Here is a 55,330-nt window from a genome sequence, read left to right on the forward strand (position 1 = left end):
GGTGGGGAGGAGGGCAAAGGCGGTGGTTAAGCAAGCTAACCCCGAAGGCTTACACCCTACGGCGAAGGAACGCGGCCGATCGAGGCTCGCTGTCTCGAGTGACAAAGCCGGATCAGCACTGGTCACTGATGGCGACCCCTCACACCTTGACCAGCTGCTCCACCCGACCCTTCTCGCCGAAGATGCGCAGATAACGCTTGATCTCCTTCTCATCGCCGGTCGACTTGGCGGGGTTGTCGGAGAGCTTGACCGCCGGCCGGCCATTGGCTTCGCTGACCTTGCAGACCAGCGAGATGGCGTCGAGGCTGTTGGTCTCGGTCGGCGCGCAGCCTTCGAAATCATTGGTGAGGTTGGTGCCCCAGCCGAAGGACATGCGCACCTTGCCGCGGAAATGCTTGTAGGTCTCCTCGATGGTCTCGACCTCGAGCCCGTCGGAGAAGATGAGCAGCTTCTGTTTCAGATCCCTGCCCTTCTCGCGCCACCAGGCGAGGATCTTCTCGCCGCCTTCGATGGGCGGCGCGCTGTCGGGGCGGAAGCCGGTCCAGTCGGCGATCCAGTCCGGCGCGTCGCGCAGGAAAGCGGCCGTGCCGAACGTGTCGGGCAGCACGATCAGCAGATTGCCGCCATAATAGCGCTGCCAGTCCTGCAGCACCTTGTAGGGCGCCTGCCTCAGCTCCTCAACGGAGTTGGCGAGTGCCGCAAACACCATAGGCAGCTCGTGCGCATTGGTGCCGAGCGCCTCGAGGTCGTTGTCCATGGCCAGAAGCACGTTCGACGTGCCGGTGAAAGCCTCGCCGATGCCTTCCTTCAGCGCCTCGACGCACCAGCGCTGCCACAGGAAGGAGTGGCGGCGGCGGGTGCCGAAATCGGAGATGCGGATGCCGGGCAATGCCTTCAGCCGCTCGGTCTTGGCCCACATCTTGGCCTTGGCGCGGGCGTAGAGCACGTCGAGCGCAAACTGGCCGAAGGAGCGCATGGCGGCGCGCGAGCGCAGCTCGTTGATGATGGCGAGCGCCGGTATCTCCCACAGCGTGGTGTACATCCAGGGACCGGGAAAGGACAGTTCGTACTGACCGTCGCGTTTGGTGAGTTCATAGTCGGGAAGGCGGAAATCCTCCAGCCAGGCGAGGAATTCCGGCTCGAAGATCTGCTTACGGCCATAGAAGGTGTTGCCGCCGAGCCAGATCATCTCCTTCTTGGTGAAGCGCAAGGTGCGAGCGTGGTCGAGCTGCTCGCGCAGTTCGCCTTCGTCGATCTCGTCGGCGAGCCGCACCGAGGTCGTGCGGTTGATCAGCGTGAAAGTGGCGTCGACCTTGGGGTACATGCCCCAGATCATCTGCAGCATCAGAAGCTTGTAGAAATCGGTGTCCAGCAGGCTGCGGACGATGGGGTCCAGCTTCCAGGTGTGGTTGTAGACGCGCCGCGCTATATCGGTTCGTGCCATATCTGCTCACCCAAAAAACGCGTCGCGCTTGCGTGATTCCAAGCGCGGCGCCTCAAGTCCCTGTTATGAAGCACTCCGGACGGAAAACCGCCGCGCAGCTCCCGGAATTGTTAACCAGCTGCGGTCTTAGCATTGTATTTTTGAAAGCGCTTCCTGCTTTGCAAGCTGGCCCGACAAAAACCAGCTATGCAAGTCCAGCGATCATGACACTGCGCCAGAGCATTCCAGCGTTGCACGGAAACCGCGAAATGCTCTTGGCTTTCTTGTTGCTGACGCGAATCTCCGGACGGAAGATGGCTCACACTTTTCCTGGGATCGCTCTAGCCCCGATCACCTTGAGCGCCGGGCGCTTCCTGCGGCTCGGCACACGGCCGGCGACCGGCGCATCGGCTCGGCCCTCGTCCTGCTCCTTTTCGGCAAAGAGCCAGTCGATGAAGAGCTGGACGATCGGCGCCGAGCGCATCTCGTTGCGGCAGACGACATAGAAGTCATCGACCGCCGGCACCGACAAAGCGAAGGGCGCGACGAGCATGCCCCTGGCGAGCAGGGCCCGCGCGGTCACGGAATCGCCGAGCGCCACGCCATGCCCGTGGACGGCGGCCTCCACCGCTATGCGCGCGTCGCCGAGGTGATGGCGGCGGCCGCGCTCCAGGTCGAGCGCGTCGGCGGCGGCCAGCCAGGTGTGCCACTCGCGGCCGTCGTCGCCATGCAGGAAAACGTGGTCGGCAAGGTCGCGCACACTGCGGATCGGGCGGTTGTTGATCAGCGTCGGGCTGACGACCGGAAACAGCTCAAGGCCCGACCATCTGCGTATCCAGCAGTCGCTCCAGCTGCCATCGCCATAGTGCACGCAGACGTCGATGTGCGGCGCGCGGATGTCCCTGGCCTCGTTGGAGGGGATCAGCGTCAGCTGGATGTCGGGATATTGCGCGGTGAAGGAGCCGAGCCGCGGCGTCATCCACAACAAGAGCAGCGCCGGCACGCAGGACACCGACAGCACACCGGTGCTTGCGGGGCGTGTCATGCGCTGCGTGGCGGCGGCGATGCCGTCGAAGGCCGCCGAAACCGCCGGCAGGAACTCAGCGCCGTGCGGGGTCAGCTTCACGCGCTGACCCGTGCGCTGGAAAAGCTTTACGCCGAGCGATTGCTCGAGCGCCTTGATCTGATGGCTGACCGCGCCATGCGTGACGTTGAGCTCGCCCGCCGCCTTGGTCAGCGAGGCATGTCGCGCCGTCGCCTCGAAGGCGCGCAGCGGGTTCAACGGCGGCAAGCGCTTGGCCAAGGACAGCTCCCGACTTCGTGAGATTTTCTCACAGCAAAGACCCTAACAATATCAATTGATTTTTCAATACAGTTGCCCGACACTTTTGCCCGGAACAGCTCAACAGACGTAGATTTCGCAGGCGCCGGCGGGCAACGATCAGCCGGATGACTGCTGGATTGGCAGCCGTCGGTGCAGCCGCCGCGCTGCAAGCAGTCACGGAGGAGTACCGGACATGGGTTACGATCGCGGCAAGCTCGAAGCGTTGCGCCGCAAATATGGCGAGAGCCATGGCGGCGAGATGTTCGACCCGAAATTCCGCAAGGTCGCCGACAAGATCTTCAGCAAAAGCGGCACCCGGCTGGCGCCCTATTCCGGCATCCCGACCTTCCTTGCCGCACCTTACCGGCAGGTGGCCGCCGACAATCCGGATTTCGGCGACTTGCAAGTGGCGATGATCGGCGTGCCGATGGACCTTGGCGTCACCAACCGGCCGGGCTCACGCTTCGGGCCGCGGGCGCTGCGCGCCATCGAGCGCATCGGCCCCTACAATCACGTGCTGGAATGCGCGCCGACGCATGAGCTGCGCGTCGCCGACATCGGCGACACGCCGTTCCGCAGCCGTTACCGGCTGGAGATCAGCCATGAGGACATCGAAAAGCGCACCAACCAGATCGTCGACGCCGGCGTGCTGCCGCTTTCGGTCGGCGGCGACCACTCGATCAGCCATCCGATCCTGAAAGCGGTCGGTAAGCAGGCTCCCGTCGGCATGATCCACATCGACGCCCATTGCGACACCAGTGGGCTGTTCGACATGACCAAGTTCCACCACGGCGGACCGTTCCGCAACGCGGTCCTGGACGGCGTGCTCGATCCCACCCGCACGATCCAGATCGGCATTCGCGGCTCGGCCGAGTATCTGTGGGAGTTCACCTACGAATCCGGCATGACGGTGGTCCATGCCGAGGAGGTGACCGGCCTCGGCATCCCCGCCATCGTCGAGAAGGCGCGGAAGATCGTCGGCGACGGCCCGACCTACATCTCCTTCGACGTCGACAGCATCGATCCGGCCTTCGCGCCGGGCACCGGCACGCCTGAGGTCGGCGGACTGACGACGCGGGAGGTGCTCGAGCTGCTGCGCGGCCTGAAGGGCCTCAACATCGTCGGCGGCGACGTCGTCGAGGTGGCGCCGCAATATGACGCGACCACCAATACCGCCCATGTCGGCGCGCAGGTCCTGTTCGAGATCCTGAGCCTCATGGTGTTCAGCCCGGCAATCAAGAAGGGCTGACGCGAGAGCGTTTCACCGCTTCATGGAAACGGGGAACCGCTTTGTTTTTACGCAATTCCGGACGGAAGCTATGGCGAAGTCGCCAAGCGTAGACCGCTTCCCGCTTTTCCTGGAATTGCTAACCAGTACGGCCGTCGCGCTGGAGCCGGCGGCCGGTTTCAACAACAAGCTTCCAGCAGGGGAACTAAAATGACTCTTCGCAACACACTGAAATCCGCACTTGCGGCACTCATCATGCTCGGCGCCGCCGGTCTTGCCTTGCAGGCCAAGGCCGACGCCATCGACGACATCACCAAGGCCGGGGCCATCAATGTCGGCATCTTCTCCGACTTCCCGCCTTTTTCCTCGGCCAGCGCCGACATGAGCATCAAGGGCTATGACATCGACGTCGCGCAGGCGATCGCCGATTCCTTGAAGGTGAAGCTGAACCTCGTCAGCGTCACCGGCCAGAATCGCATCCCGTATCTCACCGACAAGCGCGTCGATATCTTGATGAGCGTCGGCTATTCGAAAGAGCGCGAGCAGGTGATCGATTTCGCCGCCGCCTACGCGCCCTATTACATCGCCGTAATCGGCCCGGCCGAGCTTGCCGTCAAAGGCAAGGACGACCTTGCCGACAAGTCGATCGCCGTCAATCGCGGCACGCTGGAGGATACCTCGCTCACCCAGGCGGCGCCCGCCTCGGCCGACATCCGCCGTTTCGACAACTACAATTCCGTCATCCAGGCCTTCATCTCCGGACAGACGCAGCTGATGGTGGTCGGCAACGATGTCGGCGCGCAGGTGCTGGCCAAGCAGGTTGCATTGAAGCCCGAGCAGAAGTTCCAGCTGCTGACCTCGCCCTCGCATATCGGCCTCAACAAGAACGAGGACAGGCTGAAGAAGGCGGTGAACGATGCGGTCGCCAAGATGCTGGCGGACGGCAAGCTGGACGAGAGCTCGAAGGCCTGGCTGAAGACGCCGCTCAATCCCGACAACCTCAAGGATTGATCCCCGGAGCGGTTCAGCGCGCCTGAAGCGCTGAACCGCTCCCGTACTTGCTTCTTGCGCTACACGCTTTCCAACAGGGCCAATCGCGATGGGCTACAGCCTCGACTTCGGCTGGCTTGCGGGTGCAGCGGGCGCGATCGCGCGCGGCGCGGCGATGACGCTGCTTCTGATCGTCGTCACCACGCTCGCCGGCACTTTTCTCAGCATCCTGGGCGCCGCCGGCCGCCGGAACGGCCCGAGGCCGCTCAAGCTGGCGATCGGCTGGTATGTCGAAGTGATGCGCAACACGCCGTTCCTGGTGCAGCTGTTCTTCATCTTCTTCGGCCTGCCCAGCCTCGGCATCCGACTCGATCCGATCCTGGCCGCCATGCTGGCGATGACGCTCAACATGGCGGCCTACACGATCGAGATCGTCGGCGCGGGTCTGGACGCAGTGCCGCGCGGGCAGACGGAGGCAGCGCTTGCGCTCGGGCTCAGGCCCAGACAGGTGTTCATAAAGATCGTGCTGCCGCAGGCGCTGAAAGTGATCTATCCGGCGCTGACCAGCCAGATCGTCATCATGATGCTGGAATCGGCCGTGGTGTCGCAGATCGCGGTGCGTGAACTGACCTACGAGGCCGACATGCTGCAGGCGCGCACCTTCCGCGCCTTCGAAACCTATCTGGTGGTGACCATGGTCTATCTCGGCCTGGCGATGGGGCTGCGCCGGCTGCTGGTCAGCGGCGGACGCCGCGCGCTCGGAGCCGGCGTGTCATGATCGAATTCACCCTCTGGGACATATTGCGCAACCTTCTGCTCGCCGCGCGCTGGACGGTGCTGTTGTCGCTTGCGGCCTTCGTCGGCGGCGCGCTGGTCGGGCTGGTCGTGCTGTTCTTCCGCATAGCCAAGAACAAATGGATCAAGCGGATCGCTTCCGGCTATATCGCGCTGTTCCAGGGCACGCCGCTCCTCATGCAGCTTTTCCTGATGTTCTTCGGCCTGCCCATGTTGGGGCTGCGCATCGAGCCATGGACCGCCGCGGCGCTCGGCCTCACCTTCTTTGCCAGCGCCTATCTCGCCGAGATCTGGCGCAGCGGTGTCGATGCGCTGCCGCGCGGCCAGTGGGACGCCGGCGCCAGTCTCGGACTGCATTATCTGCAGGAACTCAGGCTGATCATCCTGCCGCAGGCCTTCGCCATCACGCGCGCCCCGACCGTCGGCTTCCTGGTGCAGCTGATCAAATCGACGGCGCTGACCTCGATCATCGGTTTCGAGGAGTTGGTCAGGACCTCCAACGCCATCAACAACGCGACCTTCGAACCCTTCACCGTCTACGGGCTGGTGGCGCTGATCTTCTTCGTGATGTGCTTCCCGCTGACGCAATATGCGCGACGGCTCGAGCGTGTCTCCGCACACTGAATGTTGACGAGGGCCGCCGGCTGACCGGCGGCCGCTCTCCTCAATGGCTGAACGACAAGGCCGGCGCGATGCGATCGCGCCGCAGCCAACGGACGAGCAGGAGCACCGCCACCACCGCCAGGCCTGACGACAGGCCGATCCAGATGCCGACGCCGTGAAAGCCGAAATGGAAGGCGAGCAGCACGCCGAGCGGAAGGCCGACCCCCCAATAGCCGATCGCGGCATAGATCATCGGCACCTTGGTATCGTGCAGGCCGCGCAGCATGCCGGCGGCCACCGCCTGGGCGCCGTCGAAGATCTGGAACAGCGCCGCGAACACCAGGAAGGACACGGCAAGCGTGATCACCCTGGCATTGGCCGGATCGGCGAGATCGATGAAGGCGCTGATCAAAAGCTGCGGCCACAGGATCATCACCAGCCCCATCAGCGCCATGAAGGAGACGCCGATGACAAAGCTGGTCCAGCCGGCGCGCGAGACGCCCTCGGGATTGCCGGCGCCATGTGCCAGGCCGACGCGCACGGTGACCGCCTGGTTGAGGCCGAGCGGCACCATGAAGGAGATCGAGGCGATCTGGATGGCAATCGCGTGGGCTGCCAGCGAATCCGCGTCGATCAGACCCATCAGCAGGGCTGCCGCATTGAAGATCGTCACCTCGAAGGCGAGGATGCCGGCGATCGGCAGGCCGAGCCTCAGCAGGCCACGGAAGCGCGGCCAGTCGGAGCGCCAGAAGCGGCCGAAGAGGTGATAGCGGCGGAATTTTTTCTCCAGCACCACCACGGCCGCCAGTCCAACAAACATCAGCATGCTGGAAAGCGAGGTGGCGAGGCCCGAGCCGGCGATGCCCATCGGGCGGACGCCGAGGTTGCCGAACATGAAGACCCAATTGAAGAAGGCATTGCAAGCGACGGCGACGAAAACGATGATCAGCGCCCAGCCGGGCCGCTCCAGCGCCGAGATGAAGGAGCGCAGCACGATATAACCGTAAAAAGGCAGCACCGCCCATTGCAGCCAGTGCAGGTAGATGCCTGCCTGGTGCGCGAGGTCCGGCTTCTGCCCCATGGCCAAAAGCACTTCTTCGCCATGCCAGAGGAACAACCAGATCGGGATCGAGACGAGGACCGCCAGCCAGAGTCCTTGGCGCACGGTGCGGCGCAGGTCGCGCACCGAATGGCGGCGGCGGCCGAGCTCGGTCGCCATCATCGGCGAGGTGGCGAGCATCAGGCCAAGCCCGAAGATCAGCGGCATGAAATAGAGATTGGAGCCGAGCGCGCCGGCGGCCAGCGTATCGGGTCCCAAACGGCCCATCATCATGACGTCGGTCGCGGTCATGGCGGTCTGGCCGAGGTTGGTGAGTACCATCGGCCAGGCAAGCAACAATGTCGCCCTGATTTCCTGACGCCAAAAATTTTCCGGCGCGCGAGCGCCGGCTTCGATCGCAGACATTTTTCGCTCTTCAGACCACGGCGCGTCGGGACAACGCCCCGGAAGCCGCACGCAAACGGCGCAAAATGGCGCCGTTTGCGCCGTCTTGTGAACGAAATGCGACATATTGGCAAGGAGGAGGAGCGGCGACCTATTGAGCCAGCGGGAAGCGCAGGAGCCGGGCCTTCTATTGGATGGCGTCGAGCGCCTGCCGCTGGCGGTGCATTTCGAGGAAGATGCGATAGTCGCGGTCGAAGCGAGCGCCGGCGGCCGGATTTGGGGGCCGCGTCCTGCCGCCCTGCTGCATGGCCACGCAAGCGGCGTTCAGGTCGGCGTAAAGCCCAGCGGCGGTCGCCGCGACCATGGCGGTGCCGAGCAGCACCGCCTCGTCGGCCAGCGGCTCGATGACGGTGCAGCCGGTGGCATCGGCATAGAGTTCCATCAAGAGCGGGTTCTTGGTGTGGCCGCCGGTGACGTGCAGCGTGTCGATCAAATAGCCGTTCTCGTTCAGCGCCTCGAGCACATGGCGTACGCCGAGCGCGATGCCGACGGCGGTGCGCCAGTAGAGCTTGCACAGACTGTCGAAGGAGGAATCGAGTGTCAGCCCGCTGACGACGCCAACCGCGTGCGGGTCGGCGAGCGGCGAGCGATTGCCGTGGAAATCCGGCAGCACATGCAGCCGCGCGGTCAGCGCATCGCCCTCGGCGGCGCGCAGTTCGGCGACGCGCTTGGCGATCCTGGCATGCATTGCCGCATCCGGCTCGCCGCCGGCGCCGTGCCAGCGGATGATGTGGTCGAGCAGAGCGCCGGTCGCCGACTGACCGCCCTCCGACAGCCAAAGCTTTGGCAGCGCCGCGCCATAATATGGTCCCCAGACGCCGGCGAAGGGCTGCGGATCCTGCGACATCGCCATGACGCAGGACGAGGTGCCGGCAATCAGCGCCAGGTGCCGGCTGATGTCCTTCTCGTCGCCGGCAAAGCCGCCGAGCACGCCGAGCGCGCCGGCATAGGCGTCGATCACCCCGGCGCCGACCCGGCATTTCTCCGTCAGGCCGAGATCTGCCGCCGCATCGGCCGTGAGTTGCCCGATATCGGTGCCGACGGGGCTCGCCTTGTCCGGAAGATTGCCATGCTCGAAGAGATCGCCGATGCCGACGAGCTTGAAGAAATCGCGCCGCCAGCCCCTCTCCTCATGCGCGAGATAGGTCCATTTGGCCGTCAGCGTGCATTGCGAGCGGGCGAGCGATCCGGTCGCTTTCCAGGTCAGGAAATCGGCGAGATCGAACAGATAGCCGGCCTCATTCCAGGTGGCGGGCAGGTTGCGCTTCAGCCACATCAGCTTCGGCGTTTCCATTTCCGGCGACATCACCCCGCCGATATAGTCGAGCACCGCATGGCCGCTTCTGGTGCATTCGTCGGCTTCGGCGATGGCGCGATGGTCGAGCCAGACAATGGTATCCCAGCGCTTCTCGCCGGTGACCGAGACGCTCAGCTGATCGCCCCGCCTGCCGCGCACCACCAGCGAGCAGGTGGCGTCAAAGGAGATGCCGACAATATCCGATGCGGCGACGTTCGTCTTCTCGCGCGCGGCCCGCACGGCGGCGCAGACTGCCGACCAGATATTTTCCGAATCGTGCTCCGCGTGATCGGGCTTAGGCTGGTGCATGGCGATCGGCCGCTCGGCGCGGCCGAGCAGATTGCCTTCAGAGTCGAGAATGCCCGCGCGAGCGCTCCCGGTGCCGACATCGACCGCGCAAACAAAACTCGTCAAGATGCTTTTACTCTCGCTCCCAGGTCTGCAATCAGGTCGGGCAATTGCAGCATGTCAGCGAATATAAAGTCCGGTTCGGTCGACGCAAGCCGCACCTTGAGCGCAGGGTTGTTTGCATGCGATCCGCCGGTGAAGGCAAAGACGCGCATCCCCGCCGCCCGCGCCGCGGCGATGCCGGCCGGGCTGTCCTCGATGACAAGGCATTTGCCAGGATCAGCGCACATCGCGGCGGCGGCATGGAGGAACAGGTCCGGCGCCGGCTTGCCGCGCTTAACCATGGCGGCGCTGAAGAGGTGCGGCTCCAGCAGGCCGAGCAGGCCGGTGACCTCGAGCGCGTAGCGGATGCGCTCCAGCGTGCCGGAAGAGGCGACGCAATAGGGCAGGCCAAGCTTCGGCAGGATCTCCTTGATGCCGGGGATCGGCTTCAGCTCCTCGCGGAACTTGCGCATCAGCTCGACGCGCATGGCGGTGAGATGCTGGTCGCTGATCTCAAGGCCGAAATCGCTGCCGAGGATCTCGCGCACGCTCTTCATGCTCTTGCCGAGGAAATGCTCGTAGGCGGCGTCCTCCGAGACAGTGCCGCCGGCGAGCTCGATCATGCCCAGCAACGCGGAAACCGAAAGCGCCTCGCTGTCGACCAGCACGCCGTCACAGTCGAAGATGACGAGCTCGGGCGTCATTGCGGCTGCGTCCAAAGAGCTTCAGAGCTTGCCGGCGAGATAGCGCGTCAAGGTTTCGCGCGCGCCGTTCGCCCACAATTCGTTCAGCGCATGGGCGAAGGCTTCGGCAAAGACGGCGGAGCGGCCGACATCGCCATAGATGTCGTCCATCGCCAGCCAGGCCTCGGGCGAATTCTTCGCGGCTTTGGCGGTCGCCTGCATCCGGTCCCAGTTCGGATCGTTCGGCTCGATGACGGCGCCGCTGTCGGTGGTGCCGAAGCAGTAGCGGCACCAGAGCGCGGACTCCAGAGCCAGGCCGGCAACACCTTTCCCCGCCTTCAGCCGGTCCGCGGCGGTCGGAATTATGAATTTCGGCTGGCGGTTGGAACCGTCGAGGCAAAGCCTTCGGATGGTGTCGCCGATCTTGGGATTGGAGAAGCGGCGCTCGATGAGCTGGTAGTATTCCTCAAGCACCGTGTCCGGCACCGGCGGCACGGTTGGGATGATCTCGTCCCGCTCCAGCTTGGCGAGGAAGCCGCGCACCAGTGGCTCCTGCATCGCCTCATGCACGAAATGGATGTCCATCAGACCCGCCGGATAGGCGATGGCTGCGTGGCCGCCGTTCAAGATGCGGATCTTCATCAGCTCGTAAGGCGAGACATCCTTGACGAACTGGACGCCGGCCTGTTCCAGCGGCGGCCGGCCGGCGGTGAAACGATCTTCCAGCACCCATTGTTTGAACGGTTCGCAGAAGACCGGCCAGTTGTCCTCCAGCCCGAAATCATTGGCCAGAATGCTGCGCTCGCGATTGGTGGTGGCCGGCGTGATGCGGTCGACCATGCCGTTCGGGAAAGCGACGTTGTCCCTCACCCAGTTGGCCAGAGCCTCGTCGATCAGCCGGGCAAGGCCGATGACGCCGTCGGAGGTGACGTGGCCATTGTGGGGGATGTTGTCGCAGGACATGACCGTGAACGGCACGATGCCGTCGGCGCGCCGGCGCACCAGTCCGGCAAGAATGATGCCGAAGACCGTCTTCGGTGCCGCACCCGGCTCAGCATCGGCGACAATGTCGGGATGGGCCGGATTGAACTTTCCGGAGGCCGGATCGATGAAATAGCCGCCTTCGGTGATGGTCAGCGACACAATCTTGATCGCGGGGTCGGCGAGCTGCTCGACGATCGCCTCAGCATCGCCCGGCATCAGGAAATCGACCATGGCGCCGGTGACGCGGGCGCTCATATGGCCCTGGTCCTGCTCGACCACGGTGGTCAGCCAGTCCTGCTCCTGCAGCCTGGCGCGGCCGGCCTTCTCGCCCTCGAACACGCCGGCGCCGATCAGCGCCCAGTCATGGCCGAGGCCGGAATTGAACAGGTCGTCGAGATAGACAGCCTGGTGCGAGCGGTGGAAGTTGCCGACGCCGAAATGCACGATGCCGGCCTTCAGCGCGGCGCGATCGTATTTCGGACCGGAAACCTTCGACGGAAGCTTTGCGAGGTTCGAGAAAGAGAGTTTCACGGTCATCTTACTTACCCTTTGGCCGATATGCAGCCCGACAATCCAACCCCCAATTCACCCGCTTGGGGCGAGCGGCGAGGGGCAGCATCCGTTTGCCGGTATGCGCCCCTCACCTGCCCCGCGACGCGTCCTCCCCGGAGGAAGGGAGGCGCGCTTCCCCCTCAACTCATCCATTGACCGCCATCGACGTTGTAGGTCTGGGCGACAATGTATTCGGCTTCTTCACTGGCGAGGAAAACCGCCATGCCAGTCAGATCTTCGGCTCGACCCATGCGGCCATAGGGCACGCTTTCGCCGACGAGCCTCTTCTTCTCGCCCTTCGGCCGGTTCTCATATTTGGCGAACAGCGAATCGACGTGATCCCAATGCTCGCCGTCGACGACGCCCGGTGCGATGGCGTTGACGTTGATGCGGTGCTTGATCAGGTCGAGTCCGGCCGACTGGGTAAGCGAGATGACGGCGGCCTTGGTGGCGCAATAGACCGCGACCAGCGGCTCGCCGCGGCGTCCGGCTTGGCTCGCCATGTTGATGATCCTGCCGCCCCGGCCGGCAGCGATCATCGAGCGGGCCGCGGCCTGCAGCATGAACAGCGTGCCGGCGACATTGACGGAGCAGAGCTTGTCGTAGCTCGCGCGGCTGATCTCGACGATGGGCGCAAGGTCGAACAAGGCGGCATTGTTGATCAGGATGTCGAGGCCGCCCGCCTTCGCTTCGACGGCTTTCACGCTGGCCTCGATCGAGGACTGGTCGGTGACGTCGAGCCGGATCGCGTAAGCGGCAGAGCCGATATCCTTCGCCGTCGCTTCCGCCGCTTCGAGATTGATGTCGGCAATCGCCACCGTGGCGCCTTCGCGAACATAGGCTTCGGCGAAGGCCCTGCCGATGCCCCGCGCCGATCCGGTGATCAGCGCCGATTTGCCTTTGAGCCTCACTGCGCCAGCGCCTTGCCGTCGGCGCCGAAGCGATGGAGCTTGGCCTTGTCGGGCGTCAGGTAGACGGTGTCGCCGTGCTTGACGGCAACCTCGCCGTCGGCGCGCACATTGATCGTGCCGATGCCGTCGGTCTGGACATGCAGGAAGGTGTCGGAGCCGAGATGCTCGGCAACGCCGACCGTCGCCTTCCAGTCGCCCGCCGTGGTCGAGATGTTGATGTGCTCCGGCCGGATGCCGATGGTCTTGGCGCCATATTTGTCGGCCGGCGCGCCTTCGATCAAGTTCATCTTCGGCGAGCCGATGAAGCCGGCGACGAACAGGTTCTTCGGCGTCTTGTAGAGTTCCATCGGCGAGCCGACCTGCTCGATGTTGCCGGCATTTAGCACGACGATCTTGTCGGCCATGGTCATGGCCTCGACCTGGTCGTGGGTGACATAGATCATCGTCGTCTTCAGCTGATGATGCAGTTCGCTGATCTCCAGCCGCATGGTGCCGCGCAGCGCGGCGTCGAGGTTGGACAGCGGCTCGTCGAACAGGAAGGCCGATGGCTGGCGCACGATGGCGCGGCCGATGGCGACGCGCTGGCGCTGGCCGCCGGAGAGCTGGCCCGGGCGCCGCTCGAGATAGTTGGTGAGGTTCAAGACGCGCGCCGCGTCCTTGACCTTCTTGTCGATGGTCGCCTGGTCCTCCCCGGCCATCTTCAGCGGGAAGGCGATGTTCTTGGCGACCGTCATATGCGGATAGAGCGCGTAGGACTGGAAGACCATGGCAAGCTTGCGCTTGGCCGGCGCCTCGCGGGTGACGTCGCGGCCATCGATGCTGATGGTGCCGCCGCTGGTGTCCTCCAGCCCGGCGATCAGCCTGAGCAGCGTGGACTTGCCGCAACCCGAGGGGCCGACGAACACGACGAACTCGCCGTCCTCGATGGCGAGATCGATGTTCGGAATGATCGTCGTCGACCCGAAGGACTTGGAGACGTTCTTGAGCGTGATGTTTCCCATGGTTTCCTCCCGGATTTCGTCCGCCGCTTACGGCTTACTTCACGGCGCCAAAGGTCAGGCCGCGCACCAGCTGCTTCTGGCTGAACCAGCCCATGATCAGGATCGGCGCGATCGCCAATGTCGAGGCGGCCGAGAGCTTGGCCCAGAACAGGCCCTGCGGACTGGAGAAGGAGCTGATGAAGGCGGTGAGCGGTGCGGCCTCGGTGGTGGTCAGGCGGATCGTCCAGAACGCCTCGTTCCAAGCCAGGATGATGTTCAACAGCATGGTCGAGGCAATGCCGGGAACGGCCATGGGCGTCAGCACATAGATGATCTCGTTCCACAGCGAGGCGCCGTCCATGCGCGCCGCTTCGAGGATCTCACCCGGGATCTCGCGGAAATAGGTGTAGAGCATCCAGACCACGATCGGCAGGTTGATCAGCATCAGCATGACGGTGAGGCCGATGCGGCTGTCGAGCAGGCCGGTGTCGCGGAAGATCAGATAGATCGGGAACAGCACGGCGACGGCCGGCATCATCTTGGTGGAGAGCATCCACATCAGGATGTCCTTGGTCCGCTTGGTCGGCGAAAAGGCCATCGACCAGGCCGCCGGCACGGCGACGATGAGCGCAAGGACGGTCGAGCCGACCGACAGGATCACCGAATTGAGGAAGAACTTGAAATACCCGCTCTGCGCCTGCACTTCCGAATAGCTTTCGGTGGTGCCCGACGGGATCAGGGCGAAGCCCTGGATCGCCTCCTGCTCCGACTTGAAGGATGTGATGATCGTATAAAGGATCGGGAAGAAGATCAGCAGGGCGACGACCCAGGCCGCGACTGTTGCGATCGTCTTGTGCTGGGTGGTGACTGCGCGTGCCATTCTATCCTCCCTTACTTGTCCAGGTTCCTGCCGACCGCGCGCATGACGAAGAAGGCGACGATGTTGGCGAGAATGACCGCGATGACGCCGCCTGCCGACGCCTGGCCGATTTTGAATTCCAAGAGCGCCTTCTGGTAGACGAGGAACGGCAGGTTGGTGGAGGCGTAGCCGGGACCGCCATTGGTGGTGACCAGGATCTCGGCATAGACCGAGAGCAGGAAGATGGTCTGGATCAGGATGACGACGGTGATGGCGCGCGACATGTGCGGCAGCGTCAGATACCAGAAGCGGCTGAGGAAGCCGGCGCCATCCATCTCGGCGGCCTCCTTCTGCTCACCGTCAAGCGATTGGAGCGAGGTGAGCAGGATCAGCGTCGCGAAGGGCAGCCATTGCCAGGCGACGATCAGGATGACGGCGGTCAGCGGGTGCTGACCGAACCAGTCGATCGGGTTGGCGCCGAAGAAGCGGGCTATATCGGCAAAGACGCCGTATTGCGGGTGCATGATCATGTTCTTCCAGACAAGTGCCGCCACCGGCGGCATGACGAAGAACGGCGAGATGACCAGGATGCGCACGAAGCCCTGACCCCAGATCGGCTGGTCGAGCAGCAGCGCCAAAAGGATGCCGCCAATCACGGTGATGGCCAGGACACTGACGACGATGGTCAATGTGTTGAGGATCGACTGCAGGAAGGCGGGGTTGGAGTAGAAGAGCTTGTAATTGGCGAACCAGACGAACCCATCGCGGATCGGATTGAGCGGGTTGTACTGGAGGAACGAGAACCACAGCGTAAAGACCAGTGGCACAATCATCCAGACGAACAGCAGGATCACCGACGGCGCCATCATGAAACGGGCAAGCGAACGGGTTTGCTGAGTAGCCATGACGGTCACCCTCCCAAGGTCAGCCGGATTTAGACTTGTGCCAGAATTCCTGATTGCAAAGGTGGCCGCCCGAACTGGGTTTCGGGCGGCCTATGCCGGTCATGATCCGCTACCGGCGTTCGGCACCGGGAGGAGCCTTACTTGAGGTAGCCGCCTTCGGTCATCGCGGCGGTCGCCGCGTCCTGGGCCTGCTTCAGCGCATCATCGACGCTCGACTGGCCGGCAAGAGCGGCGGAGAAGAGCTGACCGACGGTGGTGCCGAGGCCCTGGAATTCCGGGATGGCCACGAACTGCACGCCGACATAGGGCACCGGCTTGACGGTCGGATGCGTCGGGTCGGCGGCATTGATGGAGTCCAGCGTCATCTTCGCGAAGGGCGCTGCCTTCTGGTACTCCGGATTGTTGTAGAGCGAAGTCCGCGTTCCGGGCGGAACGTTGGCCCAGCCTTCCTTCGAAGCCACCAGTTCGAGGTAGTGCTTCGAGGTCGCCCAGGAGACGAACTTCTCGGCGGCGTCGGCCTTCTTGGTGCCGGCGGGGATTGCGAGAGACCATGCCCACAGCCAGTTGCCGCGCTTGCCGAGACCCTTGTCGGGCGCCAGCGCATAGCCGACCTTGTCGGCGACCTGCGAGGCCTTCGGGTCGGAGACGAAGGACGCGGCGACGGTGGCATCGATCCACATGCCGCACTTGCCCTGCTGGAAGAGCGCAAGATTCTCGTTGAAGCCGTTGGAGGACGCGCCCTCAGGACCGTCTGCCTTCATCAGGTCGACATAGAACTGCAGCGTGTTCTTCCATTCCGGCTGGTCGAATTGCGGCTTCCAGTTCTCATCGAACCAGCGGGCGCCGAAGGAGTTCGACATGGCGGTCAGGAAGGCCATGTTCTCGCCCCACCCGGCCTTGCCGCGCAGGCAGATGCCGTTCACGCCATTGGCGCGATCTGTCATCTTGTCGGCTGCCTCCTTGATGAAGTCCCAGGTCGGCGCGTCGGGCATTTTGAGGCCCGCCTTCTCCATCAGGTCCTTGCGGTACATGACGAAGGAGCTCTCGCCGTAGAAGGGCGCGGCATAGAGCTTGCCGTCGACCGAAAGGCCGCCGGCAATGGCCGGGATGATGTCCTTGACGTCGTAGTCGTCGCCGAGCTTCTCGAGCGGCAAGAGCCAGCTCTGCTTGGCCCAGATCGGAACCTCGTAAGTGCCGATGGTCAAGACGTCGTACTGGCCACCCTTGGTGGCGATGTCGGTGGTGACGCGCTCGCGCAGCACGTTCTCTTCGAGCGTGACCCAGTTGAGCTGGATGTCGGGATTGGCCTTCGTGAAGTCGTCCGTCAGCTTCTGCATGCGGACCATGTCGCCATTGTTGACGGTGGCGATGGTGATGGATTCGGCATGCGCGGCGAATGCAAGGGCGCTGGCCGACAACAGGCCCAGGGTGAGCGTGCGAAGTTTCATCAATTCCTCCCTAAAACCAAGATGAGCATTTGCCTTGGCTGTGGGCAATTACTCACTAAGTGTGAATTATGTCAAGCCGGAATCGATGCTGCAGCGCAGCACAAATCGATGTCGCGCCCGTCTGGGCGATGCGTAGCGGAGACGGCAGGCTGTGATGTCCGGCTACTGGCAGGCGATCTCGGCGAGAATCCAATCGCGGAAGGCGCGGATCTTCGGCACGTTGCGCCGGGCCGTGGGATAGACCAGCCAGTAGGCGTGGCCGTCGTCGCCGACGAGATCGAAGGGCTGGATCAGCCGGCCGTCGGCAAGCTCGTTCTTGAACAGGGCGCTGGTGACGATCGCAACACCTTGCCCGGCCATCGCGGCATTCGCCTCATAGGCCTGCGCGCCCATGCTGGTGCCGGGACGGCTGGCGAGTTCCTCCGCGGGCAGGCCGGCGAGCGCGAACCATTCCTGCCACCAGATGTCGCCGGGATCGAGGATGGGGAGCTTGAGCAGGTCGGCCGGCTCCTTGACGCCGCCGATGCTCGCCGCAAGCCTGGGGCTGAGCACCGGGGTGAAGTCGGCCCTGAACAGCATATGCGTTTCCACGCCCGGCCACTTGCCGCCGCCGGAGCGGATGGCGATGTCGACGTCCTCGCGCGCGAAATCGACGACTCGGTTCGAGGTGTCGACGCGCACGGCAAGCGAGGGGTGCGCAACCTGAAAGGATCCCAGATGCTGCGCCAGCCAGTTCGAGGCGAAGGTGAGCAGGGTGGAAACGCAAAGCACGCCGTCGGCGCCGGCTCGGGCGGCCGCATAGGCGCCGCTCAGCAGCGCGAATGCCTCGCTGACAGCCGGCGCAAGACGCTGGCCGGGTTCGGTCAGCTCGATCTGCCGTGGACGGCGCAGGAACAGCGGCGCGCCGATGCGCTCTTCCAGAAGCTTGATCTGATAGCTCGCGGCGGCCTGGGTCATGCCGAGCTCCTCGGCGGCCTTGGTGAAGGAGAGGTGTCTGGCCACGGCCTCGAACACCCGAATCGCCTGCAGGGGCGGGAGCTGGACATTCTGCCGGGAGCTCAGATTGGGCATAAGGCCTCTTTATGGGTCATGATCGACGTTTGATTGGAAGCACGTGCCGATCAGCCCGATATTTGGGGTCGACGATCACTCCAGTTCAAGCATAGCGAAGGCTGACGATCATGACCCCGATGCAGGAAAAACTCGATTCGACCCCGATACATGGATGGATTTCGCTGCTGGCGCGGGAATTCTCGTGGTTCGCCAGCCGCAGGCGCGGCTATGTCGATGTCCGAGAACTGTCGGAGCACCTGCAGCGGGACATGGGCTTCCTCGATGGCAACGATCCGCATGGACGCTACAAATAGCCGGGTTTCTTTTTATAATAGCCGGGTTTCTTTTTATCGCCAACGGCTGGTCGCGTCAGACTCGGCCCGAGCCCAGCATCACGATCACGCGCCGCCGAGCAGGGCGGTGGCTGTCCGTTCATCGGTGATGAGGCCATTGACCAAACGCCGGTTCACGGCGGCGAGAATGCCCGGCAGCTTGCGCTCGCCCATGGCAAGCGCGATGACCAAGGACTTCTCGCGTGACGGCAAGGCGGCGGACGAAACGCGGTCGTTGGTGATGCCTTCGATCATGCGGCCTTCGCGGTCGAAAACCCAGCCGACGATCTCGGCGACGCCGCCGGCTTTCTGCAGCGCCTTCAGTTCCCCCTCCGAGATGAAGCCGTCCTCATAGAGCGGCGCCTTCGGGCCGAGATCGCCGATGCCGACGAAGGTGACGTCTGCTTCCGCGGCCAGCGCCAGCGTCGGCTGGATCATCGGCTGGCTGAGCAGCATGTCGCGCTCTTCCGGCGAGGAGGCGATGACCGGCAGCGGCATCGGGAAGGAGCGCGCCTTGACCCGGTCGGCCATGGTGAAGATGACGTTGTAGAAGGCGGCCGAGCCGTCGGGCGAGATGTTGCCGGTCAAGGACACCACCTTGTGCTGCGGGCACTCCATCGGCGGCAACAGCTCGATCGCTGCCTTCAGGGTGCGCCCGGTGCCGATCGCCATGACGATGGGGGCGGCGGAGCGCAGCCGCCGCTCGATCTCGGCAGCCGCCGCCTCGGCAACACCGATCGTCGTCGAGGACGAGGTCGGATCGCTCGGCACCACCTCGACGAGATCGAGCGCGAAACGCGACTTCAGCCGCGCGGCAAGGTCGAGGCAATTGGCGATCGGATGATCGACGCGGACCTTGATCAGCCCTTCCGACATCGCCAGCGAGACGAGCCGCTGCGCCGTCTGCCTGGAAATACCGAGCTTGGCGGCGATCTGATCCTGGGTATTGCCGGCAACATAGTAGAGCCAGCCGGCCCGCGCGGCGTCGTCCAACCTGGTGCTGCCGGTTTCCTGTCGCGCGTTCACATTCTGCCTCCCCAAGCCCGACAATAGCGGGCCCTCTAGATTACAGCGAAAGCGGCTCTGCGCAATTGTCAATTGAAAGAGCAATTGCTTGCGCCGCTGCCGACCAAGGTTGGCCCTGTTCGCACTCGCTTCAACCATTTGCCGGGAGAGCGGTTTATCTCTGACCGGAAACCCATTAAGGGATCGGCAAAAGGAGCCTTGCATGACGCCGAAAGCGGTTTTCTGGGACATGGACGGCACGCTGGTCGACAGCGAGCCGCTGCACGAGGCAGCACTTGTGGCGGCTTTGCGCAGCGTCGGCATCACGCCGCCGACCGACCTGCACGAACGGGTGCTGGGCGTCGCGGCATGGCCGGTCTACGAAATGCTGCGCGACCAGTTCGGCCTCGACCTGCACTTCGATGACTGGATCGTGCGCAAATACGACCACTATCTGCCGATGGCCGAGACGCTCAAGCCGCGGCCCGGCGCGATCGAGGTGTTCAACCAATTGCGCGCGCTAGGCGTCGAGCAGGCGGTGGTGTCCAATTCCGACCGGCTGATCGTTGACGCCAATCTCGGCGCGGTCGGTCTCGTCTATCCCGGCATGCACACGGTGAGCCGAAACGACGTACGCCAAGGCAAGCCGCATGCGGAACCCTTCCTGCGCGCGGCCTATCTCGCCGGTGTGGATCCGGCCGACGCGGTCGCGGTCGACGACAGCCGCACCGGCGCGATGGCCGGCCTGGCTGCCGGCATGAAGACGATTTTCTGGCCGGAAGCGCCGATGGAAGGACCGCCCGGCGCAATCGTCATTAACAGCGCCGAGGAACTGCGGGCGCAGTTGGGTCTCTGAATAGACTTTCAGGCGTCGACGCTGCCCCTCGTCCGCCTCCCGGCACCTTCTCCCCGTGACTACTGGGAGAAGGGACACGCTCCGACGCTGGCGATCCCCCTTTCATCGTCCTTCACGGGGAGAGGTAAGGGTGAGCGGCAGCGCCCGGCTTCGAAAATAGGCGAAAGCCAAGCCTCCAGCGTCAACCCACAACCGCGGGGCTCAGTTCCTGTAGACCGGCTCTTCCTCGTCGAGGATTGCCTTCAGCTCGGCAAGGTGGCGCTCGGCTTGGCCGGGATAGTCGTCCATCTCGCTCGCCGTCTTTTCCGCGATCTCGTCGGAGAGCGTGCGCAGCGGCCGGCCGGTCCACAGCGCCTTGATGTAGGTCTCGGCGGCACGCTCGAAATAGAACATGCGATTGAAGGTGTCGGCGACAGAATCCCCGATGACCATCACGCCGTGATTGCCCATGACCATCACCTTGACCCTGGGATCGACGAGCAGTTTCGAGCAGCGCTCGCCCTCCTCTTCGAAGGCCAACCCGCCATAATGAGGGTCCACGACATGGCGGTTGAAGAACATGGCCGAGTTCTGGTCGATCGGCGGCAAGGTGGAGTCGGCCAGCGAGGCAAGCACCGTGGCGTGGATCGAATGCACATGCATGGCGCAGCGCGCATGCGGCACGTTGCGGTGGATGGCGCCGTGCAGGCCCCAAGCCGTCGGGTCGGGCGCGTTGGGGCCGGAGAGCGTTTCGGGATCGTTGGCGTCGATCAAAAGCAGATCGCTCGCCTTGATACGCGAGAAATGCACCTGGTTCGGGTTCATCAGGAACTTCGTGCCGTCCTCGTTGACCGACAGCGAGAAATGATTGGCGACCGCCTCATGCATGTTGAGCCGCGCCGTCCAGCGGAAGGCGGCGGCGAGATCGACCCGCTCCTGGTAATAAGGCAGGTTGGTCAGCATTTCCTTCTGCAGACGGGCAAGGCTCATCGAAAATCCTCCGGTTTGGCCGAGCATGCCGTGCATGGCGGCTGCCAGCAACCGCAAACTGATGGGTCAGGCGGCAGGCCGTGCCGATTGCAGCCCGCCCAGCTCGACGATGAACTCGATCACCTCCTGTAGACCCTTGCCGCGCGACAGATCGGTGAAGCCGAATGGCCGCTTGCCGCGCATGCGGGCGGCGTCCGCCTGCATGACGTCGAGGTTGACGTTCACATAGGGCGCCAGATCGCTCTTGTTGATGACGAGGAAGTCTGAGCGGGTGATGGCCGGGCCGCCCTTGCGCGGTATCTCCTCGCCCTGGCAAACGGAAATGACATAGAGGGTCAGATCGGCAAGGTCCGGCGAGAAGGTGGCGGCGAGATTGTCGCCGCCGGATTCGATGAAGACGATGTCGAGGTCGGGGAATTTGCGGTGCAGCTCGGCGATCGCCCGCAGGTTGATCGAGGCGTCCTCGCGGATGGCCGTATGCGGACAGCCGCCGGTCTCCACGCCGACGATGCGCTCCTCCGGCAGCGCCTGCAGGCGCGCCAGCATCATGGCGTCTTCCTTGGTGTAGATGTCGTTGGTGACGACGGCGATCGAGAACCTGTCGCGCAGCGCCTTGCAGAGCTTTTCGGTGAGCGTCGTCTTGCCGGAACCGACGGGACCGCCGATGCCGATGCGCAGGGGACCATTGGCTTGGCTCATGCCGGAAACTCCGTGATGGCGAGGATTGCGAAGCCCAGCCCGATCAACAGGCAGAGCGGCGAGTAGAGGCGCTGGTCGAGCCGTGCGAAAGGCTGCTCCGGCGTCAGCCCGCGCCACCAGGGCGTGAAGCCGGCGATGCCTCGCCCGAAGAAGACGATGCCGAAGAGCAGCGCGGTAGCGGCAAGGCCCTGCCTGGGAAAGGGCGAGGCGAAGACGCCTTCAAGGGCCAGCGGCCATAGTGTCGCAAGCGCCAGGCACGCGGCGACGGCAAAGCTCGCGACGGGCGAGGGCATGTCGTCGACGCCGCGAAAGCCTACGACGGCGCGGGCGCAGGATTTCGCGTCCTCTCCCGGCCAGATGCCGCCTATGCCCCAATAGACATGCAGCGTGGTGATCAGGAGCAGGATGAGGGAGAGGACAAAGGCAAGAATGATCATGAGCGGAACAGACGCGAATATTGGGTTTCGTGCTTCATCGCGGCAATGTCGGATATCAAGGCCGAGCCGCCGAGATCATCGAGGGTGGAGTTCGCGGCGCGAGCAGCTGTCGCGAGCGCCAACGGTTCGAAGCCGGCCAACAAAGCGGTGGCATCGACCTGTCCTACAACGCCGAGCCGGATAGCGGCCTGCACGAGATTGGAGAAGAAGGCCTGCAGGAAGGCCGACAGCCCGTCCGCCGAGCCGATGCCATGGCTGCCAGCGATCGCGCCGACGGCGACGCAATAGGGGCAATCCGCAGGCAGGCGCTGCAGCGCATGACAGGGCCAGGCAGAGGCGGCTTTCTGGAAGGCGGCGCCCTGGAGCATGGTCTCCACGTGACGCTGCTGCGACCCGGCAAGCGCCTCGGCAAGTGCGGCGACTTCCGCGATATCGCCGCCGTCACGCGCGCGCCGCCAGCTTTCGGCAAAGAGCACCGCATCGTTCCAGCCCGAGCCCATCTCGACCAGCGTCTCCAGCCACTCGGCGAGATCCCCGCGATCGGCGACAAGTCCGTCATGCACGGCCCTTTCGAGGCCATGACTGTAGGAGAAGCCGCCGACCGGAAAGGACGGCGACAGCCAGGCCATCAGCCGCAGCAGTGCGGCACCGGACGGTTGGTCAGTCATGGTGATGGTGGTGATCGTGGTCGTGGTCATGATGGCCATGCGCGTGATGATGATCGTGATGGTCGTGGCCGTGATGATCATGCGCATGGCCATGGTCGTGGCCATGTCCGGAATAGGCGCCGCGCACGGGACTGAACGGTTCCAGCACCTCGCTGACCACGGCGCCGAGCCCTTCCAGCATCGCCTTGATGACATGGTCGCGCAGGATGAGGATACGGTCCGCCTCGATTGCCGCCGCGAGGTGGCGGTTGCCGATATGCCAGGCAAGCTCGGTGAGATGCACGGTGTCGCGGGCCCGGATGTCGTAGACCTCTTCGGGCGCGGCGACGATCTTGAGCTGGCGGCCGTCCTCCAGCACCAGCCGGTCGCCATTGCCGAGCGCCACCGGCTCGGGCAGATCGACCAACACTCTGTCGCCGCCGGCGGTTTCGATGGCGCGGCGGCGCAAATGCCGTTCGTCATGCGTCAAGATAGCCTTGTCGAAAGGTGTCGCCGCTCCGCCCTCGCCGGCCGGGAGCACCGAGACGGCGCGCGGAAATTTGGTGAAATCGGTGTTGATGTTGAGCTTCATTTGATGGCTCCGCCATTGGCTTGCGCCCGCGCGCGGGCGGGTCGCGACAGCACGCGATCGAAATAGGCGTTGACGCGATCTGAGTCGACCGAGAACCGGCCGGCGCGCGCCCAACCACCCATATCGCCGAGCAGAACGTCGACGGCGGAAAAGCGGTCGCCGAGCGCGAAGGGCTTGTCGCCGAGCCGGCGGTGCAGCGCCTTGACTTCCGAAGCGAAATCATGGGCGGCGGCAGGGCCGACATCGACGCGCAGCTCCTTGGGCAGGATGAAGCGGTGGCGCAGTTTGTTCCACAGCGGCGCTTCGAACTCGCTCTGCGCGAAATGCATCCAGGAATCCAACTCGGCGCGGCCGGCGAGCCCGGGATCGGCGCCCATTCCCTTATCGGCATGCTTGTGCGCCAGATAGACGCAGATCGCCGCCGAATCAGTGATCGTCAGCTCGCCGTCGATCAGGATCGGCACCTTGCCGGAAGGGTTCAGCGCATAGGTCTCGGGCGAGCGCAGCTTCACCTCTACGAACTCATAGGATTGCCCGAGCTCCTCGAGCATCCAGAGCACGCGGCTGACCCGGGAACCTCGTGATCCGACGGCCTTGTACATGGTTGGAATCCTGCCTCTTCCCGGAGCCTAGACCATCCAAGCCATCAACCCAATGGCGATCAGGCGATGAGGTCGAAGAGCCGCAGGACGAATGAAATGCGGTAGCGCTAAAACAGAAAATACCGTTGCGCCATCGGCAGCACGGTCGCCGGCTCGCAGGTCAAGAGCTCGCCGTCGGCGCGCACCTCATAGGTTTCCGGGTCGACCTCGACGTGCGGCGTGGCGTCGTTGAGCACCATCGAATGCTTGCCGATGCCGCCGCGCGTGTTCTCGACCGCGACCATCGCCTTCTCTACGCCAAGCCTGCCCTGCAAGCCGGCATCAAAAGCCGCCTTGGAGACGAAGGTGACCGCGGAGTTGGTCAGCGCCTTGCCGTAGGCGCCGAACATCGGCCGGTAGTGCATCGGCTGCGGCGTCGGGATCGATGCGTTGGGATCGCCGATCGGGGCGGCGGCGATTGTGCCGCCTACCAGCACCATCTCCGGCTTGACGCCGAAGAAGGCCGGGTTCCACAGCACGAGATCAGCGCGTTTCCCGGCCGTCACGGAGCCGATCTCCTTCGACAGGCCATGCGCGATGGCCGGATTGATGGTGTATTTGGCGATATAGCGGCGGACCCGGAAATTGTCGTTGTCGCCCGTCTCCTCAGCCAGCGCGCCGCGCTGGCGCTTCATCTTGTCGGCGGTCTGCCAGCAGCGGATTGCGACTTCGCCGACGCGGCCCATGGCCTGGCTGTCGGAGGAGATGATCGAGAAGGCGCCGATGTCGTGCAGGATGTCCTCGGCCGCGATCGTCTCCTTGCGGATGCGGCTTTCGGCAAAGGCGATGTCCTCCGGGATCGACGGCGACAAATGGTGGCAAACCATCAGCATGTCGAGATGCTCGGCCAGGGTGTTGACCGTGTAAGGCCGCGTCGGGTTGGTCGATGACGGGATGACGTTGGGCAGGCCGCAGACCTTGATGATATCGGGCGCATGGCCGCCGCCGGCGCCCTCGGTATGGAAGGCGTGAATGGTGCGGCCCTTGATCGCGGCAACCGTGTTCTCGACAAACCCGGACTCATTCAGCGTGTCGGTGTGGATCATCACCTGCACGTCGTAGTCGTCGGCGACCGAAAGGCAGCAGTCGATGGCGGCCGGCGTCGTGCCCCAATCCTCATGCAGCTTCAGCGAGCAGGCGCCGGCGAGCACCATTTCCTCCAGCGCCGCCGGCCGTGACGCATTGCCCTTGCCGGACAGTCCGATATTCATCGGGAAAGCGTCGAAAGACTGTATCATGCGCGCCATGTGCCAGGGGCCGGGCGTGCAGGTGGTGGCCAAGGTGCCATGCGCCGGACCGGTGCCGCCGCCGAGCATCGTGGTGATGCCGCTCATCAGCGCTTCCTCGATCTGCTGCGGGCAGATGAAGTGGATATGCGCGTCGAAGCCGCCGGCCGTCAGGATTTTGCCCTCGCCGGCGATGATCTCGGTGCCCGGACCGATGATGATGGTGACGCCATCCTGGGTGTCCGGATTGCCTGCCTTGCCGATCGCGGCGATGCGACCGTCCTTCAGGCCGATATCGGCCTTGACGATCCCGGCGAGCGCGTCGACGACCAGGGCGTTGGTGATGACGGTGTCGACGGCACCGCCCGCCCTGGAAACCTGGCTCTGGCCCATGCCGTCGCGGATGACCTTGCCGCCGCCGAATTTCACTTCCTCGCCATGGACGGTGAAATCCTTCTCGACCTCGATGAAGAGCTGAGTGTCGGCAAGCCGCACCTTGTCGCCGACCGTGGGGCCGTACATCTGCGCATAGGCGGCACGGGAAATTCTTGCCATCAGCGATTGCTCCCAAAAGCGAGTTTGTGTGGGCGCGGAGCGCACATTGTCGCCATCCAATGGTCATGCAATGACCCGCTCGACGACACCTTCCGATCCCATTTGGCGGTTGAGGTGACCGAGTCAGCCCAAAACGACCGTTTTCCAAACCGAGGGAAGGAATATCCATGCGAAAGACGATACTTTTCGCGGCCGCCGCCAGCTTGATGATGGCGGGTGCGGCCGGCGCGCAGCAGCAGCCCGCGCCGCAGCCGAGCCCGGGGCCTGCGGCACCTGCTGCCGCCGCGCCCAAGGCGCCGACGATCGAGAGCGTCAGCATCGTCGATATTACGGAACTGCCAAAGGACACGCAGACGCAGGTCAATCAGATCGTCGCCCAACGCGGCGACGCCGGCCTGCAGACCCTGCGCAAATCGATCGACGCGACACCCAAGGTGAAGTCCGCGCTCGAAGCCAAGGGAATGAGCTCGGCGCAGGTGATCGCCGCCAGCCTGCAACCCAATGGCGCGCTGACGCTGATCACCAAGAAGGCGAGCTGACGACCAATGCTGGCGGGCCGGTTGCAGGCCCGTCAGCATCATCGCAAACGGAACCTCCCGCCGACAGGACTCGTTTCGCCTTTTTCGCCCCGCCACAAGTTCAACCAGGAGCGAGCGATGGCGAGCGCCCCGTGCCCCGGAACAGGATTTCCAGCCCTTGTCTTTCCAGCCCTTGTGGTGGCCATGCTTCTCGTGGTCGCCGCCCCAGCGTTTCCCGCGCAGCCTGCGGACGGCAAGCCGCCACTGGACAGCACCAAGCCGGGTGCGACGATCGTCGATTCCGACGTGCGGCAGGAGGAGGCGCTGTCGAAGACAGAGGCCGGCAAGGTCATCACCGCCATCGACCGCACGCGCGACAATATTGGCACCGTGCGCAAGACGACCAAGCTGGATACCGTCGATATCGTTTTCCTGACGGATGCCGCGCGCAGCGAAGGCGGGCCGCCGCCTGCGATCGAGAACAAGGTGAAGCAGCATCAGGAAGACGTCGCGGAGCTGCGGCAGGAGATCGAAGCGAACGCCCTGCTCTTCAACGCCATCGATTCGCGGCGCGTGCAGGCCGAGGACGTGCTTGCCGTCGAGTTCGACAATCCCGGGAAGGTCGTCATCTACGCGGCCGCCAAGCCGCCGAAGTGATTTGAGCGCGCCGCCACGCCTCACAGCTTGCCCATCACCTTCTGTTGAAATCCATAGACCTCGCGCTTGCCGCCGAGCGGCACCAGCGTGACGTCACGTTCCTGGCCCGGCTCGAAGCGCATGGCCGTGCCGGCGGCGATGTCGAGCCGCATGCCGCGGGCGCGTTCGCGGTCGAATTTCAGGCCCTCATTGGTCTCGAAGAAATGATAGTGGCTGCCGACCTGGATCGGACGGTCGCCGCTGTTGGCGACCTTGAGCGTCACCGTCGGCAGGCCCTTGTTCAACTCGATGTCGCCCTTTGCCGTGATGATTTCGCCGGGGATCATCGCGGCCTCACAGCACGCCGAAGGCAAGGCCAGCGCCGACCGTCGCGCAGGCGGCGCCGGCAAGACGCGCCAGGGCGCGGAAGCGGAGCCCAAGTCCGAGCGCGGCCGCGATGCCGATGCCATGAAGAAGCGCCGTCGCCATGGCGAAACCCGCCATACATTCGAGGCCGCCGGCATTTTCCGGCACTTCAGTGCCATGCGCATGGCCGTGGAAGAGTGCGAACAGGCCGATGATGGCCACACCCGCCGAGACCGGCAGGTCGACCGCCAGCGCCACAAGCAACCCGAGGGCAACGACCGAAGCGAGGATACCAGGCTCGACGAAAGGCACCGGCACCTGCAGTATGCCGAGTGCTGCGCCCGCCACCATCACGCCGACAAAGGCGAGCGGCCATGCCCACACCGCCTTGCTGCCTTTCATCGCCGCCCACAGGCCGACCGCGATCATGACCGTCATATGGTCGAGGCCCGACAGCGGATGCATGAAGCCCGCCGTGAAGGACGAGGTCGTGCCGACGCCGACATGGGCGTAAGCCGGCATCGCCGCCGCCAGGAAGAGGATCGCGGCAAGCGCGGTGCGTTTCGTCGAAGCGGAGATCATGGGCGGGTCCTTTTCGAATTGCCGACTCAGGCGGCCTTGCGGGGGCCGCAGCCCCCGGCCTTGAGCACGCGTTTGGTCGAGGCCGGGTATTTCTTCAACTTTGCCGCCGGCCGGATCGGCCGCGGCGCGAAATTGCCGCCGCAGTTCGGGCAGACGCCGCCGAGAACATCTTGCGCACAATCGGCGCAGAAGGTGCATTCGAAGGTGCAGATCAGCGCATCCGCCGCCTCCGGCGGCAGATCCTTGTCGCAGCATTCGCAATTGGGTCTGAGTTCCAGCATCGGATCCTCCTCACCGGATCGGTTCGTGCACGGTCACCAGCTTGGTGCCGTCGGGAAATGTCGCCTCGACCTGGACGTCGTGGATCATCTCGGCAATGCCGTCCATGACCTGGGCCCGCGTGACGACATGGGCGCCGGCCTCCATCAGCTCGGCCACCGAGCGGCCGTCGCGGGCGCCCTCGACGACGAAATCGGTGATCAGCGCGATCGCCTCGGGGTGGTTGAGCTTGACGCCGCGTTCCATTCGCTTGCGCGCCACGATCGCCGCCATGGCGATCAGCAGCTTGTCCTTTTCACGCGGCGTCAGGTTCATGCGTCTTCTCGGTACTCAAGATCAAAGTAGTCGAAGGTCAAAGTGACCATAATTTGGGCAGGCCAGCCCGTCCGTTGAGCAGCTCGACGAGCGGAACCAGCCGCTTGCGGAGCTGGTAGCCGTCGCCGGCGGTGAGCCTCGCAAGAAGCTTGCCAGATTGCCCGACGCTCCAGAAACTGGCGCCACCCTGATCACCGATGATCGCGCGGGCAGGCTCCAGCATGGATTCCGCACGCGGGGAGACGAGAAGCATCGTTGCAATTGCAAGCGCGCCACTGGCCACGGCCTGGCGCTGGAGCCCGGCCGCGATATCCGGGCCGATGCGAAAGTCCTCGGCATGGATGAGCCTGCCACCCTGGCGAACCCGCCAGCGGTCATGGAAATTGCCCAGGACCGTCCGTTCGCCCATCGCAAGCCGGCCGAATAGCATCGCCTCCAGGAGCAGCGCCTCGGCCCCGACCGCCAGCTCGACATGCAGCGCGCGGGCAAAGGCCGCGCGGTTGAAAACGATGGTTTCCTGCGGCAGCCAGGCAATGCGGCCGCCGGCGCCAACCGTGAGGCTGACCTTCGTCTCGGCCCGGTCGAATGCGGCGCGATAGATCTTCTCGCAGGCCTGGGTGGTGATCGATGCCGAGGCGCCCTCGCCGACCTCGATCTCCCAGCCAAGCCGGTCGCCGCCGGTCAGCCCACCGGCCGTGTTGATCAGCACGGCCTCGAGCGGGTCGCCTTGCACCGCCGGCATGCGAATCTTCGCCGATCCGTCCTGATAGAGACGTTGAAGGCGGGTCCTGCCGCCGCTCTTGCCGCAGAAAAGCCTGCCTCGCCCGGCAACACGTTGCGCGGCAGGCAGAGAAATCAGGATATCGTCGATCGTGTCCACGGCGCCAACGTTAAGCACTCCACCGGCTTTGTCGATATATAGCTTGTTGCTTGACATCGTTTCGGTTTCTATAGAGGGAGCCACCTTGGAGCGGTCACACGGATTCCTGGCGAGGTAAGGGGCGACGACGTTTATGAATCCGGGGACACAGGGGCGCTGATCAGTTGGCGTCGGAAAACGACAGGGGAAGGAACCGAATGGCTGACCAGCTGACGACCGAAATCATCGAAAAGATCAAAGCGCATGCCGAACCTGGCGGCGAAGAAATCACGCCGAGCACGGATCTCAACACGCTGGGGATCCATTCGCTGGAATTGACCGAGATCATCTTCGATCTCGAGGAGAAGTACGGCATCGAGATCGAGATGAACACGGTCGACGCCTGGAGCAACCTCAAGAACGTCGGCGACATGGTCGAGGCGGTTCGCGAACTGATCGCGAAAAAAGCCTGACTGCATGCTCAAGCGCGTCGTCATCACCGGCATTGGCGGAATATGCGGGCTCGGCACCGATGTGCCGGCGATCTGGGACGCCATGCGCGCCGGCCGATCGGCAATCGGCCCGATCGACAATCCTTCGCTGCATGACCTGAAGGTCAAGGTCGGCTCCGAAATCAAGGCGTTGCCCGATCACGGCATCGACCGCAAGCAGGTGGTGTCGATGGACCGCTTCAGCCTGCTGGCGGTGATCGCGGCGCGCGAAGCGATGCGGCAGTCCGGACTGGTCGCGCATACCGACAACACCTATCGGATGGGTGCCGTTGTCGGCGTCGGCGTCGCCGGCTTCGAAACGATCGAGGAGAATTACCGCGCGATCCTGATCGAGGGGCGCAACCGCGCCGCTATCTTCACCGTGCCGAAGGTTATGCCAGGCGCGGCCGCCGGTCAGGTCAGCATGAGTCTCGGCCTGCGCGGACCCGTGTTCGGCGTCACTTCGGCCTGCGCGTCGGCCAATCATGCCATCGCCTCGGCCGTCGACCAGATTCGGCTCGGCCGCGCCGACGTCATGGTCGCCGGCGGCACCGAGGCGCCGCTGGTCTGGGGCGTGCTCAAGGGCTGGGAGGCGCTGCGCGTGCTCTCGCCCGACACCTGCCGGCCGTTTTCTGCCGACCGCCAGGGCCTGTCGCTCGGCGAAGGCGCCGGCATGGCGGTGCTGGAAAGCTACGACCACGCAATGGCGCGCGGCGCCACCATCCTTGCCGAGATCGCCGGCGCGGGCCTCTCGGCCGACGCTTCCGACATCGTCGCGCCGACCGTCGAGGGACCGGAAGCGGCGATGCGCTTCTGCCTGGTGGATGCAGGGCTCAATCCCGAGGACGTCGACTATCTCAACGCGCATGGCACCGGCACCAAGGCCAACGATCAGATCGAGACCGCGGCGATCAAGCGCGTCTTCGGCGAGCATGTGAGCGCACTCTCGGTCTCCTCGACCAAGTCGATGCATGCGCATTGCCTTGGCGCCTCGGGCGGGCTGGAGATGATCGCCTGCGTCATGGCGATCCGCGACGGCATCGTGCCGCCGACTGCCAATTTCCGCGAGCCGGACCCCGAATGCGATCTCGACGTGACGCCGAATGTGGCGCGCGAGCGCAAGGTGCGCGCGGCGCTGAGCAACAGTTTTGCCTTCGGCGGCACCAATGCCGTGCTGGCCTTCAAGGCGATCTGAGACGGGCGATCTGAGACGGGCGACCCGGCACGGGCTTTCGCCGGCGCCGGACGCGTTCTCATCCTTGCGGGTGCTTTGGTTGACTGACCGTGCACGGCAGGTCGATTGGCGGCCATATTGATCCCAGAGGGCCGGGGTCCTAAGTCTTGCCCACCCGCCACGCGCGCCGCCACGCTCCCATCCGCATCCGGAGCCCCGATGACCGACCTGTCCGCCTTTCCGATCGCCAAGCGCTGGCCGGCCAAGCATCCCGATCGCCTGCAGCTCTATTCATGGCCGACGCCCAACGGCGTGAAGATTTCGATCGCGCTGGAGGAGATCGGCTTGCCTTATGAGCCGCATCCGGTCGACATCGGCAAGAACGAGAGCTGGACGCCGGAATTCCTGTCGCTCAATCCGAACGGCAAGATACCGGCGATCATCGATCCGAACGGGCCCGGCGGTAAGCCGATCGGGCTTTTCGAATCCGGCGCCATCCTGCTCTATCTCAGCGACAAGACCGGCAAGCTGATCCCGGCCGATCACATCCGGCGCTACGAGACGATCCAGTGGGTGTTCTTCCAGATGGCCGCGATCGGCCCGATCTTCGGACAGGTCGGCTTCTTCAACAAATTCGCCGGGCGCGAAATCGCCGACAAGCGGCCGCTGGAGCGGTATCGCGACGAGTCGCGGCGCCTCATCGGCGTCCTGGAGACGCGGCTCAAGGGCAGGCAATGGATCATGGAAGACGAGTTCACCATCGCCGATGTGGCGACGCTCGGCTGGGTGCGCAACCTGATCGGCTTCTACGAGGCGCGCGATCTGGTCGGCTTCGACGATTTCCCTGGTGTCGCGGCATGGCTGGAGCGCGGCCTCGCGCGGCCCGCCGTGCAGAGGGGCCTGACCATCCCGGCCAGGGGCTGAGTCGCTCTATTTGGGCTTGGCTTTGGCGCCGCCCCGGCCGAGCACCGATGCGGCAAGCCGCGCGGTGGCCACCACCGCGCCGGTCGCCACGCTTGCCACAGTGCGGATCGGCCCCGACCTTGCCGCTGGCTTATGAGGTTTGGCGGCCTTCGCGGGGGCCTTGTGAGCCGTGCCGGGCACGACCTTCTTGGGCGCCGCCTTGCCGAAGCTTGGCTTGGCGTCCTTGGAGCGCTCGGCGGTCGCCGGAGCGGCACCAGCTCTGGATTGATTGGCTCTGCTTCTTGCAGGCGCGGGTTTTCTGGTCTTGGTTGCCATAGGACGGTTCCCTGTTATCGCGCAATTCCGGAAGCCGTGACACACTTTCTTTCCTGGAATCGCGTCAGTGCCGGACAATTCGGGTCATGGAGATAACGACCTGTAAATCTTAAGGTTCCCGCCCAAAACTCGTGAAAATTTAGCAGGTTAACCAATCACCAGGTCGGCCTCCCGGCGGCGCGCCAGCACGCGCTCGATATTGGGCATGTCGTTGGAGGCGATCCAGGCGCGGGCGTCCTCGTCGGACTTGCCATGGCCGCGCCAGCGCTCCATCAGCCGGCGCTCGAGCTCGTTGCGCGGGACATCGACGAAAATGGTGAAATCGAACAGCTCTGCCAGCCGCGACCACGGCTCCTCGTCGAGCAGCAGATAGTTGCCCTCGACCAGGATGAACTTGGTGTCGGCGGAAATGATCTCGGCGGCGGCGCGCGAGAGTTCGATGCTGCGGTCGAAGACCGGAATGGCAATGTCCGGCTCGCCGGAGCGGATCCGCTTCAAAAGCGTCTCGAAGCCGGCAAAATCGAAGGTTTCCGGCGCCCCTTTTCGCGCGCGCAGGCCGCGCCGGTTGAGCACGATGTCGTCATAGTGGAAGCCGTCCATCGGCACGACTTCGGACGTGCCCTCCGGCAGCAATTCATGCAGCCTGCCCGATATGGTCGACTTGCCGGCTCCCGGCGGGCCGGCAATGGCAACGACGAAACGCTTGGCCTTGCCGGCGCGCTTGAAGATGGCGGCAGTGATATGGGCTAAGTCGGACATCAGCGCCTCTTCGCTAGCGACTCCGGCCGCATCTTGGCGGCACTGGGGAGAAATTTCAAACGGTTATAAAGCCGCTGCCGCACGCCCTTGAGATCGGTCGTCATCCTATGGCGGAGCAAGGGCCTCAGGCTGGCACGGAACGGCCGATGCGCAGGAATTCGCCGTCGAACGGTATCTCCTTCGCTGAACCATTCTGGGCAAGGATGCGCAGTCGATCGGTCGCTTGTTCCAGGCCGCTTGGCGGTTCGACGTCGGCTGCCGGAACCGCGCCGATGACATGGCGGAAGGAGACGCTGCGCCCTTCGGCAAGCGCGAAGGCCGTCGCCACGCCCTCATGCTTCAGCCAGTTGTCGCCGAGCGAGGCGGCGTGGCCGACCGCGGCGCGGCCGTCCTCGATGCCGAGCACGCCGACATGGCGGCCGCTCCAGGGCGCATAGTCGCGCCCGCCATTGCTGAACCACAGCATGGTGACCGGCAGCTCGGCCGGGTTCTTCAGCACCAGCACCAGATCCTGCTCGGCGCGGCGGGCGAGCGCCGTCCAGCCCGGCCCGCCATGATCGGCCTCGACCAGGGTGATGAAATCCTCGCGCCGGTCTTCCATGCGGTAGTCGGCGAGATCGGCGGTGCCGCCGGCCGCGAGCGGGAAACGGGCTAGGTCGGTGGCGCGGGCGGGATAGGCCAGGCGAAACCGGCCGCGCGCCGGATCGGGCTCCAGCGGGGTCGCCGGCGTGAGCGCCAGGCGTTTCGGCGAGAAGGCGAGCCGGCCGCCGTCCTGCATCGCCGTCATCGGATGGTGGGCGACGGAAATGGCGCCGGAACCGCCGGAGAAGATGTGTTCCTGGTAGAGGAAGGGATGGTTGTCGCGGAGCGTGAAGAGCTTGTCGATGGAAGCTCCCATCACCTTGCGGCGCAAGCGGAAGACGGCGCGCCAGCCGCCGGCGATGGCACTGCTTTCGACGACATCCCACTCGCTGTTGGCCGTCCAACCGTGGAGGGGAGCCGCTTCGACATCGCTGGTGGAGAACGGCGCGCAGAGGAAGTCGCCGGACAGGCGCACCGTGCCTTCGGGGAGGTTTTCCGGCAAGGTCGCGCGCGGCGAGCCGACCCAGGGCGCGCGGTGCAGCGGTTTTAGGCGGCGGCCATCGGCCTCGATTTCCAGGGCGGCGATGTGGCCGACGGCGAGATCGAGCGAAACCGAGATGCCTTTTGCGTTGATGCTGAGGGTGTCCATTGCCAAACCTCGAATCTTTGGTGACAACAAAGCCTGACCGGCGGCAGCGGCGCAAGCAGGGCGATAGGCATTTTGCATCAGGCGAATGCCACCAATTGTCGAAACTCGGCGCTGCCGACCTTGAAGGCAATGCAACCTCCTGCAAACCGCCAAAAGCTGGGCAAATGCCTCATTCCCGCCGTTAACCAGTTGGACGGGGCGGATGCGGTACGCTAGCTTCGCCGCATCTCCGCAACCGTTTTTGAAACAATCTTGTCCACTCCGCTTTCGCTCCTCCAGAAATTGATGACCGCGCTGGTCCTGCTGCTCCTGCTTGCCGGCTGCACCACCGCCGCGCCGCCGGAAACCGTGCTGGCCGTGCCGGCGCAGCCGCAGAAATATGCCGCGATCGTGGTCGACGCCTCGACCGGCAAGACGCTGTTCGAGGTCAATTCGACGGCGCAGCGCTATCCCGCGTCGCTGACCAAGATGATGACGCTCTACATGCTGTTCGAGGCGCTGGAGAGCGGCCGGGTGAGCAAGGAGACGCAGATCCCGGTATCCAATCACGCCGCCGCGCAGCCGCCGACGAAGCTGCGTTTCAGGCGCGGCGAGACGATCGACATCGATTCCGCCATCCGCGCCATGGTGGTGAAGTCGGCTAACGACGTGGCGGTGGCGGTGGGCGAATATCTCGGCGGCGGCAGCGAGGAGCAGTTCGCCGCCATGATGACCGCCAAGGCGCGCCAGCTCGGCATGACCAGCACCAATTTCCGCAACGCCTGCGGCCTGCCCGACGACGGCCAGGTGACGACGGCGCGCGACATGGCGGTGCTGGGCATCGCGCTCCAGCGCCGCTTCCCGCAGCATTTCCATTATTTCTCCGAAAGCGATTTCATGTTCCGCGGCCGGCTGGTGCGCGGCCATAACGACATGCTGGGACGGGTGCGCGGCGTCGACGGCATCAAGACCGGCTATATCCGCGCCTCCGGCTACAACATCGTCACCTCCTACAATGCCGACGGCAGGCATCTGATCGTGGTGGTGATGGGCGCCCAAAGCGCGCGCCAGCGCAACGACCATGTCGAGGCGCTGATCCAGCGCAGCTTGGCGCCGATGAGCGCCGATGCGCAGACGCGGCTGATGTATGCCGGGCAGCAGCCGGCCGGTTCTGCGCTTCCGGGTTTGCCGGCGCAAGGGTCGTCGCTGCCCGGTCTGCCGGCGCAGTAGCGAAGTGCGGGTGGCGGCGGCAGCCTGCTCAAGCGACCGGCTTGACCTTTTGATGTAATTTACTGGCCAGGACCCCCACAGGGCCAGGACAGGCCAGGCGGTGGCGACCATGGCGCCAGCGAGGCAGGACCAATGCTTTCGACCGGTGGCGCTGCCCCTCACCTGCCTGCCGGCATCCTCTCCCCGTAAGTGACGGGGAGAGGGGCGCTCTCATCGCCGGTTTCGCCAATAGCCAGCGGTGCAGAGGAAGGCGCCAAGCCTGCGGCCAGCCTCCTTCTCCCCGTCTATACAGGGAGAAGGTGCCGGCAGGCGGATGAGGGGCGGCGCTGCCCCAGAGATTTGTTGTTGCTCAGCAAGCCCTTTCAACCAAATCTCCCAGAATCGGATCTATGTCTTGGCGCGCCGAAAGCAGATCCATCCATCACAACAACTTGTTCGGTCACACCAGCTTCACAGTCGCGATGGATATGCCGCGCCGGCTCGGCGTATCGTATCGAAGCCCGAGAAGAGGAGCACTGAGCATGGCCGGCGACCCAAAGGCATCCGCGCAGACAATAGCCGACAACGAAAACGACTCGGGCGGCGAATATCTCGAGGCGGCCACTGTGCCGGAAGATCAGCATGAGGCGGCGGACGAAATCCTCGAAGCGCCGGAGGTGCCGGATTCGGAACCGCACCTGCCCGGCGCGGCGCGCGCAAAGCCCAAGAAAAAACCGTCGGCGATCAGCGGCCGGAAGTTCCGCAAGCGCGACCTGGTGCGCGTCGACGACCTGAGGCCAAGTCTCGCCGACCGCATCCGCTCCGACCATCCCGACCTGCCGCGCGGCGCCCGCATCAGCCGCGAGGAGCTCGCCCGCTACCGCATGCGCTACATGGAGGAATTGCTGCAGCAGGAGCATGGCGAATTCTCCGAGCTCGACCGCCAGGTGGTGGAATCGATCGCCAGACAGGACACGATCTCGGAAAACTCGGAAGAAGAGTTCGAGGAGCGCCGCTCCTTCGCCGACCGCGTCTCCGACGACATGGCGGCCTTCGGCGGCAGCTGGTGGTTCCTGATCTCGTTCGCGGCGGTGCTTCTGATCTGGATCGGCCTCAACCTCTTCGAGGGCGCGGCCGCCGCCTTTGATCCCTACCCATTCATACTGCTCAACCTGCTCCTATCCTGCATCGCCGCCATCCAGGCGCCGATCATCATGATGAGCCAGAAGCGGCAGGAGGCGAAGGACCGGCTGCGCTCCTTCAACGACTACCGGGTGAACCTCAAGGCCGAGCTCGAAGTGCGGCACCTGCACGAAAAGCTCGACTACCTGATCTCACGCCAATGGCAGCGCCTGGCCGAGATGCAGCAGATGCAGCTCGACGCCATGCACGAACTGACCGCCAAGAAGCAGAAGCGGGCGACGCGCGGGGTGCAGCGGAGGGTGGCGAAGAGCGAGGTGGAGGGGTGAGGGCTGGCGAGAGCTTGCGCCTGAACAACGCTCGGAAGTCGCGATGCATTGCCGAAGTGGGGCCGCCGGCCTCCGAGCCTACATTAGTTGGAACCGCTCGCTCTCGACTCCGGCACCTCCACCGGACGAATGCGAGCCTGCCCGCTAAGGCGAATATTCCGCCAAGCCAATTGCCCGTTGAAGCCGGCACGCGCTTCCGCTAAGAAGCCGTGGCTGGCCGGCTCACCGCCGGTTCGTTTTCCGGTTTACCGGGAAGCACCCGTAGCTCAGCTGGATAGAGCGCTGCCCTCCGAAGGCAGAGGTCACAAGTTCGAATCTTGTCGGGTGCGCCATCTATTGGCACCGCAGGCTGCCGGCACTGGCCGGCTAGGCGACCGCAGTTCCCGCGACGCCGTCCGCGCGCAGCTCAGATGGCGCCAAGGGTCAGGGCACGATGCCGCGGCAGGCCCAGGCGACGTTGGCGAAAGACCTCGGCCCGTCGGCACGACCGGCCTCATAGGCATCGCGGACTGCAGCCTCCGTGCGGGTCCGCTCGGCTGCGTCGAGCGTGGTCATATATTTGCCGAGCGGGCCTTCGCCGGCGGCAATCGGCGCCCAGTAGTCGTCGAAGTTCTGGTAATCCATGCGGATCATCAGTTCGGTTTCGGTGACGTCGGCCAGGCCCTGTTCGACAAAGGTCCGCTTCATTTCGCCGGGCTGCATCATCGGCTGGAAGCAGTAGCGATTGCGCATCTGGCGGCCGCTTTCGCTGAGCGCGGCCACGGTGTCGATCATCATGCGCATGGCCGGCATGCCGCCGAGGTGATCCCACACCACGGCGGCGACCACGCCGCCCGGCCGCGTTACGCGGCGCATCTCAGCCACCGCCTTGCCGGTTTCCGGGACGAAGTGAAGCACCAGCAGCGCCAGCGCACGGTCGAACACATTGTCCTCGAAAGGCAGCGCCGTGGCGTCCGCCTGCTCAATAGTGATGCGCGGATCGGTGTTCCTCTCCTTCGCCGCCGCGACGAAGACGGCTGAGAAGTCGATGGCCTGGATTTCGGCGAGATCGCGCGACCTCGCCAGTTCGAAGGTCAGGCTGCCAGTGCCGCAGCCGACGTCGAGGATCTTCTCGCCGCCGGCCAGGCCGACGAAGTCGATGAACTTGGGCGCGAGCCTGCGGCTCCAGCGGCCCATGAGCTGCTCATAGCCTGATGCCGCGTGAACGGTGAAGCTTGATGTCATCCCGTCCTCCCTTGCTGATCTCAGCCTAGACCCACGCGGGAACCATGCCAAGCAACGAAACCAGCCGATCGTCCCGAGATCGCACAGGTGGGCGTTGGCAGGAGCATACGATGCCGAGGCCGAGCGCCAGTGTTCTATCGCAACCAGATCGCCGCCGACCGAGCCCGGATCGCCGAGATGAACGCGTTGGCGGAGGGCCTTCCTGTTCCGCCGCCGTATCCGGTCATTGGCCCGGCTTTTCGCCGCCGCAAGCGAGGATGCCAACGTGTTCCGCAGCGGGATCGCCTTGTGCGTTTCGCTGCCGCAGATCACCAGACCGCATATGGCGGCAAACTGGCGGGGCTGGGCGGTCGCACCTTACCGCCGAATGCCGGCATCATCGATCGCGACCGGATGGCATCCCTGCCTGCCGGCCGATCTTGTCGCAGTCCGGATTGCAACTTGTCAGTGACGTCAACGAGCGGAGACTTCGTTCAAGCAGGCGTCGTTTTGCCGGTCGAAAGCGCTTCGAACACCTCGCCGGTTTCGGCCACGAGCGTCTGCATCAATTCGCCGGCAGGAAGCTCCCGGTTCAAGGCTGCCGCCTGCCCATAAAGATGAAAGGCGAAATCTCCTTTTGCACCGGCCTCGCCGAGCGGAGCGCTGAGCGCAACCATTTGCGGGAAGTCGGGGAGGTGCGCCCGGTTCACCTCCATCTCCAAGGCGAAGCGGGTGCGTCTCGCCCGCGCCGCGCGGCCGGTGAAGGCATCGGTGACCATCGTGTCCATGTCCGTGGCGGCGCGGATCAGGGCTCGGCGCGGTCCGTCCGTGCCGGCCTCGTCGCAAGACAGGAAGCCGGTGCCGATCTGCACGCCGCTGGCACCAAGCGCGAAGGCGGCCGCTATGCCGCGGCCGTCGGCTATGCCTCCGGCGGCAATGACCGGCAGCCTGACGGCATCCACGACCTGGGGAACCAGCGCCATTGTGCCAACGCCGTCACCGGAACGGTTGGGAGCGTGCGATCCCCGGTGACCGCCTGCCTCCCAGCCCTGAGCTATGACCGCGTCGGCTCCGCTGTCGGCGAGTTGGCGCGCTTCGGCGACATTCGTCGCGGTGCTGATAACCACGATCCCGGACTCCTTCAACTTGGCGACCGCGGCCGCGTCCGGAATGCCGAAATGGAAGCTGACGACCGGTGGCCGGATCTCGAGCAGCAGTTCAAGCTTTTCATCGTCGAAACCCGGGCCGATCGGCGGAAGCCTCCGCGAGGGTTCGTCGAGCGCCAGCTCCTCGTAGTAGGGCCGCAACCTGTCGATGATCTGGGTCAGTACGGCGTCGCTGGTGTCCGGTCTGGGAAAAACAAAGAAATTGAGGTTGAAGGGACGCTCGGTCGAGGCGCGCAGCTGGCGCGCGGCGGTGCGCAAGCCGTCCGGCAGCATCGATGCGCAGCCGAGCGATCCCAGCCCGCCGGCATTGCTCACCGCGGCGGCGAGTTGCGGAGTCGCCGAGCCGGCCATCGGAGCCTGGATGATCGGATGTTCGATCTTCAAGAGATCGCATAAACGACGGTTCGGCCACACGAGCGTTTTTCCTGTGTCGGGAAAGGAACACGCGCAGTCCATCATAGGCCCGGATCAGGGCGGGGTCACCGGAATTGTGCGAGGCACGCTCCCACGCTTTCCCGCTCCACCAGCGGGCATTCAAGCTTGGTGATGGGATAGCGGCCGCGGCCTAGCGTTGGCGGCGTCTCCAATTGCTCGATCGCCCATTGGCCCATTGCCAGATGCGGAAGAATCGATGTGGTCAGCGGCGGGAAGAGGTGACGGGCGATCTCCTCGTCGTCATAGCCGATCACGGAAATGTCCCCGGGGATATGCAGGCCCGCCTCCTTCAGCGCCTCGTAACAGCCGATCGCCGTGCGGTCGTTCTGGCAGAAGATGGCGGTCGGGCGGTCCTTCAGCGCAAGCAGCTTCACCGTCGCGGCATAACCGGCGCTGGCCGACCAGTCGCCCTCCACCACCAGGTCCGGATCGAAGGGGATGTCGGCGGTGGCCAAAGCGCGGCGATAGCCCTTCAGCCGATCCTGCGCCGCCTGCATCCAGGGCTCGCCGGTGATGGTTGCGATGCGGCGGTGGCCGCGGCTGATCAGATGCCGGGTGGAGCTCTGGCCGCCGGCGATCTCGGAAGGCACCACGGCCGGGAAGGCATAATCGGCGGTGTAGCAGTTGAGCAGGATGACCGGAATGTCGAGGCTGTAGAGGAACTCGGGCGCGGTGATCTCGCGGGTGAAGATGGTCATGTAGATCAGCGCCGAGAGGCCGCGCCGGGTGAGCGCCTGGATGGCACGCGGCTCCATGACGGCGTCACCCATGGTCTGCGCCACCAAGAGCACGTTGCCGGCATTCCAGGAAGCCTGCCGCGCGCCCTCGATGGCCACAACCGCCTCGGGGCTGGTGGCGAGCTGATCGACGGCAAAGCCGATGACGCCATCCAGTCCTTCGAAGGGCGTGACGGGCGGACGCAAAGCTGAAAAGACCGGCGGCGAATAGCCCAGCGCTCTAGCTGCCTCGATCACACGGTCGCGCGTCTGCTGCGACAGCCTGATGCCCGGCGAATTGTTGAGCACGAAAGAGACCGTCGCCTGCGAACAGCCGGCGGCCCTCGCTATATCGGTCATGGTGACCCGGCCCTTGGGCTTGGCCGAGGCCTTGCGGCGTCTGGACGTTTCCCGTGGATCGCGCAGTTGCGTCGGTTCGCTCATGGTCTTTTCCCAAACCTGCCGGGCTGTTCCGCAAAGCCCGCCACCGAGCGGGTATGCTTATAACTATTATCACCAAAAAGGGCGTTGGCACCAGCCACGGCACGCGGCGACAAAATGGGCCAAAAAGGTCAGCAAAGCTGTCATTTTTCCCGAGTTTTGCCGACCCGACCAGCGCAAATCCTGCTTCCGCCGGCGCCCACCGCGGCACCCGGTTCGCCGTGTTGGTGTGCCGGTCCGATCCCGCTACTAATACTATTTACTAATATCGGTAAGCGATCTACTGTCAACGCGTCGCCGGGCAAGTTGCGGCGACGGCATCTGGGAGGAGCGCATGTTTGCTGCCCGGCAATTTGCCGGAAGAAGAGCTTGCCTCATCCTCACGAAAATGTCAGACAAATCGGACTATTTACGAACGTCAAATCTGTGTCTAGTGTTTCGGTCGCGGCTGGATCGGCCCCGGACTTAGGTGCCAGACCCTTGAGGAGGAGGGCGTCCAGGCCGCAGCCGAGACAGCAGCGATGAGTTTCAAAAGGGAGGTTGAAGCATGAAATCCATGATACGCAACGCGTCCGTCGCCGCGGCGGCCTTGGCTATTGGCCTGACGGCCAGCGCAGCCGTGCGCGCCGACGACAAGCCGACGCTGGCCTTTGTCGTCAACGGCGCGTCAGACTTCTGGAAGGCGGCGGAAGCCGGCGTGAAGAAGGCGCAGGGCGAACTGCCCGACTACAATCTCGAGCTGAAATATCCCGAGCAGTCGTCGGTCGCCATCCAGCAGCGCCTGATGGACGACCTGGTGACGGCCGGCGTGAAGGGCATCATGGTGTCGGCGGTCGACCCCAAGACCTCGACCGACGGGCTGAACAAGATCGCGTCGCAGACGGCTCTGTTCACCACCGACAGCGACGCCCCGCAGACCAAGCGCGTCGCCTATATCGGCTCGTCCAACGTCGATGCCGGCAAGCAGGCGGCCGAGATCGCCAAGAAGGCGATGCCGAACGGCGGCAAGTGCCTGGGCTTCGTCGGCCTGCTCGGCGCCGACAATGCCAAGGAGCGCATCGAGGGCATGAAGGAGGGGCTTGCCGGCAGCAAGATCGAGCTGGTGGACGTGCGCGGCGACGACATCGACCAGGCGCGGGCCAAGAAGAATGTCGAGGATGCGCTGGTCGCCAGCCCCGACATCACCTGCATGGTCGGCTTCTACTCCTACAATACGCCGCGCATCTATGAGGCGCTGCGCGACGCCGGCAAGCTCGGCCAGATCACCGTCGTCGGCTTCGACGACGATCCGATCACGCTGGGCGGCGTCAAGGAAGGCACGGTTGCCGCGACCGTGGTGCAGCAGCCCTTCGAATGGGCCTATCAGGGCATGAAGCTGATGGCCGCCTACCTCAAGGGCGACAAGTCGGGCATTCCGGCCAACGGCTTGATCATCGTGCCGACCAAGATCATCGGCAAGGACGATGTCGACGCCTATGCCGCAAACCTGAAGGCGATGGCCGGCAAGTAATCGATGCACAGTTGCGCCGGCTCAAGCTTCGCCTTGAGCCGGCGTCCGTATTGACGGGCCGCATGCGGCCCGTCAGTCTGCAGTCTACCGGCTGCCGATAAGCGCGATGAACAATGGCGTGATGAATTATTCCGACCCATCCATCGTCCAATCCGCTCCGTTCCTGAGCCTCGAGGCCGTGCGCAAGACCTATCCCGGCGTGGTGGCGCTGGACGGGTTCTCGATGGAGGTCAGGCCGGGCGAGGTGATCGGCCTGGTCGGCGAGAACGGCGCCGGCAAATCGACATTGATGAAGATCCTCGGCGGCGTGACGCGGCCGGACAGCGGCACCGTCACCGTCGACGGCGTCGCGCATGACGGCTTGACCGTGGAAGCCAGCATCGGCTCCGGCATCGCCTTCGTGCATCAGGAGCTCAACCTGTTCGAAAATCTCGACGTCGCCGCCAACATCTTCTTCGGCCGCGAGCCACTGAAGGCCGGGCCGCTGAAGCTGGTCGACCGCGCCAAACTGCGCGAGATGGTGGCGCCGCTCCTGAAACGCGTCGGCGCCAATTTCTCGGCCGACGCGCCGGTCGCCTCGCTGTCGCTGGCGCAGCAGCAGATGGTCGAGATCGCCAAGGCGCTGTCGATCAAGGCGCGGCTGGTGATCCTCGACGAGCCGACCTCCAGCCTGCCGATCGCCGAGACCGAAAAGCTGCTCGACGTGATCAAGGGACTGCGGGCGGAAGGCATCAGCGTCATCTTCATCTCGCACCGCCTGCACGAGGTCGAGCGCGTCGCCGACCGCGTCGTGGTGCTGCGCGACGGCATGCTGGCCGGCACGCTGCCGAAGAGCGACATCAATCACGACCAGATGGTCAAGCTGATGATCGGGCGCATGCTGAAGGAGCGCGAGAAAGCCGCGGAGGCGGGTCGCGCGCCGGGCGGTGTCGCGCTCTCGGCAACAGCGGTGCGCACCAGCGCCTATCCCGACCACCCGGTCGACCTGGAGCTTCGGCGCGGCGAAATCCTTGGGCTTGCCGGGCTGGTCGGCTCCGGCCGCACGGAGCTCGCGCGCGTCCTGTTCGGCATCGACGAGCGGCTCGGCGGCAGTGTCGCGCTGGACGGCAAGGCGCTCAATGTCGGATCGGCCGCCGATGCGGTGGCGAGCGGCATCTTCCTGGTACCCGAAGACCGCAAGCTGACCGGCATCCTGCTCGACCTCTCGATCGCACAAAACATTTCGCTGCCCAATATGCCGGCGCATGCGAAGCGCTCGCTGGTGTCGACCAGCGCGGAGCTCGCCACCGCCGAGAAGCAGAAGAAGGATCTCGGCATCAAGGCGCCATCGGTCCTGACCCGCACCGGCACGCTGTCCGGCGGCAACCAGCAGAAGGTGGTTCTGGCTAAATGGCTGGCGATGAACCCCAAGGTGATGATCCTCGACGAGCCGACGCGCGGCATCGATATCGGCGCCAAGGCCGAGATCTACGCGCTGATGCGGGCGCTGGCCGATGCCGGCGTCGCGGTGCTGATGATCTCCAGCGACATGGAGGAGGTGATCGGCGTCTCGGACCGCATCGCGGTCATGCATGAGGGGCAGATCTCCGGCATCCTCGACCGGGACGATTTCAGCCAGGAGAACGTGCTGTTGCTGGCGGTGGGCAAGAAGCCGAAGCTGGCGCAAGCCGCGGGAGGAGCGCAATGAGCAAGAAAGACCTCGGCCTGCTGGTCCTGATCCTGGTGGTCGGCGCGGTGGTCACGGCTATAAATCCGCGCTTCCTGTCGACGATCAATCTCGCCAACACCTCCAACCTGGTCGCGCTGTTCGGCATCCTTTCGATCGGCCAGGCCTTCGTCATCATCACCGGCGGCATCGAGCTTTCGGTCGGTTCGCTGATCGCGCTGCTCGGCACGCTGTTCATCGACTTCATCGCCGTGCGCGAGATGGACTGGCCGTTGGCCTTCGTTCTGATCATCGTGCTCGGTGCCATCATCGGCTTCGTGCATGGCTGGCTGATCACGCGGCTCAAGATGCAGCCCTTCGTGGTGACGCTTTGCGGCCTGCTGATCTACCGCGGCGTCGCCCGTTTCTACACCGCCGACGGCACGGCGGGCTTCGCTTTCGGCCAGAATTTCCCGGATCTGGAATTTCTGACCGCCGGCCGCTCCGGCGGGTTGCCGAATTCCTTCATCGCGCTGATCGTGATCGCCATCGTCATGTGGGTGGTGCTGCACCGCTCGGTGTTCGGACGCTATCTCTATGCCATCGGCAAGAATGAGGAAGCGGCGAAGTATTCGGGTATTCGCACCGGACGCGTGGTGATCGCGGCATACGTGATCTGCGGCGTGCTGACGGCGCTGTCGGCGATCTACTTCGCCATGTACACGCGCTCGATCTCGCCGGCGAGCCACGGCCAGTTCTATGAGCTCTACGCCATCGCCGCGGCGGTGCTCGGCGGCTTCTCGCTGCGCGGTGGCGAGGGCTCGCTCGTAGGCGTCATCCTCGGCACCGTGCTGCTGCAGGAACTGCAAAACCTCGTCAATCTGCTCGGCATCCCGTCCTCACTGAACTTCGCGGTGATGGGCGGCGTCATCCTGATCGGCGTGCTGGTCGACCAGCAGTGGGGTGTGTTCCGCGCCCGGCGCCGGATGATGGAGGCGTCGCGCCGGAACGTCGCCGGCGCGCCGGCGGAGTAGCTTCCCTCGTCCGATCTCGGGAGGCAGCGGCGCAAATTCCAACTTCGCGTGCTGCACACATTTTTTGGACGTTGGCGCCGCCCCTCACCTGCTTGCCGGCATCGTCTCCCCGTATATTGACGGGGAGCGCTCTCGCCGATGATTTCGCCAATTTGGAACGTCGCAAGAAAGGCGCCGAGACTGCGGCCAGCCCTTTCTCCCGTCACTACGGGGAGAAATGCCCGGCAGGGCAATGAGGGGCGGCGCCGACATCAACAAGTCTCGGCCCAACCTCCCACTCGCAAGCCGGCATCACCTGAATCAATACACCTCAGATCATGTCCGAAAGGTCCGAGAACGCCATCGCCTTGCGCAGCACCTCGGCGAAACGCTCGCCGGCGATCTCTCTGGCGCCGCTGTTGTCGATGGAGGTGACATCCGGCCCGGAAAGCGTCACGCTGGTGCTGCGCGCCAGACGCGCCAGCACCTCGCCGCGCGATTCACGGCCGCGCGCCGCCAGCCGCTCGGCGAGGATCTCCGGCGCAGCGGTGATCTCGACCACCGCCAGGTTGGCATAGCGCTCACGCAGCGCCGGGATGACGGCACGGGAAACGTTGGCAACGGCGACATGACCATTGGCGATCGCCCAATCGACATCGGCCGGCAGGCCATAGCGCAGGCCGTGCGCGTCCCAGCAGATGGCGAAGGCGCCGTCCGCTTCCGCCTCGGCGAAGGCGGCGTCGGCCAGCGTATCGTGGTCCTCGCTGGCGGAGTCGCTCGGACGGGTGATGACGCGGCGGACGAACTCCAGCCGCGTCTCGCCGGCAAAATGCGCCCTGGCGTAGCCGATCACCGTGTCCTTGCCGGCGCCGCTCGGCCCGACCACCGCGACGAAGACGCCGTTGCGGATCGGAAGGGTCTCGGTGAGCTCTCGTTCGATCAGCGCAGAAACCATCATGCGACGCGCCTGCCCTGACGCCAGACGTTGCGCACGACCGGCACATGCTGGTCGACGCGCACGCGCACGAGGTCGGCGCGCCGGCCGGGCTCGATGACACCGCGATCGCTAAGGCCGACCGCTTCCGCCGGGTTCTTCGAGACCATGGCGACCGCCTGCGGCAGCGAAATGCCTTCCACGACATCGCCGAGGAAGAAGGCGGACTGAATCAGGCTGAAGGGGATATAGTCGGACGACAGGATGTCGAGCAAACCGTCGCCGGCAAGCGAGCGCGCCGACACATTGCCCGAATGCGAGGAGCCGCGCATGACGTTGGGCGCGCCCATCAGCACGCCGAGGCCTGCCGCCTTCGAGGCCCTCGCCGCCTCCTCGGTGGTCGGGAATTCGGCAACGCGCACGCCCTGCTCCACCGCCTCGTCGACATGGCCGGCCGTCGCATCGTCGTGGCTGGCAAGCACGATGCCGCGCTCGCGGCAGGCGGCGGAAATGAAGACGCGGTTCGGCCCGGAATTCTTGGCCGATTCCGCCATACGCTTCTCGCAGAATTTCTGGAAGTCGCGGTCGGTGAGCTTCAGCTTGCGCTGGTAATAATAGGCGTAGGTCTCGAGATCGACGAACTGGCGCTGGCCCGGCGCATGGTCCATCAGCGAGGCGAGCTTCACCCTGTCGTCGGTCTCGAAATTGGCGAAGGCCTCGAGGCAATCCGGCGCCGAGACCTCGCACCGCAGATGGATGAAGTGGTCGGCCCTGAGCCGATCCTGGCGCACGCTGTCCTCGATCGCATCGGCGAGCTTGCGCACGTCGTCGGACTTCAGGTCGGCATCCTCGTCCATGCCGACACGCAAGGCGTCGAGCACCGTGGTGATGCCGGCGGTCGCCACCTGCGCATCGTGGGCGAGCACGGCGGCGATCGGGTTCCAGCGCACTTTCGGACGCGGCGCGTAATGGCCTTCGAGGTGATCGGTGTGCAGCTCGACGAGACCCGGGATGATGTAGTCGCCGCCCATGTCCTCGCCGGTGCGGGCCGCACCCGGCTCGATCGCGGCGATCAGCCCATCGCGCAGCAGCAGCGAGCCCGCGACGATCTCGTCGGGCAGCACGATGCGGGCATTGTTCAAAACGATCTCGGCGGTCATTTCAGCAGTCCTATCTCAGGCGGGGCGGACATCAGGCGGTTTTTCTGGCCGGGCCGCGTCCAAGCACGTGGTGCGAGAGCACCATGAAGGGCGCGCCCGGTTCGGTTTCGACGAACAGCGTCAGCGCATCCACCGGCACCGGACGCTGCAGAACATCCGCGAACAGGCTGTCGATTGCAGCGCGAAGGCGCGGGCTTTCCTGTGGCCCGACCCGTCCGGAGAGCGTCATGTGGAAGCGGAATGTCTCGAAGACGTAGGGATAACCCCACTGGCAGAGGTTGCGAAACTCATCCGGCTTCAGCGAGTCTGGACTGCGGCGCTCGATCTCGGCCTCGGTCAGCGGCGCGCGGAAACGGTCGAAGGCGCGCACGACCTCGCCGGCGAAATTGTTGAGCGGCTCGAAAGGACTTTCCGGCACCAGCGCGAAAAAGCCGTCGATCTGGCCGACGACCAGACGCGGGATGACGACTGGTGGCGTGGCCTCGGCGAAATCGTCGAGCGCCGCCCGCAGCGAGGCTTCCGTTTCGCTCGGCGCCAGCCGGAACGGCGCCTTCAGCGTCGCGTGGAAGCCATAGCGCCGTGCCGAGGCGGTGTGGAAGGCAACTTCCGCCGCCGACAGGTCACCCACACCCTCGACCGGCCGCGTCGGCGCGCCGAACGGGTCGCGCCCCAGCCAGTTGGCGGCGATCCGCGCCAGCGGCTCATCCTGCCTCGGGGTAAAGTAAATGGCATAGCGCATCGAAAATCCTCGTCAGACCGCTGCCATAGGTGATTTCCATGACGGATTGACGAAGCTTTCATGGGTTTTCGAAGGCAACCCAGGCTCCGGCGGTCCTTAGCCGACGATTTTCCCGAACTGGACCAACAGGTTGAGGGCGATGAAAAATCTCACGCCTTCATCAGCCACTCATGCTCAGCGGCGTTGTGGAATTTCCACGTCCGCTTCGGGCCGGCCATGACGTTGAGATAATAGAGATCATAGCCGTGGCAGGCCGCACACGGGTGGTAGCCCTTGGGCACCAGCACGACATCGCCGTCCTCGATCGCCATCGCCTCGTCCAGGTCGCGCACGCCATTTCTGTCGGCGTCGGTGTAGACGCGCTGGAAGGCGAAACCCTGCGGCGGGTTGAGGCGGTGATAATAGGTCTCCTCGAGATAGGACTCGGCCGGCAGATTGTCCTGGTCGTGTTTGTGCGGCGGATAGCTGGAGGTATGGCCGCCGGGCGTGATGACCTCGACCACCAGCAGCGAGTCGGCCGGCTTGCCCTCGGGCAGGATGTTGGTGACGTAGCGGGTGTTGGTGCCCTTGCCGCGCACTTCCTGACCGAGATCGTCGGGCGCAATGACGCGGGCGGGCAGGCCGCCGCCAAGACCGGGCGCCGAGCAGACGGCAAGCTCCAGTTCGGTGTCGGCGGTCACCGACCAGTCGGAGCCTTGCGGCACATAGACCGACCAGGGTTTGCCCTTGAAGGGCGACATGCGCTTGCCGAGCAGGCCGAGATCCTTGCCGCCGGCCGCAGCCTTGCCCTTGCCGGTGACCAACACCAGGCAGACCTCGCGCTCGCCCGTCTCGCCGGCGGCCGTCTCGCCCGGCCGCAACCGGTGGAGATCGAAACCCACGTAAGTCCAGCCCGCGCTTTGCGGGGTGACGTGGGCGACGTGGCCGTGGCCCTTGTCGGCCTTGACGAGCAGTTTCGACATTTTTGTCTCCTGGGTCATTCCTTCGGCTCGGCCGGAGGCTTGGGCTCCTCGGCCGGCTTGTAGAGGTAGAAGAACTGCCACACCGCGTAACCGGCGAAGCCGAGCGCGATTACACCCCAGAACGGCGTGCCGGAGGCGAATTCGATCACCGACCAGATTAGGCAGACGGCAACGACGGCAATGCGCCGCCACAGCGGTCGGAAGAAGGGGTGCTCATAGTCTTTCATCGCGCCAATCCGGGACTTGTCCAAACGCATCAGATAGACCGAGCGGCCGGACGAATCCACCGTTTACGCCGGGAAGCCCTGCGTCTCCACCGTATAACCGGCGGCCGTCATCACCCGCATCAGCTCCTTGTGGCCGACCTCAGCCATCCTCAGCGGCGGGTTCTTTTTCGGATCCTGCTCGGCCTCGACCACGAACCAGCCTTCATAGCCGTAGTCGGCGAAGCGCTGGACGATCGCGCCGAAATCGAGCGAGCCGTCGCCGGGCACGGTGAAGGCGCCGAGCGCGACGGCATCGAGGAAGGACTGCTTCGTGCGGTCGAGCCCGTCGATCACGTTCATGCGCACGTCCTTCACATGGACGTGGTTGATGCGCTTGTGGTGGTTGTCGATGGCGCGCAACACATCGCCGCCGGCGAAGGCGAGATGGCCGGCATCGAGCAGCAGCGGGATGCCCTCGCCGGAATGATGCATGAAGGAATCGAGTTCCGGCTCGGTCTCGACCACGGCCGCCATGTGATGATGGTAGGAAAGCGGCATACCCTGGTCGGCGCACCATTCGCCGAATTCGGTGACGCGTCGGCCATAGGCCTTCATCTCGTCGCCGGAAAGCCGTGGCTTGGTGGCAAGAGGCTTGGAGCGGTCGCCCTGGATGGAGCGGCCGACCTCGCCATAGACGATGCAAGGCGCGTTGACCGCCTTGAACAAGTCGATCATCGGCTGGATGCGATCCTTGTTCTTCGACATGTCCTCATCGACCAGCGTGCCGGAGAACCAGCCGCCGCAGAGCGTGACGTCGGCCTCTTTCAGGATCGGCAGCATCACCTTCGGATCGTTGGGGAAGCGGCGGCCCATCTCCATGCCGGTGAAGCCGGCCGAGCGCGACTGGCGCAAACACTCCTCCAGCGACACATCATCGCTCAATTCCACGAGATCGTCGTTCCACCACGCGATGGGAGACATGCCCAGTTTGGCTTTCAAGTCGTCACTCCAGCTTTGGATCGTTCAACTTTCGCTCGTCGGCGCTGCTCCTCATCCGCCTGCCGGCACCTTCTCCCCGTGAATGACGGGGAGAAGGGACAGGCTTCAGCGCTGGCGGCCCCTCTCCCCGTTCTTCACGGGGAGAGGGCAAGGGTGAGGGGCAGTGCCAGCTTCAATCACCTAAGCTCCGCATGAGCTTTTTCTCGTCATACGCCTTGCGCGCGGCGTTCACCTGCGGCCGCGACGAGACTTCCGGCACGGCAACATCCCACCAGTGGCCGCCGGCCTCGGTCGACACCAGCGGATCGGTGTCGATGACCAGCACGGTGGTCTTGTCGTTGCCCTTCGCCTTGGCGAGCGCCGTCTCGAGTTCAGCAATCGAGGCCACCTTCTCGGCGACGGCGCCGAGGCTGGCCGCATGGGCGGCGAAGTCGACGTCGGGCATCACCTCGTGGCGAGCGTCCTTCAGGAGATTGTTGAAGTTGGCGCCGCCGGTCGCCATCTGCAGCCGGTTGATGCAGCCATAGCCGCGATTGTCGAGCAACACGATGGTGAGTTTCAGGCCGAGCATCACCGACGTCGCGATCTCGGAATTGAGCATCAGATAGGAGCCGTCGCCGACCATGACGACGACTTCCTGGTCGGGTTTCGCCATCTTGACGCCGAGCCCGCCGGCGATCTCGTAGCCCATGGTCGAGAAGCCGTATTCGGCGTGATAGGAACCGGGCGCGCCCGCTTGCCAGAGCTTGTGCAATTCGCCGGGCAGCCCGCCGGCGGCATGCAAAAGCGTGACACCCGAGCCCATCGCGCGCTGCACGGCGCCGATCACCTGCGCGTCGGAGGGATAGGCGGCGTTGGTCGAGGCCGTCACCTTGGCGGCGGCAGCCTGCCATTCCGTCTTGCCCTTCAGCGCACTGTCGGTCCAGGCGGTCGGCGCCTTCCAGCCCTTCAGCGCGGCGGAAAGCTCGGCGAGCCCTTCGGTGGCGTCGGCAACCAGCGGCAGCGCCCAGTGCTTGCCGGCATCGAAGACCTGGGTATTGAGCCCGATGATGGTGCGGCCGGCATTCTTGAACAGCGCCCAGGAGCCGGTGGTGAAGTCCTGCAGCCTGGTGCCGACGGCAAGAACCACATCGGCCTCTTCCGCCAGCCGGTTGGCCGCTGATGTGCCGGTGACGCCGACGGCCGCCATGTTGAGCGGATGATCGTCGGGCAGCGAGGATTTGCCGCCTTGGGTCTCGCAAACCGGAATGCCGGCGCCCTGCACCAGCTTGGCCAGCTCTCCGGAAGCCTGCGAATAGAGGACGCCGCCGCCGGCGATCACCAGCGGCTTCTTGGCGTTCTTCAGGGCCGCCACGGCGACGGCCAGTTCGTTGCGATCCGGGCGCAGCCGGCGCGGCGTCCAGACGCGCTCGGCAAACAGGCTTTCCGGATAATCATAGGCCTCCGCCTGCACGTCCTGGCAGAGCGAAAGCGTGACCGGGCCGCATTCGGCCGGATCGGTCAGCACCTGCATGGCGCGGTTCAGCGCCGGGATGATCTGCTCCGGCCGCGTGATGCGGTCGAAATAGCGCGAGACGGGGCGGAAGCAATCGTTGACGCTCGCCGTGCCGTCGGAGAAATCTTCGGCCTGCTGCAGCACCGGGTCGGGCAAGCGGTTGGCGAAGACATCGCCGGGAAGCAGCAGCACCGGTAAGCGATTGACGTGGGCGAGCGCCGCAGCCGTCACCATGTTGAGCGCGCCGGGGCCGATCGAGGTGGTCGCGGCCATGAAGCGGCGGCGGAAATTCGCCTTGCCGTAAGCAATCGCCGCATGCGCCATCGCCTGCTCGTTATGGGCGCGGAAGGTCGGCAGCTCGTCGCGGACCTGGTAGAGCGCCTCGCCGATGCCGGCGACATTGCCGTGGCCGAAGATCGCCCAGACGCCGCCGAAGATCGGCGCCTTCATGCCGTCGATCTCGGTCATCTGGCGGCTGAGAAAGCGGGTCAGCGCCTGCGCCATCGTCAGGCGAACGGTCTTGGTCATTGTCGTTTCCTCCGGCTTTCCCTGTGCCGCCTAATATGCTGCCCGTTCTTCTTATGCTGCTTTGCGGCCGCGCGCTGCAAGCCATGCCTCGGTCAATTGCTCGAAGCGCGAGGCCATGTCGGCGACAGCCTCGTCATCCGAGATCTTGCCGGCCAGCCATTGTTCGGCGGCATTGACAAAGATGGTGCGACCGACCGCAAATCCCTTGACGACCGGCGCATTGGCGGTGGCGGCAAAGGCTGCGACCAGCTCGTCCTGCGGCGCCTCCAGACCGAGCAGCACGACGCCGCGGCACCACGGATCGTGCTTGACGATCACCTGCTCTATCCTGGCCCAGGCGCCTGCCGAGGCCTGCGGCTCGAGCTTCCACCAGTCGGGCTTGATGCCCAGCGCATAGAGTTCTTCAAGGGCGCGCGGAATGGTGGCGTCGTCCAGCGTGCCGTGCTTGCCGGCGATGATCTCGACGAGCAGTTCCCTGCCCACTTTCCGCGCCGCCTCGAACAGGGCTCGCAGTTTTTGCTGCTGCTCTGTCTTCAGCGCTTCCGGATCATCCGGATGATAGAAGCAGAGGCACTTGATGCAATGGTCGACCGGCCATTCGGTGAGCTGCGAGCCGACGTCCTGCGAGAATTCGAAGCGCAGCGGCCGCGATCCGGGCAGCTCGACCGGCCGACCTAACCAGGCAAAGGGATGGCGGGCGAACTCGAACATGGCATCGCGGCCGTATTTCTCATCGATCAGCATGCCGTAGCCGTCGCGACCGGCGGCGACCTTGGCCGCCGCCTTGACGGTGAGCACCTTGAAGTCGGGGATGCGCGAGACATCTGCACCGACCCTGGCCGCGACATCTTCCAGCTGGACGCGGTGGTCGCAAGCGAGCGCCATCAGCGAAGGGATGTCGCGCCGGCGCGTCGTCGCCCAGTGGATGTGGTTGATCGCCTCGTCCTTGCGCAGCGCCAAGTGCTTGCTGCCCTGCTTCAGAAAGAACTGCAGCTCCTCGAAGGTGGGATATTCCGGCGCGCATAGCAGGCGCGACACGGCGAAGGCGCCGCAGGCATTGGCCCAGGTCGCCGCCGTGGCAAAGCTTTCGCCGCCGAGCCAGCCGCGCAGGAAGCCCGACATGAAGGCGTCGCCGGCGCCGAGCACGTTGTAAATCTCGATCGGGAAGCCCTCGCCGACGACGCCGTCCTCGAGGTCGTCGCTGATCGGCCCGTCATAGACGATGCAGCCTTTGGCACCGCGCTTGAGCACGATGGTAGCGGCCGACAGCGTGCGGATCGTCTTAAGCGCGCTCAGACAATCGTCGGCGCCGGAGGCGATCATGATTTCCTCCTCGGTGCCGACGATGAGGTCGCAATCGGGCAGCACCGTCTTCAGCTGCGCCGAGACCCGGTCCGACTTGACGTAGCGCTCGAAGCCCTCGGCATGGCCGGCGAGCCCCCAGAGGTTCGGGCGGTAGTCGATGTCGAACACGACCTTGCCGCCCTTGGCCTTCATCAAACGGATCGCCTTGCGCTGTGCAGCATCCGAGTTGGGACGCGAGAAATGGGTGCCGGTGACGACCACGGCGCGCGCCGAGGCGATGAAAGCCTCGTCGATGTCCTCTTCGGCGAGCGCCATATCGGCGCAATCCGAACGATAAAAAATCATCGGCGAGACGCCTTCGTCCTCGACGGAAAGCAGCACCAGCGCCGTCAGCCGTTCCTTGTCGGTCTTCAGGCCGTCGACCGAGACGCCCTCACGCCTGAGCTGCTCGCGGATGAAGCGGCCGATCTGCTCGTCGCCGACGCGAGTGAGCAGCGCCGAGCGCAGGCCGAGCCTTGCCGTGCCGACGGAGATATTGGCCGGGCAGCCGCCGACCGACTTGGCGAAGGAGGTTATGTCCTCCAGACGCGAGCCGATCTGCTGGCCGTAGAGATCGACAGAGGCGCGGCCGATCGTGATGACGTCGAGCGGCGGATATTTCGCTTCCACGGCTTCGCCCATTCGAACCTCCCATCGGCTTTGTTGTGCAGAGCAGCGTCGTTTTGGGCAGCACGCGCGAACGGCGGCGTGACACCGTCAATATGAAATAATAATTCCAATCCATAGTCAATATGGAATGAGTGTTCCCTGATGGAAAAACGCCCGTTCGGGGCCGCTCAGGCCTTGCGCCTGCGGCCGGCGTCGCGCCGCTTCTCGCCGACGGCAACGGTCAGCGCCATGGCGAGCGCCATCGTCGCCGACAAAGAGCGGAAGCCGCCGAAATCGGCTTCGGCCACCTCGAACCAGACCTTGGCGAATTGGGCGAGCGGCGAGAACGAGCTGTCGGTGATGGCGACGATAGGCACGCCCTGCTCGGCGATCGAGCGCGTCTCCTCGATGGTCGCGGGCGCGTAAGGCGAGAAGCTGATGGCGATGACGGCGTCGCGCGGCGTGGCGAAGCCAATCATCTCGGCGTTCAAGCCCGCGGCCGACTCGATCAGTTGGTTGCGGATCTTGAGCTTGCCAAGCGCGTAGGCGATGTAGGAGGCGACCGGATAGGAGCGGCGCTTGGCTAGCACATAGATTGTCTCCGCCTTTGCCAGCAGCGTGATCGCCTGTTCGAAATGCGCATCGTTCAGCGCGCGCGAAATGTCGCTGAGCGAGGTGCTGGCGGCAGCCACGAAGCCGTCGAAGATCGCCCGGTGTCCAGCGCCTTCCTCGGCCTTGGCGCGCAGTGCCGCCAACCGCTCGTCATAGGAGGAATTGCGTTCGCGCAGCCGCTCGCGAAACACCTGCTGCAGGCTAGTGAAACCATCGAAGCCGAGCTGCTGGGCGAAGCGGATCAACGTCGAGGGCTGGACGCCGGCGGAAGCCGCGATACTCGCCGCCGTGCCGAAGGCGATGTCGTCGGGATTGTCCAGCGCATAGGCGGCGATCTGCGCGATGCGCTTGGGCAGACTGGTGCGCCGCTCCAGGATCGTCGTGCGCAAGGTCTCGAAATCGCGAGGCACCCGTCCGTCCATCGTCGCTCCGCCCACGGCCATGCTGGTGTTCCCTCTCCTGCCTCATCATAGCGGTTTCGCGCAAGAACACCATAAAAAATGATTTGGACGTTCCATTCTCAGCTGAAATGGATTAATTCATCCATGCGAATTCTTCCCCTTCACCGGAGACAATCGACATGGTCGGAGTGGGCCTCATCGGCACGGGCTTCATGGGC

57 protein-coding genes and 1 tRNA gene (1 of these 58 cut by a window edge) are annotated in these 55,330 nt (G+C 64.7%); 18 read left to right on the forward strand and 40 right to left on the reverse strand.

Features of this window, described 5'->3' with window-relative positions; genetic code table 11:
• Positions 1–139: 139 nt before the first annotated feature.
• Entirely contained in the window at positions 140–1,444 is a 1,305-nt protein-coding gene (gene pncB, locus CK218_RS06515) for a nicotinate phosphoribosyltransferase (protein WP_095827239.1), read from the reverse strand.
• A 298-nt stretch (positions 1,445–1,742) separates the two neighbouring features.
• Complete coding sequence (gcvA, locus tag CK218_RS06520) at positions 1,743–2,726, reverse strand: transcriptional regulator GcvA (RefSeq protein ID WP_095827240.1); 984 nt, start codon at positions 2,724–2,726, stop codon at positions 1,743–1,745.
• 214 nt (positions 2,727–2,940) lie between these two features.
• Here gcvA (CK218_RS06520) and speB point away from each other — a divergent pair, with 214 nt between their 5' ends.
• From speB to CK218_RS06540, 4 genes are all read left to right on the forward strand, one after another.
• Positions 2,941–3,996 carry an agmatinase gene (gene speB, locus CK218_RS06525; protein ID WP_066999201.1) on the forward strand — a complete coding sequence of 352 codons (1,056 nt, stop codon included), beginning with the start codon at positions 2,941–2,943 and terminating at the stop codon, positions 3,994–3,996.
• Between the two features lie 189 nt (positions 3,997–4,185).
• Positions 4,186–4,986 (forward strand): transporter substrate-binding domain-containing protein, encoded by an 801-nt coding sequence (locus CK218_RS06530; protein ID WP_066999199.1) that lies wholly within the window; start codon positions 4,186–4,188, stop codon positions 4,984–4,986.
• 88 nt (positions 4,987–5,074) lie between these two features.
• Complete coding sequence (locus CK218_RS06535; protein ID WP_095827241.1) at positions 5,075–5,743, forward strand: amino acid ABC transporter permease; 669 nt, start codon at positions 5,075–5,077, stop codon at positions 5,741–5,743.
• Complete coding sequence (locus CK218_RS06540; protein WP_095827242.1) at positions 5,740–6,384, forward strand: amino acid ABC transporter permease; 645 nt, start codon at positions 5,740–5,742, stop codon at positions 6,382–6,384. The genes CK218_RS06535 and CK218_RS06540 overlap by 4 nt, the downstream gene beginning before the upstream one ends.
• A gap of 40 nt (positions 6,385–6,424) precedes the next feature.
• Here the strand turns inward: CK218_RS06540 and CK218_RS06545 are convergent, their stop codons facing one another.
• The 10 genes from CK218_RS06545 to gcvA (CK218_RS06590) all read right to left on the reverse strand — a co-directional run bounded on the left by CK218_RS06545 (position 6,425) and on the right by gcvA (CK218_RS06590) (position 17,947).
• Positions 6,425–7,828, reverse strand: a complete 1,404-nt coding sequence (locus tag CK218_RS06545; protein WP_095827243.1) for an MATE family efflux transporter — start codon at positions 7,826–7,828, stop codon at positions 6,425–6,427.
• Positions 7,829–7,994: 166 nt separating this feature from the next.
• The gene (locus CK218_RS06550; RefSeq protein ID WP_095827244.1) at positions 7,995–9,581 is read right to left on the reverse strand and encodes an FGGY-family carbohydrate kinase; all 1,587 of its coding nucleotides are present in this window, start codon (positions 9,579–9,581) and stop codon (positions 7,995–7,997) included.
• On the reverse strand, positions 9,575–10,258 hold the full coding sequence (locus tag CK218_RS06555) for an HAD family hydrolase (protein ID WP_066999184.1): 684 nt from the start codon (positions 10,256–10,258) through the stop codon (positions 9,575–9,577). The genes CK218_RS06550 and CK218_RS06555 overlap by 7 nt, the downstream gene beginning before the upstream one ends.
• A 21-nt stretch (positions 10,259–10,279) precedes the next feature.
• On the reverse strand, positions 10,280–11,758 hold the full coding sequence (locus tag CK218_RS06560; protein ID WP_095827245.1) for a mannitol dehydrogenase family protein: 1,479 nt from the start codon (positions 11,756–11,758) through the stop codon (positions 10,280–10,282).
• Positions 11,759–11,913: 155 nt separating this feature from the next.
• A complete protein-coding gene (locus tag CK218_RS06565) occupies positions 11,914–12,684 on the reverse strand; it encodes an L-iditol 2-dehydrogenase (RefSeq protein ID WP_066999178.1) in 771 nt (256 codons plus the stop codon).
• Positions 12,681–13,685, reverse strand: a complete 1,005-nt coding sequence (locus CK218_RS06570) for an ABC transporter ATP-binding protein (RefSeq protein ID WP_066999175.1) — start codon at positions 13,683–13,685, stop codon at positions 12,681–12,683. The genes CK218_RS06565 and CK218_RS06570 overlap by 4 nt, the downstream gene beginning before the upstream one ends.
• A 34-nt stretch (positions 13,686–13,719) precedes the next feature.
• Entirely contained in the window at positions 13,720–14,544 is an 825-nt protein-coding gene (locus CK218_RS06575; protein WP_066999172.1) for a carbohydrate ABC transporter permease, read from the reverse strand.
• An 11-nt stretch (positions 14,545–14,555) separates the two neighbouring features.
• Complete coding sequence (locus CK218_RS06580; RefSeq protein ID WP_066999170.1) at positions 14,556–15,428, reverse strand: sugar ABC transporter permease; 873 nt, start codon at positions 15,426–15,428, stop codon at positions 14,556–14,558.
• Positions 15,429–15,565: 137 nt separating this feature from the next.
• Positions 15,566–16,876 (reverse strand): sugar ABC transporter substrate-binding protein, encoded by a 1,311-nt coding sequence (locus tag CK218_RS06585; RefSeq protein WP_066999167.1) that lies wholly within the window; start codon positions 16,874–16,876, stop codon positions 15,566–15,568.
• A gap of 162 nt (positions 16,877–17,038) precedes the next feature.
• The gene (gcvA, locus tag CK218_RS06590) at positions 17,039–17,947 is read right to left on the reverse strand and encodes a transcriptional regulator GcvA (RefSeq protein WP_095827246.1); all 909 of its coding nucleotides are present in this window, start codon (positions 17,945–17,947) and stop codon (positions 17,039–17,041) included.
• A 110-nt stretch (positions 17,948–18,057) separates the two neighbouring features.
• Here gcvA (CK218_RS06590) and CK218_RS06595 point away from each other — a divergent pair, with 110 nt between their 5' ends.
• On the forward strand, positions 18,058–18,243 hold the full coding sequence (locus CK218_RS06595) for a hypothetical protein (RefSeq protein ID WP_095782167.1): 186 nt from the start codon (positions 18,058–18,060) through the stop codon (positions 18,241–18,243).
• 84 nt (positions 18,244–18,327) lie between these two features.
• Here the strand turns inward: CK218_RS06595 and CK218_RS06600 are convergent, their stop codons facing one another.
• Positions 18,328–19,287, reverse strand: a complete 960-nt coding sequence (locus CK218_RS06600; RefSeq protein ID WP_066999158.1) for a sugar-binding transcriptional regulator — start codon at positions 19,285–19,287, stop codon at positions 18,328–18,330.
• 202 nt (positions 19,288–19,489) lie between these two features.
• On the opposite strand from CK218_RS06600, the gene CK218_RS06605 reads away from it, so the two are divergent.
• Complete coding sequence (locus tag CK218_RS06605) at positions 19,490–20,122, forward strand: HAD family phosphatase (protein ID WP_066999155.1); 633 nt, start codon at positions 19,490–19,492, stop codon at positions 20,120–20,122.
• A 201-nt stretch (positions 20,123–20,323) separates the two neighbouring features.
• Here the strand turns inward: CK218_RS06605 and CK218_RS06610 are convergent, their stop codons facing one another.
• The 7 genes from CK218_RS06610 to ureC all read right to left on the reverse strand — a co-directional run bounded on the left by CK218_RS06610 (position 20,324) and on the right by ureC (position 25,891).
• Positions 20,324–21,091: a class II aldolase and adducin N-terminal domain-containing protein gene (locus CK218_RS06610; RefSeq protein WP_066999213.1), complete on the reverse strand. Its 768-nt coding sequence runs from the start codon at positions 21,089–21,091 to the stop codon at positions 20,324–20,326.
• 66 nt (positions 21,092–21,157) lie between these two features.
• A complete protein-coding gene (ureG, locus tag CK218_RS06615; protein ID WP_066999151.1) occupies positions 21,158–21,790 on the reverse strand; it encodes an urease accessory protein UreG in 633 nt (210 codons plus the stop codon).
• Positions 21,787–22,227 (reverse strand): DUF3995 domain-containing protein, encoded by a 441-nt coding sequence (locus tag CK218_RS06620; RefSeq protein ID WP_095827247.1) that lies wholly within the window; start codon positions 22,225–22,227, stop codon positions 21,787–21,789. Before CK218_RS06620 ends, ureG begins: the two co-directional genes overlap by 4 nt.
• Positions 22,224–22,895: an urease accessory protein UreF gene (locus CK218_RS06625; protein WP_095827536.1), complete on the reverse strand. Its 672-nt coding sequence runs from the start codon at positions 22,893–22,895 to the stop codon at positions 22,224–22,226. Before CK218_RS06625 ends, CK218_RS06620 begins: the two co-directional genes overlap by 4 nt.
• Positions 22,888–23,466: an urease accessory protein UreE gene (locus CK218_RS06630; RefSeq protein ID WP_066999146.1), complete on the reverse strand. Its 579-nt coding sequence runs from the start codon at positions 23,464–23,466 to the stop codon at positions 22,888–22,890. Before CK218_RS06630 ends, CK218_RS06625 begins: the two co-directional genes overlap by 8 nt.
• A complete protein-coding gene (locus CK218_RS06635; protein ID WP_095827248.1) occupies positions 23,463–24,068 on the reverse strand; it encodes a glutathione S-transferase family protein in 606 nt (201 codons plus the stop codon). Before CK218_RS06635 ends, CK218_RS06630 begins: the two co-directional genes overlap by 4 nt.
• A gap of 107 nt (positions 24,069–24,175) precedes the next feature.
• On the reverse strand, positions 24,176–25,891 hold the full coding sequence (gene ureC, locus CK218_RS06640; protein WP_170950338.1) for an urease subunit alpha: 1,716 nt from the start codon (positions 25,889–25,891) through the stop codon (positions 24,176–24,178).
• A gap of 164 nt (positions 25,892–26,055) precedes the next feature.
• Between ureC and CK218_RS06645 the strand changes: the two genes are divergently transcribed.
• Positions 26,056–26,427: a hypothetical protein gene (locus tag CK218_RS06645; RefSeq protein WP_066999139.1), complete on the forward strand. Its 372-nt coding sequence runs from the start codon at positions 26,056–26,058 to the stop codon at positions 26,425–26,427.
• Between the two features lie 117 nt (positions 26,428–26,544).
• Complete coding sequence (locus CK218_RS06650) at positions 26,545–27,063, forward strand: hypothetical protein (protein ID WP_245299678.1); 519 nt, start codon at positions 26,545–26,547, stop codon at positions 27,061–27,063.
• 20 nt (positions 27,064–27,083) lie between these two features.
• Here the strand turns inward: CK218_RS06650 and CK218_RS06655 are convergent, their stop codons facing one another.
• From CK218_RS06655 to CK218_RS06675, 5 genes are read right to left on the reverse strand one after another with little or no spacing between them, the layout of a single operon-like run.
• Positions 27,084–27,389, reverse strand: a complete 306-nt coding sequence (locus CK218_RS06655; RefSeq protein ID WP_095825540.1) for an urease subunit beta — start codon at positions 27,387–27,389, stop codon at positions 27,084–27,086.
• A gap of 7 nt (positions 27,390–27,396) precedes the next feature.
• The gene (locus CK218_RS06660; RefSeq protein WP_095827250.1) at positions 27,397–27,990 is read right to left on the reverse strand and encodes a HupE/UreJ family protein; all 594 of its coding nucleotides are present in this window, start codon (positions 27,988–27,990) and stop codon (positions 27,397–27,399) included.
• 26 nt (positions 27,991–28,016) lie between these two features.
• Positions 28,017–28,271: a DUF1272 domain-containing protein gene (locus tag CK218_RS06665; RefSeq protein ID WP_066999128.1), complete on the reverse strand. Its 255-nt coding sequence runs from the start codon at positions 28,269–28,271 to the stop codon at positions 28,017–28,019.
• Positions 28,272–28,281: 10 nt separating this feature from the next.
• On the reverse strand, positions 28,282–28,584 hold the full coding sequence (locus CK218_RS06670) for an urease subunit gamma (RefSeq protein WP_066999125.1): 303 nt from the start codon (positions 28,582–28,584) through the stop codon (positions 28,282–28,284).
• Between the two features lie 37 nt (positions 28,585–28,621).
• On the reverse strand, positions 28,622–29,464 hold the full coding sequence (locus tag CK218_RS06675) for an urease accessory protein UreD (RefSeq protein ID WP_179294460.1): 843 nt from the start codon (positions 29,462–29,464) through the stop codon (positions 28,622–28,624).
• Between the two features lie 197 nt (positions 29,465–29,661).
• On the opposite strand from CK218_RS06675, the gene CK218_RS06680 reads away from it, so the two are divergent.
• The 3 genes from CK218_RS06680 (at position 29,662) to CK218_RS06690 (ending at position 32,032) form a co-directional block, all read left to right on the forward strand.
• A complete protein-coding gene (locus CK218_RS06680) occupies positions 29,662–29,916 on the forward strand; it encodes an acyl carrier protein (protein ID WP_040975089.1) in 255 nt (84 codons plus the stop codon).
• A gap of 4 nt (positions 29,917–29,920) precedes the next feature.
• Positions 29,921–31,129: a beta-ketoacyl-[acyl-carrier-protein] synthase family protein gene (locus CK218_RS06685; protein WP_066999123.1), complete on the forward strand. Its 1,209-nt coding sequence runs from the start codon at positions 29,921–29,923 to the stop codon at positions 31,127–31,129.
• A gap of 198 nt (positions 31,130–31,327) precedes the next feature.
• Positions 31,328–32,032, forward strand: a complete 705-nt coding sequence (locus CK218_RS06690; RefSeq protein WP_095827252.1) for a glutathione S-transferase N-terminal domain-containing protein — start codon at positions 31,328–31,330, stop codon at positions 32,030–32,032.
• A gap of 6 nt (positions 32,033–32,038) precedes the next feature.
• On the opposite strand, the gene CK218_RS06695 is transcribed toward CK218_RS06690, so the two are convergent.
• The 3 genes from CK218_RS06695 to CK218_RS06705 form a co-directional block, all read right to left on the reverse strand.
• Positions 32,039–32,347: a hypothetical protein gene (locus CK218_RS06695; RefSeq protein WP_067323952.1), complete on the reverse strand. Its 309-nt coding sequence runs from the start codon at positions 32,345–32,347 to the stop codon at positions 32,039–32,041.
• A gap of 147 nt (positions 32,348–32,494) precedes the next feature.
• Positions 32,495–33,106: a nucleoside triphosphate hydrolase gene (locus CK218_RS06700; RefSeq protein ID WP_095782158.1), complete on the reverse strand. Its 612-nt coding sequence runs from the start codon at positions 33,104–33,106 to the stop codon at positions 32,495–32,497.
• Between the two features lie 124 nt (positions 33,107–33,230).
• A complete protein-coding gene (locus tag CK218_RS06705) occupies positions 33,231–34,337 on the reverse strand; it encodes a hypothetical protein (RefSeq protein ID WP_095827253.1) in 1,107 nt (368 codons plus the stop codon).
• A gap of 285 nt (positions 34,338–34,622) precedes the next feature.
• Between CK218_RS06705 and CK218_RS06710 the strand changes: the two genes are divergently transcribed.
• The 3 genes from CK218_RS06710 to CK218_RS06720 all read left to right on the forward strand — a co-directional run bounded on the left by CK218_RS06710 (position 34,623) and on the right by CK218_RS06720 (position 37,326).
• On the forward strand, positions 34,623–35,546 hold the full coding sequence (locus tag CK218_RS06710; protein WP_095827254.1) for a D-alanyl-D-alanine carboxypeptidase family protein: 924 nt from the start codon (positions 34,623–34,625) through the stop codon (positions 35,544–35,546).
• Positions 35,547–36,067: 521 nt separating this feature from the next.
• Positions 36,068–36,994, forward strand: a complete 927-nt coding sequence (locus CK218_RS06715) for a DUF1003 domain-containing protein (RefSeq protein ID WP_095827255.1) — start codon at positions 36,068–36,070, stop codon at positions 36,992–36,994.
• Positions 36,995–37,249: 255 nt separating this feature from the next.
• A tRNA-Arg gene (locus CK218_RS06720) sits at positions 37,250–37,326 on the forward strand.
• Between the two features lie 91 nt (positions 37,327–37,417).
• Here CK218_RS06720 and CK218_RS06725 read toward each other — a convergent pair.
• From CK218_RS06725 to CK218_RS06735, 3 genes are all read right to left on the reverse strand, one after another.
• Positions 37,418–38,218, reverse strand: coding sequence for a class I SAM-dependent methyltransferase (locus tag CK218_RS06725; protein ID WP_095827537.1), 801 nt, complete (start codon positions 38,216–38,218; stop codon positions 37,418–37,420).
• A gap of 473 nt (positions 38,219–38,691) precedes the next feature.
• On the reverse strand, positions 38,692–39,822 hold the full coding sequence (locus CK218_RS06730) for a nitronate monooxygenase (protein ID WP_348628713.1): 1,131 nt from the start codon (positions 39,820–39,822) through the stop codon (positions 38,692–38,694).
• A 20-nt stretch (positions 39,823–39,842) separates the two neighbouring features.
• Positions 39,843–40,958, reverse strand: coding sequence for a LacI family DNA-binding transcriptional regulator (locus tag CK218_RS06735; RefSeq protein WP_179294447.1), 1,116 nt, complete (start codon positions 40,956–40,958; stop codon positions 39,843–39,845).
• 544 nt (positions 40,959–41,502) lie between these two features.
• Here CK218_RS06735 and CK218_RS06740 point away from each other — a divergent pair.
• From CK218_RS06740 to CK218_RS06750, 3 genes are all read left to right on the forward strand, one after another.
• On the forward strand, positions 41,503–42,465 hold the full coding sequence (locus CK218_RS06740; protein WP_067323936.1) for a sugar-binding protein: 963 nt from the start codon (positions 41,503–41,505) through the stop codon (positions 42,463–42,465).
• A gap of 121 nt (positions 42,466–42,586) precedes the next feature.
• Positions 42,587–44,152: a sugar ABC transporter ATP-binding protein gene (locus CK218_RS06745; protein WP_095827540.1), complete on the forward strand. Its 1,566-nt coding sequence runs from the start codon at positions 42,587–42,589 to the stop codon at positions 44,150–44,152.
• On the forward strand, positions 44,149–45,144 hold the full coding sequence (locus tag CK218_RS06750) for an ABC transporter permease (protein WP_067323934.1): 996 nt from the start codon (positions 44,149–44,151) through the stop codon (positions 45,142–45,144). The genes CK218_RS06745 and CK218_RS06750 overlap by 4 nt, the downstream gene beginning before the upstream one ends.
• A gap of 310 nt (positions 45,145–45,454) precedes the next feature.
• Here the strand turns inward: CK218_RS06750 and phnN are convergent, their stop codons facing one another.
• The 9 genes from phnN to CK218_RS06795 form a co-directional block, all read right to left on the reverse strand.
• Positions 45,455–46,081 carry a phosphonate metabolism protein/1,5-bisphosphokinase (PRPP-forming) PhnN gene (phnN, locus tag CK218_RS06755; RefSeq protein WP_179294448.1) on the reverse strand — a complete coding sequence of 209 codons (627 nt, stop codon included), beginning with the start codon at positions 46,079–46,081 and terminating at the stop codon, positions 45,455–45,457.
• Entirely contained in the window at positions 46,078–47,217 is a 1,140-nt protein-coding gene (locus tag CK218_RS06760) for an alpha-D-ribose 1-methylphosphonate 5-triphosphate diphosphatase (protein ID WP_095827256.1), read from the reverse strand. Before CK218_RS06760 ends, phnN begins: the two co-directional genes overlap by 4 nt.
• Positions 47,218–47,248: 31 nt before the next feature.
• Positions 47,249–47,956: a DUF1045 domain-containing protein gene (locus tag CK218_RS06765; protein WP_095827257.1), complete on the reverse strand. Its 708-nt coding sequence runs from the start codon at positions 47,954–47,956 to the stop codon at positions 47,249–47,251.
• 149 nt (positions 47,957–48,105) lie between these two features.
• On the reverse strand, positions 48,106–48,918 hold the full coding sequence (iolB, locus tag CK218_RS06770; RefSeq protein WP_095827258.1) for a 5-deoxy-glucuronate isomerase: 813 nt from the start codon (positions 48,916–48,918) through the stop codon (positions 48,106–48,108).
• A 14-nt stretch (positions 48,919–48,932) separates the two neighbouring features.
• On the reverse strand, positions 48,933–49,145 hold the full coding sequence (locus CK218_RS06775) for a hypothetical protein (protein ID WP_067003268.1): 213 nt from the start codon (positions 49,143–49,145) through the stop codon (positions 48,933–48,935).
• Positions 49,146–49,208: 63 nt separating this feature from the next.
• Positions 49,209–50,123 (reverse strand): myo-inosose-2 dehydratase, encoded by a 915-nt coding sequence (iolE, locus tag CK218_RS06780; protein WP_067002856.1) that lies wholly within the window; start codon positions 50,121–50,123, stop codon positions 49,209–49,211.
• Between the two features lie 172 nt (positions 50,124–50,295).
• A complete protein-coding gene (iolD, locus tag CK218_RS06785) occupies positions 50,296–52,146 on the reverse strand; it encodes a 3D-(3,5/4)-trihydroxycyclohexane-1,2-dione acylhydrolase (decyclizing) (RefSeq protein WP_095827259.1) in 1,851 nt (616 codons plus the stop codon).
• A gap of 51 nt (positions 52,147–52,197) precedes the next feature.
• Positions 52,198–54,132 (reverse strand): 5-dehydro-2-deoxygluconokinase, encoded by a 1,935-nt coding sequence (iolC, locus tag CK218_RS06790; protein ID WP_095827260.1) that lies wholly within the window; start codon positions 54,130–54,132, stop codon positions 52,198–52,200.
• A 155-nt stretch (positions 54,133–54,287) separates the two neighbouring features.
• Positions 54,288–55,133 (reverse strand): MurR/RpiR family transcriptional regulator, encoded by an 846-nt coding sequence (locus tag CK218_RS06795; protein ID WP_179294461.1) that lies wholly within the window; start codon positions 55,131–55,133, stop codon positions 54,288–54,290.
• A 158-nt stretch (positions 55,134–55,291) separates the two neighbouring features.
• Here CK218_RS06795 and CK218_RS06800 point away from each other — a divergent pair, with 158 nt between their 5' ends.
• Positions 55,292–55,330, forward strand: the 5' end (the start) of a protein-coding gene (locus CK218_RS06800) for a Gfo/Idh/MocA family oxidoreductase (protein WP_095776902.1). The gene runs 1,071 nt beyond the window's last position; only the first 39 of its 1,110 coding nucleotides appear in the window; the start codon lies at positions 55,292–55,294; its stop codon lies beyond the right edge, outside the window.

The organism is Mesorhizobium sp. WSM3879 (genome assembly GCF_002294915.1).
In the GTDB taxonomy this organism is placed as follows: domain Bacteria; phylum Pseudomonadota; class Alphaproteobacteria; order Rhizobiales; family Rhizobiaceae; genus Mesorhizobium.

Excerpts from the sequence above, each read along its gene's own strand:
- CK218_RS06630 (WP_066999146.1), bottom strand. The coding sequence starts at position 23,466 with ATGAAGCTCAACATCAACACCGATTTCACCAAATTTCCGCGCGCCGTC.
- CK218_RS06660 (WP_095827250.1), bottom strand. The coding sequence starts at position 27,990 with ATGATCTCCGCTTCGACGAAACGCACCGCGCTTGCCGCGATCCTCTTC.
- CK218_RS06570 (WP_066999175.1), bottom strand. The coding sequence starts at position 13,685 with ATGGGAAACATCACGCTCAAGAACGTCTCCAAGTCCTTCGGGTCGACG.
- CK218_RS06580 (WP_066999170.1), bottom strand. The coding sequence starts at position 15,428 with ATGGCTACTCAGCAAACCCGTTCGCTTGCCCGTTTCATGATGGCGCCG.
- iolC (WP_095827260.1), bottom strand. The coding sequence starts at position 54,132 with ATGGGCGAAGCCGTGGAAGCGAAATATCCGCCGCTCGACGTCATCACG.
- CK218_RS06620 (WP_095827247.1), bottom strand. The coding sequence starts at position 22,227 with ATGATCATTCTTGCCTTTGTCCTCTCCCTCATCCTGCTCCTGATCACC.
- CK218_RS06655 (WP_095825540.1), bottom strand. The coding sequence starts at position 27,389 with ATGATCCCCGGCGAAATCATCACGGCAAAGGGCGACATCGAGTTGAAC.
- CK218_RS06595 (WP_095782167.1), top strand. The coding sequence starts at position 18,058 with ATGACCCCGATGCAGGAAAAACTCGATTCGACCCCGATACATGGATGG.
- CK218_RS06775 (WP_067003268.1), bottom strand. The coding sequence starts at position 49,145 with ATGAAAGACTATGAGCACCCCTTCTTCCGACCGCTGTGGCGGCGCATT.
- CK218_RS06670 (WP_066999125.1), bottom strand. The coding sequence starts at position 28,584 with ATGAACCTGACGCCGCGTGAAAAGGACAAGCTGCTGATCGCCATGGCG.
- ureG (WP_066999151.1), bottom strand. The coding sequence starts at position 21,790 with ATGAGCCAAGCCAATGGTCCCCTGCGCATCGGCATCGGCGGTCCCGTC.
- CK218_RS06740 (WP_067323936.1), top strand. The coding sequence starts at position 41,503 with ATGAAATCCATGATACGCAACGCGTCCGTCGCCGCGGCGGCCTTGGCT.
- CK218_RS06665 (WP_066999128.1), bottom strand. The coding sequence starts at position 28,271 with ATGCTGGAACTCAGACCCAATTGCGAATGCTGCGACAAGGATCTGCCG.
- CK218_RS06710 (WP_095827254.1), top strand. The coding sequence starts at position 34,623 with ATGACCGCGCTGGTCCTGCTGCTCCTGCTTGCCGGCTGCACCACCGCC.
- CK218_RS06685 (WP_066999123.1), top strand. The coding sequence starts at position 29,921 with ATGCTCAAGCGCGTCGTCATCACCGGCATTGGCGGAATATGCGGGCTC.
- CK218_RS06705 (WP_095827253.1), bottom strand. The coding sequence starts at position 34,337 with ATGGACACCCTCAGCATCAACGCAAAAGGCATCTCGGTTTCGCTCGAT.
- CK218_RS06725 (WP_095827537.1), bottom strand. The coding sequence starts at position 38,218 with ATGACATCAAGCTTCACCGTTCACGCGGCATCAGGCTATGAGCAGCTC.
- CK218_RS06715 (WP_095827255.1), top strand. The coding sequence starts at position 36,068 with ATGGCCGGCGACCCAAAGGCATCCGCGCAGACAATAGCCGACAACGAA.
- CK218_RS06555 (WP_066999184.1), bottom strand. The coding sequence starts at position 10,258 with ATGACGCCCGAGCTCGTCATCTTCGACTGTGACGGCGTGCTGGTCGAC.
- CK218_RS06610 (WP_066999213.1), bottom strand. The coding sequence starts at position 21,091 with ATGAGCCTTGCCCGTCTGCAGAAGGAAATGCTGACCAACCTGCCTTAT.
- pncB (WP_095827239.1), bottom strand. The coding sequence starts at position 1,444 with ATGGCACGAACCGATATAGCGCGGCGCGTCTACAACCACACCTGGAAG.
- CK218_RS06760 (WP_095827256.1), bottom strand. The coding sequence starts at position 47,217 with ATGACCGCCGAGATCGTTTTGAACAATGCCCGCATCGTGCTGCCCGAC.
- CK218_RS06585 (WP_066999167.1), bottom strand. The coding sequence starts at position 16,876 with ATGAAACTTCGCACGCTCACCCTGGGCCTGTTGTCGGCCAGCGCCCTT.
- speB (WP_066999201.1), top strand. The coding sequence starts at position 2,941 with ATGGGTTACGATCGCGGCAAGCTCGAAGCGTTGCGCCGCAAATATGGC.
- CK218_RS06605 (WP_066999155.1), top strand. The coding sequence starts at position 19,490 with ATGACGCCGAAAGCGGTTTTCTGGGACATGGACGGCACGCTGGTCGAC.
- CK218_RS06635 (WP_095827248.1), bottom strand. The coding sequence starts at position 24,068 with ATGTACAAGGCCGTCGGATCACGAGGTTCCCGGGTCAGCCGCGTGCTC.
- iolB (WP_095827258.1), bottom strand. The coding sequence starts at position 48,918 with ATGTCGAAACTGCTCGTCAAGGCCGACAAGGGCCACGGCCACGTCGCC.
- CK218_RS06625 (WP_095827536.1), bottom strand. The coding sequence starts at position 22,895 with ATGACTGACCAACCGTCCGGTGCCGCACTGCTGCGGCTGATGGCCTGG.
- CK218_RS06540 (WP_095827242.1), top strand. The coding sequence starts at position 5,740 with ATGATCGAATTCACCCTCTGGGACATATTGCGCAACCTTCTGCTCGCC.
- gcvA (WP_095827246.1), bottom strand. The coding sequence starts at position 17,947 with ATGCCCAATCTGAGCTCCCGGCAGAATGTCCAGCTCCCGCCCCTGCAG.
- CK218_RS06700 (WP_095782158.1), bottom strand. The coding sequence starts at position 33,106 with ATGTCCGACTTAGCCCATATCACTGCCGCCATCTTCAAGCGCGCCGGC.
- CK218_RS06575 (WP_066999172.1), bottom strand. The coding sequence starts at position 14,544 with ATGGCACGCGCAGTCACCACCCAGCACAAGACGATCGCAACAGTCGCG.
- CK218_RS06765 (WP_095827257.1), bottom strand. The coding sequence starts at position 47,956 with ATGCGCTATGCCATTTACTTTACCCCGAGGCAGGATGAGCCGCTGGCG.
- CK218_RS06645 (WP_066999139.1), top strand. The coding sequence starts at position 26,056 with ATGCGAAAGACGATACTTTTCGCGGCCGCCGCCAGCTTGATGATGGCG.
- CK218_RS06650 (WP_245299678.1), top strand. The coding sequence starts at position 26,545 with ATGGCGAGCGCCCCGTGCCCCGGAACAGGATTTCCAGCCCTTGTCTTT.
- CK218_RS06680 (WP_040975089.1), top strand. The coding sequence starts at position 29,662 with ATGGCTGACCAGCTGACGACCGAAATCATCGAAAAGATCAAAGCGCAT.
- CK218_RS06560 (WP_095827245.1), bottom strand. The coding sequence starts at position 11,758 with ATGACCGTGAAACTCTCTTTCTCGAACCTCGCAAAGCTTCCGTCGAAG.
- CK218_RS06745 (WP_095827540.1), top strand. The coding sequence starts at position 42,587 with ATGAATTATTCCGACCCATCCATCGTCCAATCCGCTCCGTTCCTGAGC.
- CK218_RS06750 (WP_067323934.1), top strand. The coding sequence starts at position 44,149 with ATGAGCAAGAAAGACCTCGGCCTGCTGGTCCTGATCCTGGTGGTCGGC.
- CK218_RS06730 (WP_348628713.1), bottom strand. The coding sequence starts at position 39,822 with ATGATGGACTGCGCGTGTTCCTTTCCCGACACAGGAAAAACGCTCGTG.
- phnN (WP_179294448.1), bottom strand. The coding sequence starts at position 46,081 with ATGATGGTTTCTGCGCTGATCGAACGAGAGCTCACCGAGACCCTTCCG.
- CK218_RS06535 (WP_095827241.1), top strand. The coding sequence starts at position 5,075 with ATGGGCTACAGCCTCGACTTCGGCTGGCTTGCGGGTGCAGCGGGCGCG.
- CK218_RS06735 (WP_179294447.1), bottom strand. The coding sequence starts at position 40,958 with ATGAGCGAACCGACGCAACTGCGCGATCCACGGGAAACGTCCAGACGC.
- CK218_RS06795 (WP_179294461.1), bottom strand. The coding sequence starts at position 55,133 with ATGGACGGACGGGTGCCTCGCGATTTCGAGACCTTGCGCACGACGATC.
- CK218_RS06695 (WP_067323952.1), bottom strand. The coding sequence starts at position 32,347 with ATGGCAACCAAGACCAGAAAACCCGCGCCTGCAAGAAGCAGAGCCAAT.
- CK218_RS06545 (WP_095827243.1), bottom strand. The coding sequence starts at position 7,828 with ATGTCTGCGATCGAAGCCGGCGCTCGCGCGCCGGAAAATTTTTGGCGT.
- CK218_RS06690 (WP_095827252.1), top strand. The coding sequence starts at position 31,328 with ATGACCGACCTGTCCGCCTTTCCGATCGCCAAGCGCTGGCCGGCCAAG.
- CK218_RS06530 (WP_066999199.1), top strand. The coding sequence starts at position 4,186 with ATGACTCTTCGCAACACACTGAAATCCGCACTTGCGGCACTCATCATG.
- iolD (WP_095827259.1), bottom strand. The coding sequence starts at position 52,146 with ATGACCAAGACCGTTCGCCTGACGATGGCGCAGGCGCTGACCCGCTTT.